This window comes from Pseudomonas sp. 2822-17, assembly GCF_002742485.1.
Classification (GTDB): Bacteria; Pseudomonadota; Gammaproteobacteria; order Pseudomonadales; family Pseudomonadaceae; genus Aquipseudomonas; species Aquipseudomonas cyclaminis.
This window is the reverse complement of record NZ_LJRZ01000500.1, coordinates 736,127-792,762: the sequence shown is the minus strand read 5'-3', so window position 1 is coordinate 792,762 and position 56,636 is coordinate 736,127. Positions and strand designations below refer to the sequence as shown.

The window sequence follows — 56,636 nt, the reverse complement described above, 5'->3', positions numbered from 1 at the left end:
GCCTTTGTGCTGGGCGTGCTGATCATCATCCCGATCGGCGGCGCCGACATGCCGGTGGTGGTGTCGATGCTCAACAGCTACTCCGGCTGGGCAGCGGCGGGTATCGGCTTCTCGCTGAACAACTCGATGCTGATCATCGCCGGCTCGCTGGTGGGCTCCAGCGGCGCGATCCTGTCGTACATCATGTGCAAGGCGATGAACCGTTCCTTCTTTAATGTGTTGCTCGGCGGTTTCGGCAATGCGCCGGATGCCGGTGCTGCGGCAGGTTCCAAAGAAGCACGGCCGGTGAAGTCCGGCTCGGCCGACGACGCCACCTTCCTGCTGACCAACGCCGACACCGTGATCATCGTTCCAGGCTACGGCCTGGCCGTGGCACGCGCGCAACACGCGCTTAAGGAACTGACCGAAAAGCTGACCCATCGCGGCGTCACCGTGAAGTATGCGATCCACCCGGTGGCCGGCCGCATGCCGGGGCATATGAACGTCCTACTGGCCGAGGCAGAAGTGCCTTACGACCAGGTGTTCGAAATGGAAGACATCAACTCGGAATTCGGTCAGGCCGACGTGGTACTCGTGCTCGGCGCGAACGACGTGGTCAACCCGGCCGCGAAGAACGATCCGAACTCGCCGATTGCCGGCATGCCGATCCTAGAAGCGTTCAAGGCCAAGACCATCATCGTCAACAAGCGCTCAATGGCCAGCGGATATGCCGGTTTGGATAACGAGCTGTTCTACCTGGACAAGACCATGATGGTCTTTGGTGATGCCAAGAAGGTCATCGAAGATATGGTCAAGGCCGTCGAGTAACACTGCTTCAGCGCAATACTCGAAACCCCGGCCTGCGATAGGCTGGGGTTTTTTATTACTCATGAAACCCGACCAAAGGCTCTAAATCACTACTCGGCATTCGACCATGGTAGCGGGCCGAAACTTTTTGAAATCACTACACTGCCCACCTTGCTTCCGTAGCCTGAGATAACAATTCATGTACCGTGATCGTATCCGCTTGCCTTCGTTGTTGAACAAGGTCATGAGCGCGGCTGACGCCGCCGCATTGATCGAGGACGGCATGACCGTCGGCATGAGCGGCTTCACCCGAGCCGGTGAAGCCAAGGCCGTCCCACACGCCCTGGCCGAGCGCGCCAAGACGTCGCCGCTGAAAATCACCCTGATGACCGGCGCCAGCCTGGGTAATGACCTGGACAAACAACTGACCGAAGCCGGTGTACTGTCGCGACGCATGCCGTTCCAGGTCGACAGCACCCTGCGCAAGGCAATCAATGCCGGCGAAGTCATGTTTATCGACCAACATCTGTCGGAAACCGTCGAGCAGCTGCGCAACAACCAGCTCAAGCTGCCGGACATTGCTGTGATCGAGGCCGTGGCGATCACCGAGCAAGGGCATATTGTGCCCACTACCTCCGTTGGTAACTCGGCCAGCTTCGCGATTTTCGCCAAGCAGGTGATCATCGAGATCAACCTGGCGCACAACCCGAACCTGGAAGGGTTGCACGACATCTATATCCCGACCTACCGGCCGACTCGCACGCCGATCCCCCTGGTGAAGGTCGATGACCGCATCGGCAGCACCGCGATTCCCATCCCGCCGGAAAAGATTGTCGCCATTGTCATCACCAACCAAGCGGACTCGGCTTCTACGGTTACGCCTCCCGACAGCGACACTCAAGGGATCGCCAATCACTTGATCCACTTCCTCAAGCAGGAAGTGGAGGCCGGACGCATGACCAACAAGCTCGGCCCGCTGCAGGCCGGTATCGGGAACATCGCGAACGCGGTGATGTGCGGCTTGATTGATTCGCCGTTCGAAGACCTGACCATGTATTCCGAAGTGCTGCAGGACTCGACCTTCGACCTGATCGACGCCGGCAAGCTGAGCTTTGCCTCGGGCAGCTCGATCACGCTGTCGGAGCGGCGCAATGCCGACGTGTTCGGCAACCTGGAGCACTACAAGGACAAGCTGGTGCTGCGCCCACAGGAAATCTCCAACCACCCCGAAGTGGTGCGTCGACTGGGCATTATCGGGATCAACACTGCGCTGGAGTTCGACATCTACGGCAACGTCAACTCCACCCATATCTGCGGCACCCGCATGATGAACGGCATCGGCGGCTCAGGCGATTTTGCACGTAACGCGCATCTGGCGATCTTCGTTACCAAATCAATTGCAAAGGGCGGCGCAATTTCCAGCGTGGTGCCGATGGTCAGCCATGTGGACCATACCGAGCATGATGTCGACATCCTTGTGACCGAAATCGGCCTGGCTGACTTGCGTGGCCTGGCGCCACGGGAGCGCGCCCGCGTGATCATCGACAACTGTGTACACCCGGCGTACCGCGATGCGCTGAACAGTTACTTCACCGAAGCCTGTGCCATCGGCGGGCACACGCCCCACATCCTGCGCGAAGCACTGAGTTGGCACATCAACCTGGAAGAAACCGGGCATATGCTCAAGGCTTGATTGATACAGATCCGAGCTGATGCAAACACAGTTTCATCAGCTCGGCGGCATCACCGCCACTTCCTGCAAAAACTGTACTTCTGTACCGGTCATTTTCAACAAATAAATCCCACATCAACCCTCGCAGATGCCTATTTCGCACCACTTCAGTGCAGACAGGTACAGTTGCCCCATTTCCGTACAGTACAGCACCCATAAACAGTTAACTGGCCCCTCACAATACAGGTGAACTGTATCTAGAGAGTCTTGCGCCGGAAGAGGATCATTGGCATCAGTTAAACCACTACCTAATCCCGCCATAAGCGGAAGGATGTCATCATGGAACGTACACTCAGTTCCGAACTGTTCTTCGAAGAGAAAGCTGTAAACACCCAGGCTTCCATGCCTCTGCGCGTTCTTGCCAACCTGATGTTGTGGCAGCGCCGTATCTCCAGCCGCCACCAACTGGCTCGTCTGGATTCGCGTCTGCTGGCTGACGCCGGTATCAGCGAAGCTCAACGCTACGAAGAGCTCAGCAAGCCGTTCTGGCGCTAATTTGCGCTCGCTGGCCCTGACCCACCGGGTCCACTGCCAGCACTGATTTGTTAAGACAAAGCCCGCCCCGGGAGACCGGAGGCGGGCTTTGTTGTTTTCGTCGTATGGATTTACAGCGATGGATTCAGTCGAACCAGTACAGTTTTCAAAGTAACACCTATAATAGGTACAGTCAGTCAGTTCACACAAAACCTACCCGAACTGACAAGCCCCGGCCTAATATCCAGTCTAAAGCCACCTTTACATTCATCTACAGGAGTCACCCCATGCCCCGTCTTCGCCTGCTTAGTGCCGCCGCCCTGTTGGTCCTGGCCGCCAACGCCAATGCCACCAGCTTCATCGTGACCACCGACTCCATCGTCGGCGCACTGAAGGCCACGTCCGACGCCACCTCCGATGCCACTTCGTCCCTGCGCGATAACAAGGTTGTGCGCGCCGCCCGTGACGACGCCGCCAGCTTTGTTGCCAGCGAAGGCGCCATCCGTGGTGTGAAGCTGGAAAGCGCCCTGGCACAGATCCGCCAACAAGCCCCACAACTGAACACAGCGACTGACGCACAGCTGGCCCAGGCCATCCTGGCTATTTAATCGCAACGAAAATCAGGGGAGCGCCAGCCGCTCCCGAATGCCTCGGCGCTGGCTCTCGCCCGGGCATTGCGCTAGCCTTGGCGCTCGCTTTCAGTTGTCGAGTCCCATGGCTTTTTCATACCGCCTGTTAATTGTCCCTGTCGTGTTTTTCGCCGGTTGGTCGCCAGTGGCTTCGGCCTTTGACCTGACCATCCAGAGCACCGTCGCGAGCGCGTATGCCACCAGCAAGGTGACCTCCGCACCGTTCGACCGCAAAGTAGTAGTGGCCGCCCAGGATGACGCTGCCGCGTTCATCGCCACTGACGGCCAATGGCGGGGGGCACGGCTGGAATCGGCATTGGATTACCTGCGCCGGACCCAACCAAAACTTCATGCGAGCGACCTTGAACTGGCGCAGGCAATTCTCGTCCAATAATCATCTTTGTATTTCCATCTTTGTATTCGGAGTTCTTTCATGCGTAGCCCGCTGATCGCCGCCACCCTAGGCTTGCTGTTGTTGGCCGACGTTGCACAGGCACAAACCCTGGTGGCCACCAGTAACATCATTGTTCGCGCCTCCGGCCGCACCATTGATTTCACTTCGGACACCACCACCTCTATCCGTGACTCCAAAGTCGTGCGCGAAGCCCACGATGACGCCGCCAGCTTCGTCGCCACCCACGGCGAAATCCGTGGCGCCCAGTTGGAAGCCGCCTTCGACACCCTGCGCACCCGCCTGCCGGAAGCCCGCGACGCCAGCGACCAGACCCTCGCCGAAGCCATCCTCGCTCTGTGAGGCGCCTCACTGCCTGGCTCCTGGCCGGGACTGTGCTGCTGTGTGCCAGCGCAGCCCAGGCCAGCCTGCAACTGCGGCTCAAGACAGACGGCTTGAGCCCGGCCGAACAGCAGGCCAGCCAGGCATTGCTCGATGAAGCGATGCGCTCACTGCCGCCGCGCTTTATCGAGCAGCTGGACCGGCGCATTGATGTCGGCTGGACCGACAAGATGCCCGAGAATGCCTATGGCCAGGCCTCGCTGGTGTCCGAGCTGGACCTCAACCGCAACCTGCTCGCCAGCCTGACCGATGGCAGCGCCGCCACCCAGAAAACCAATCGTCCTCATGGCACCGTGCGCCGGGAAATGCTTGCCACCGTGCTGCATGAACTGACCCATATCTATGACCGTGCACGCCTGTGGTCCAAGGACGAGCGCGCACTGATCCAGCGTTGCAGCCGCCAGAACAACATCACCGGCCTGATCGGCCTGCCCGATCAATGCCGTGGCCAGAATGAGCGCCGCTTCACCCTCAGCGATGACCCACGCCTGCTGGACCTCGCCGGCTGGCCGCAGTACGTCGGTCGGCGTGGTGAGCGCGAGCAGCACAACCGCCAAATCGTGCGCAGCCCGGACATCTACGAAACCACCAGCCCGCTGGAATTCGTCGCGGTCAACATGGAGTATTTCCTCCTAGACCCAAGCTACGCCTGCCGACGCCCGGCACTGTTCCGCTATTACCAGCAACACTTCGGCTGGGCGCCGCCTGAACAGGACGCCTGCGCCAAGGCCTACCCGTTCCTCAATGCCGGTAACGACTTCGCCAAGACACCGCTGGGCCATGTGGACCCGGAGCGCGTCTACGAGATCGACTACCTGCTCGCCGAAGCCAACCAGAACCTGGTCAGCCGCTGGGGCCACAGCATGTTGCGCCTGGTGATCTGCGCTCCGGGCCGCCCCCGTGGCCCGGATTGCCGGCTGGATCTTGACCAGCATCTGGTCTTGTCCTACCGCGCATTTGTCGGCGACGTACAACTGTCGAGCTGGGATGGGCTGGTGGGCAAGTACCCGTCACGGCTGTTCGTGTTGCCCTTGGCCCAAGTCATCGACGAATACACCAAGACCGAACTGCGCGGGCTGGCCTCCGTGCCATTGAAGCTCTCACGCCAAGAGATCAACGACACCGTCGAACACGCCGCAGAAATGCACTGGAGCTACGACGGCAGTTACTTCTTCCTGTCCAATAACTGCGCGGTCGAAAGCCTGAAGCTTTTACGCAGCGGCAGCGCCAACCCGCAATTGACCGGCCTTGACAACATCACCCCCAACGGCCTGCTGGAAGTGCTGCAAGCCCGGGGCCTGGCCGATACCAGCGTGCTGGACAACAAACGCGAAGCGCTGCGCCTGGGCTATCACTTCGACTCGTTCCGCGAGCGTTACCAGGCGATGTTCGACGTGCTGCGCAAACACCTGCCGATCAAACAAACCCAGGTTGAAGACTGGCTATCGTTGAGTGCCGCCGAACGCCGCCCATGGTTCGACCAAGCCGATCTGCGCACCAGCGCCGCGTTGCTGCTGCTGGAACAAGCCAGCTTTCGCAAGCAATTGATGCTGGCCCAGGATGAGGTCAAACAACGCTACCTTGGGGCCCGCGAGCTGAAAAACGGCGGCATGGAAAAAGCCAACGCCACACTGCAACAGATCCTCGCCAACAGTGGCTTCCTCAGCCGACCAGCCGAATTGCTGGGTAGCGGCGGTTACGGCCTGCCACAACCGTCGGAAGCCAAGCGTCTGGAATCGGAAAGCGCCGAACGCCAGAAACAACTGCAGTCGCTGACCGGCGAGCTGGATAAAGAGGTGAGGGCGCTGCTGGAGCCTTCCCGCGCCGCCGAGATCGCCGCGTGCGAGGCCAACCTCAAGCAGGTAGGTGAGCACCTGCGCAAACTGCACAAGGCAGCCGGCGGCCTTGAGCTGCCTTGAAGCAGCCGAGATAAACACAGTTCAAATGTGGGAGGGGGCTTGCCCCCTCCCACATTTGAACTGTGTATTCCTGTAGACCGTGCGTCTTTTCCACATCACCTGTTTGGCCAACGAAAGCTGGCTGAAAGCTTTCACGTCTAGGATCGCTTTCACTGCCGGCAAAAGACCGGCTGTTTACAACAACAATGGTGATTCCCGATGTCCGCCCGTACCCGCCTGTTCGCCCCAACTCCCCCCGTACGCTTCGTGCCTTTCGTTCTGCGCTGAATCCACCCCGGTTCGCCATTCCCTAGCCGCGCTACGCCTGGAGTATTCCTATGCTGACTTTCCTTGGCTTTGCCATGGTCATCACGTTCATGTTCCTGATCATGACCAAGCGCCTGTCCGCGCTGATCGCCTTGATCATTGTGCCGATCCTGTTCGCCCTGTTTGGTGGCTTTGCACCAGAGATCGGCCCGATGATGCTTGCGGGCATCACCAAGCTTGCGCCGACCGGCGTGATGCTGATGTTCGCCATTCTCTACTTCGCCTTGATGATCGACTCCGGCCTGTTCGACCCGGCCGTGCGCAAAATCCTCAAGATGGTCAAAGGCGACCCGCTGAAGGTTTCGGTCGGCACCGCCGTATTGGCCTTGGTCGTGTCCCTGGACGGTGACGGCGCCACCACCTACATGATCTGCGTGGCCGCCATGCTACCGCTGTACCAGCGCATTGGCATGAGCCCGCGGATCATGGCCGGCTTGATCATTCTCGCCGGTGGCGTGATGAATATGACCCCTTGGGGTGGCCCGACCGCCCGCGCCGCCAGTGCGCTGCACGTGGACCCTTCGGATATTTTCGTACCAATGATCCCAGCCATGGCCGCCGGCGTCGTCGCGATCCTGGTGATCGCCTACATGTACGGCAAGCGCGAGCGTGCGCGCCTGGGTGAACTGCACCTGCAGGGCGACGAGATCGACCACAGCGAAATCAGCGTGTCGCAATTCCCCGACGCGCGCCGTCCGAAGCTGATCTGGTTCAACGGCGCCCTGACCCTGGCCCTGATGTGCACACTGATCGCCGGCCTGCTGCCGCTGCCGGTGCTGTTCATGGTGGCGTTCAGTATCGCGATGATCGTCAACTACCCATGCCTGCAACAGCAGAAAGACCGCGTCGCCGCCCATGCTGGCAGCGTACTCGCGGTGGTGGGGTTGATCTTCGCTGCGGGTATCTTCACCGGCATCCTGTCGGGTACCGGCATGGTCGATGCCATGTCCAAGAGCCTGCTGGCAGTCATCCCTGACGCCCTGGGCCCGTACCTGGCGGTGATCACGGCGCTGGTGAGCATGCCGTTTACCTTCTTCATGTCCAACGATGCGTTCTACTATGGCGTGCTGCCGGTGCTGGCCGAAGCCGCCAGCCACTACGGCATCACCGCCGTGGAGATGGCCCGCGCCTCCATCGTTGGCCAACCGGTGCACTTGCTCAGCCCGTTGGTACCGTCGACCTACTTGCTGGTGGCCCTGGCCGGTATCGAATTTGGCGATCACCAGCGCTTCACCCTGAAGTGGGCAGTGCTGGTGTGCCTGTGCATAATGTTCGCTGCATTGCTGATGGGGATTTTTCCGCTGTTCAGCACTCTATAATCGTACAACCCAACTGCGCCGGCCCTACGCCGGTGCGGTCTAACACACGCTCAAAGGAATACACATGGAATGGCTGACCAATCCGGAAATCTGGATTGCCTTCTTCACCCTGACGGCCCTGGAGATCGTCCTGGGCATCGATAACATCATCATGATTTCGATCCTGGTCAGCCGCATGCCCAAGCATATGCAGGCCCGCACCCGGATCTTCGGCCTGGCGCTGGCCATGGTCACGCGTATCCTGCTGCTGCTGTCGATCACCTGGGTCATGCAACTCACCGCCGACCTGTTCGTGGTGTTTGGCCAAGGCATTTCCGGTCGCGATCTGATTCTGTTCTTCGGTGGTCTGTTCCTGCTGTGGAAAAGCTCCCAAGAGATGTACCACGCCCTGGAAGGTGAAGACGAATCCCACGACGAGCCGAAAGGCGCCGGTGGCAAGTTCATCTACACCATCATCCAGATCGCGATCATCGACATCGTGTTCTCCCTGGACTCGGTGATCACGGCTGTCGGCATGGTCTCCCATGTACCGGTCATGGTTGCCGCCATCGTGGTTGCCGTCCTGGTGATGATGCTGGCTGCTGGCACCATCAGCGAATTCATCGACAAGCACCCGTCGCTGAAAATGCTGGCGCTGTCGTTCCTGCTGGTGGTGGGTACCGTGCTGATCGCCGAGTCCTTCGATGTGCACGTGCCAAAAGGCTACGTCTACTTCGCCATGGCGTTCTCGCTGGCAGTAGAAGCGGTGAACATCAAGATGCGCACCGCCATCGCGAAAAAGAAGAAGCAGCAGGATCCCGTGAAACTGCGCAAGGACATCCCGGGTCAATAACCCGAGCCAGTCGAGAAAACGGGGCGCTTGCGTCCCGTTTTTTTCATCCGCACAAAGCTGACTTCATGACAGTTTTGTTTCAATCCCCACTTTAGCTATGCGATGCTGGCGCAGAGCCCATTCGCCAACTACAGCTTAAGTACAAGACGTAGAGCGGCACGCGGCAATTTTCCTTCGCTCCTGTTGGAGCACACCTACACGGGGGGCCGAGCATGCTGACCTTGCTCAATCTGCTTTCCGCCGTGACCCTGCTTATCTGGGGCACGCACATCGTCCGTACCGGCATCCTGCGGGTCTACGGCTCCAATTTGCGTCAGGTCATCGGGCATAACATGTCCAAGCGCTGGCTTGCGTTTGTCGCCGGTATCCTGGTGACAGCCATGGTCCAGAGCAGCAACGCCACCGCTATGCTGGTGACCTCATTTGTCGGCCAGGGCCTGATGGGGCTGATGCCCGCCCTGGCGACCATGCTCGGCGCCGACGTCGGTACCGCGCTGATGGCGCGGGTCCTGACCTTGGACTTGTCCTGGCTGTCACCGCTGCTGATCTTCCTCGGCGTTATTTTCTTTCTGTCACGCAAACAGACGCGGGCAGGGCAGTTGGGGCGGGTGGGGATTGGCCTCGGGCTGATCATCCTCGCGCTGCAACTGATCGTCGAAGCCGCCGGGCCGATTACCCATGCCCAGGGCGTCAAAGTGATCTTCGCTTCGCTGACTGGCGACATCCTGCTCGACGCCCTGGTCGGCGCCTTGTTCGCGATGATTTCCTACTCCAGCTTGGCTGCCGTCCTACTGACGGCCACCCTGGCCGGTGCCGGTGTGATCGGCCTGCACGTGGCCATCGGCCTGGTGATCGGTGCCAACATCGGCAGCGGCGTGCTGGCCTTCCTCAGCACCAGCATGCAAAACGCCGCCGGGCGCCAGGTGGCCCTCGGCAGCCTGTTGTACAAGCTGATCGGCCTGCTGCTGATCATTCCGGTGCTCGACCCCCTCGTGCGCTGGATGGATGATTTGGACTACAGCACCCAAGGCATGGTCATCACCTTCCACCTGCTCTACAACGTCAGCCGCTGCCTGATCCTGCTACCGACCATCGGCCCAATGGCGCGTCTATGCGCGTGGCTGCTGCCCGAACGAGAAGACTCCAACGGCAAGGCCAAACCCCGTCATCTGGACCTCACGGCCCTCACCACGCCCAGCCTGGCACTGGCCAATGCCGCACGCGAAACCCTGCGCCTGGGCGACCTGATCGACAACATGCTCACCTCTATGCTGGAAGTACTGCGTGGCAAGCAAACCGCCATCACCCAGGAGATGCGCAGTCTCAGCGATGACGTCGAAGCGCTCTACAGCGCGATCAAACTCTACCTGGCACAAATGCCCCGCGAAGACCTCAGCGAACAGGACAGCCGCCGCTGGGCCGAAATCATTGAGCTGTCGATCAACCTGAAGCTCGCCGGCGACCTGATCGAACGCATGCTGCGCAAAGTCCAGCAGCAGAAAACCTCCCAGCGCCGCCAGTTTTCTGAAGTCGGCCTGGAAGAACTCACCGGACTGCACAGCCAATTGATCGCCAACCTGCGACTGGGCCTTTCGGTGTTCCTCAGCGCCGACCCGGAAAGCGCGCGTCAATTGCTGCGTGAGAAACGCCGCTTTCGCGCCCAGGAACGCCGCCTGGCCCACGCCCACGTGAGTCGCCTGCAACGCAAAATCGTACAAAGCCTGGAGACCAGTTCCCTGCACTTGGAGCTGATTGCCGACATGAAACGCCTCAACTCGTTGTTTTGCAGCAGTGCGTATGTAGTGTTGGAAACGTCCGACACTGGCGCGCTCTCGGCCGAAGATATTGCCGACATCACGCATTCGCCCTGAACGTACGATGGCCCGTGAAGTCAGTTAAAGCTGACCTCACTCGCCAGGAAGCCAGTTATGCGTCGCCTGTTATTTGCCTGCCTGCTCATGGGTTCTGCCCACGCCTTTGCCTTTGATCGCCTGCAAGTCGAGGGCTACACCTTGCCCAACGGCCTGCAATTGCTGCTCAAACCGGGTACCGAACGTGGGCACGTGGCGATCCGGCTGGTAGTCGGCGTAGGCCTGGATGACTTCGCCTGTGAGGAAAAGGAACTGCCGCACTTGCTCGAACACTTGCTGTTCAGTGGCATCGACGGCGGCGGCGAAGGCGACCTCGAAGAGCGCATGCAGGCCCTGGGCGGCGAGTGGAACGCCTACACCAGCAATGCCGACACCACCTTCGTGATCGAGGCCCCCGCGCACAACCAGCGCAAGGTGCTCGACCTGTTGCTGGCGATCATCACCCGCACTGAACTGACCGACGCCAATATCGATGCGGCCAAAAAAGTCGTCGAACGCGAAGACGGTGGCCATTACTCGCGCCTGCAACGCCTGCTGGATCGTCAAGACCTCGGCCACACCGCCAGCAATCAACTGGCCGTGGAGCTGGGCCTCAAATGCGCCGAGCGCGCCGAAGTCGAGCACTTGACCCGCGACCAACTGCAGACACTGCGCAAAAACTGGTACGCCCCCAACAACATGACGCTGATCGTCGTCGGCGAACTCGACAAACTGCTGCCGGCCTACCTGGAACGCACCTACGGCGAACTCGATCCGGTGGACCCCACCGAGCACCGGCCCCTGCCGGACATCCAGCACACCGCCCTCGGCCACCGCGACCTGATCCACGGCTGGGTGGGTAACGGCGCCAAACTGCACTGGCTGTTCCCCGAACCGACGCTGGACGACCAGCACGATGAAACCTACGACCTGCTCAAGGACTACCTCGACTGGGCGCTGTATCGCCAACTGCGCCTCAAGCACGGTTTGTCCTACGGCCCCTGGAGCGAACGTGAAGTGCTCGGCGGCGTCGGTTTCCTCAGCCTGAATGCCGACCTTGAGCGGGAAAACCTCCCCGAAGCCGAACAGGTGCTGCACGACCTCACCGCGCAATTGCTCAAGGACGGTCTGGATCCGGCCACCTTCGCCCGCCTGCAACAAGCCGCCATCGCCCGGCAAGCCTGGGCCGTGCAGGGCAACAGCGCCTTGGCCGACTACTATTGGGCAGCCGCGGCGGACTACGACAAGGGCCGCTTCAGCGATCCGGCCAAACGCATCAAGGCCGTCAACCTGGATCAGGCCAACCAGGCCCTGCGCCAAGTGCTCAAGCAGCCAGGCTACTGGCGCGTCGAAAAACCGCTGCTGAGCTACGACATGCTCAACTGGATTGGCGCCGGCGTGCTCGGCCTGATCGCCATTGTGTTGATCGGCGTGCGGGTTTATCGCAAACGGATCACGTAATCGGGCACCGGACACCAGGCTAAGACGTTATTCTGTCTGGGATTTTTTCCTACAAAGACTGCGAACCGCCGAATGCAAAACGTGACCCGTTTAATCACCCGCATCCTCGAACTGATGAAGCGCTACCCAGGGGTGATTGCACTCGGGGGCTTCATTTCGGGTGTGTGCAGCTTCATTTTGGTGGACCGCCAACAGGGCATGGCCAGTTGGATCGCGGTCATCATGCTGGTGAGCTGGCTGTGGCTGATGTTGGAGAACAGCTTCACCCAGCTGTTTACCAAGGTGTTCAAGCGGGAAATTCCCGAACCGCTGCTGCGCTACGCCACCCAGATGATCCATCAGGAAAGTCTGTTCTTCGTGCTGCCGTTCTTTTTCGTCACCACGGCGTGGAACAGCGGCCAATCGGTGTTTACCGGCCTGCTCGGCGCGGCGGCACTGGTGTCGATCATCGACCCGCTGTACTACAAATGGCTGGCGCCCAAACGCTCGCTGTTCCTGGCGCTGCACACCCTGACGCTGTTTGCCGCACTGCTCACCGCGCTGCCGATCATCCTGCACCTGACCACCGCCGAGAGTTACAAACTTGCCCTCGGCGTGGCCATGGCGTTGTCGATTCCAAGCCTGGCGGTGAGCATGCCGCTGCGCAGCCTCAAGGGTTGGGCGATGCTGCTGGGCGTAACGGCCGCGATTGGTTGCGCAGGTTGGTTCCTACGCAGTTGGGTACCACCGGCCACCCTGTGGATGACCGAAGTGGCCATCAGCACCCAGTTACAAGACCGCACGCCAGGCGATGACCTCAAGGAAGTCACCGCCGCCCAACTGCGCAGTAGCGGGCTCTACGCCTACACCGCGATCAACGCGCCACGCGGGCTGAATGAGCGGATCTACCACGTGTGGAAATTCAACGGCAAAGAGGTCGACCGCATCGCCCTGGACATCCACGGCGGGCGCAAGGAAGGCTATCGCGCCTGGACCCACAAGCAGAACTTCCCGCCCGATGCGGTAGGACGCTGGCAGGTTCGGGTACTGACCGAAGATGGGCAGGTGATCGGCGTGCTGCGTTTCAAAGTGACTGACGCAGCACAAACGGACAACCCGAAGTAGGCGGTATCGTGCTATTACGTAGGAATTGTGGATAGCCAATACAAGCTTGGAGCTTATGACCAGTAGTCCCACGGCCGGCGCCGCCCACCTCGACACCTCCACCACCCCTCCGTTACTGCGGATTACGGGGGACTGGACGCTGGCCCACTACGCCAACCTGAAGAAGCTGTCGGACAAACTCGACGGCCAATACGACGCCGGTGCCCGCATCGACCTCAATGGTCTCGGCGCCCTGGATACCGCCGGCGCCTCGCTACTGGTGGAGTTACTGGGCCCAACCCGCATCGAGCAATCCGCCGAGCAGACCGATTGCAGCCTGTCCGCTGCCGACCGTGCCTTGCTCAAGACCGTCTACCGCTCCCTCAATGACTTTTGCGTACCGGAAAAAGCGCCGGAAGAGGCTGCCGGTATCCAAGTGCTGGCCCGCATCGGCCGTGCGGTGGATACCGTCTGGCAGGACAGCAAGCAACTGTTGGGCTTCGTTGGCCTGATCCTCGAAACCTTTGCCCGCGGCATTTTGCGCCCCAAGCGCTGGCGCCTGACGCCGATGGTTGCCCATCTCGAACAGGTCGGCCTCGATGCCGCACCCATTGTGGCGTTGCTGACCTTTCTGGTCGGTGCCGTGGTGGCGTTTCTAGGCGCCACGGTACTCAAAAGCTTCGGCGCGACGATTTTTACCGTGGACTTGGTGGCGTTTTCCTTCCTGCGCGAATTCGGCGTGTTGCTCACCGCGATCCTGATCGCCGGCCGCACCGCCAGTGCCTTCACCGCGCAGATCGGCTCGATGAAGGCCAACGAAGAAATCGACGCGATCCGAACTCTCGGCCTGGACCCGATGGAACTGCTGGTATTGCCCCGCGTACTCGCGCTGCTGGTGGCGCTGCCAATGCTGACCTTTTTGGCGATGCTCTCGGGGATCGTCGGTGGCGGCGTGGTGTGTGCCGTGGCGCTGGATATTTCGCCGGCGATGTTCCTCTCGCTGCTGCAGTCGGACATCGGCGTGCAGCATTTTCTGGTGGGCATGGCGAAAGCGCCGATCTTCGCCTTCCTGATCGCGGCCATTGGCTGCCTTGAAGGGTTCAAGGTCAGCGGCAGTGCCGAATCGGTCGGCGCCCACACCACCTCCAGCGTGGTGCAATCGATCTTTGTGGTGATCGTGCTGGACGCGGTCGCCGCGCTGTTTTTCATGGAGATGGGCTGGTGAGTCGCTTACACCGTGCACCCGCTGAGGCGGTGATCGAGGTGCGTGGGCTGTGCAATCGGTTCGGCAGCCAGAGCGTGCACGAGAATCTCGACCTGGACTTGTACAAGGGCGAAATCCTCGCCGTGGTTGGCGGCTCCGGCAGCGGCAAGTCGGTGCTGTTGCGCAGCATCGTCGGCCTGCGCCGGCCCAGCGAAGGCCAAGTGCGGGTGTTCGGCAAGAACCTGCCGAGCCTGTCGGAGCATGAGCGTTCGCTGGTAGAGCGGCGCTTTGGCGTGCTGTTCCAGAAGGGCGCGCTGTTTTCCTCGCTGACCGTGACCGAGAACGTCGCGCTGCCGCTGATCGAGCACGCTGGTCTCAGCCGCCGCGACGCCGAGCACCTGGCGGCGGTCAAACTGGCCTTGGCCGGGCTGCCGCTGTCGGCGGCCGACAAATACCCTGCGTCGCTGTCTGGCGGCATGATCAAGCGCGCCGCACTGGCCCGCGCCCTGGCGCTGGACCCGGACATCCTGTTCCTCGACGAACCCACCGCCGGCCTCGACCCGATTGGCGCAGCGCAATTCGACCAACTGATCCTGACCTTGCGTGATGCACTGGGCCTGAGCGTGTTCCTGGTCACCCATGACCTGGACACGCTGTACACCATCACCGACCGTGTGGCGGTGCTGGCGCAGAAGAAAGTGCTGGTGGCGGACGCCATCGATATCGTCTCGGAAACGGACGACGCCTGGATTCACGAATACTTCCACGGCCCCCGGGGCCGCGCGGCATTGGATGCCGCTCAACCGCTCAACGAGGTATGACATGGAAACCCGAGCCCATCATGTGATGATCGGACTGTTCAGCGTGATCGTAGTGGTCGGCGCGATGCTGTTTGGCCTGTGGCTGGCCAAATCCAGCGTCGACAGCGCCTTCCAGGATTACGAAGTGATCTTCAACGAAGCGGTCAGCGGCCTGTCCCAGGGCAGCTCGGTGCAATACAGCGGGATCAAGGTGGGCGACGTGATCAGCCTGAGCCTGGACCCCAACGACCCGCGCCGCGTACTCGCACGTATCCGCTTGGCCGGGCAGACGCCGATCAAGGAGGACACCCAGGCCAAACTCGCGCTGACCGGCATCACCGGTACGTCGATCATCCAGCTCAGCGGCGGCACGCCCCAAAGTGCGGTGCTCAAGGGCAAGGACGGCAACCTGCCGCAGATTATCGCCTCGCCATCGCCCATCGCGCGGTTGCTCAATAACAGCAATGACTTGATGACCGGTATCAACGTGCTGCTGCACAACGCCAACAACATGTTCTCCTCGGAGAACGTCGAGCGTTTGAGCAAAACCCTGGACAACCTGCAGCAAACCACCGGCGCCATTGCCGACCAGCGCGGCGACATCAAAGTGGTGATGCAACAACTGATGCAGGTGAGCAAACAGGCCAGCGCGGCGCTGGAGCAGACCACCGTGCTGATGCGCAATGCCAATGGTTTGCTCAATGATCAAGGCAAGCAAGCCTTCGGCAGTGCCGAACAGGCGATGAAATCCCTGGAGCAAAGCACCGCCACCATCAATACCTTGCTGACCAATAACAAGGACTCGGTGAACAGCGGCATGCAGGGCCTCAACGAACTGGCGCCGGCCGTGCGCGAACTGCGCGAAACCCTCGGTTCGCTGCGCGCCATCTCCCGCCGCCTGGAAGCCAATCCCAGCGGTTACCTGCTGGGCAGTGACAAGAACAAGGAGTTCACGCCATGAAGCGTGCTTATCAAATGATCGCGCCTGTGGCGCTGGCACTGGTGAGCGCCTGCTCGATCCTGCCCAAGGCCGACCCGTCGGACGTGTACCGCCTGGCCTCGGCCCAGGCGACGACCCAAAGCACGCCGGTGAGCTGGTCGCTACGGCTGAGCAAACCACAAACCAGCGAGTTCCTCGACAGCCCACGCATCGCCGTGGTGCCCAATGGCGACCTGATCAGCAGCTACGCCAACTCGCGCTGGAGCGACCCCGCGCCGGTGCTGTTGCGTAATCGCCTGCTGGACGGCTTCCAGCGTGATGGCCGGGTGACGCTGTTGAGCACCGACGACACCAATCTGCAGGCCGACTATGAGCTGGGCGGGCAATTGCAGGCGTTTCAGAGCGAGTACCGGGGCAGCGCGGTGGAGGTGATGATCCGCCTCGACGCACGCTTGGTGCGGGGGAGTGATCAGCGGATCATTGCCAGCCGGCGCTTTGAAGTGCGCCAGCCGGTGACTGACATCAAAGTACCGGCGGTGGTGGCAGGGTTTGGGTTGGCGGGGGATCAGCTGAATAAGCAGGTGGTGGACTGGGTGGTGCAGCAGGGCAGCGGTGTTGCGAAACGCTGAGGGCCTCATCGGGGGCAAGCCCCCTCCCACATTTTGAATGTGTTCACAGATCAACATGTGGGAGGGGGCTTGCCCCCGTTAGCACTCTAAACCTTAACCAAAGAACCAGTAGCACACCGCAATCGCCGCCACGACACCGGCAAACTCCGCCAGCAACGCACACCCCACCGCATGCCGCGCCCGCTGAATGCCCACCGAACCGAAGTACACCGCCAACACATAAAAGGTGGTTTCCGTACTGCCCTGGATCGTCGCCGCGACCAGTGCCGGGAAGCTGTCCACGCCCTGGGTTTGCATGGTCTCGATCAGCATTGCCCGCGCGGCGCTGCCGGAGAACGGCTTGACCATCGCGGTCGGCAACGCATCGACGAAGCGCGTGTCCATGCCGGTCCATGCCACCACGTGGCGAATGCCTTCCAGGCCGAACTCAAGGGCTCCCGAAGCACGCAGCACGCCGACGGCACAGAGCATCGCGACCAAGTAAGGCAGCAGGTTCCTGGCCACGTCGAAGCCTTCTTTGGCGCCTTCGACAAACGCTTCGTACACCTTCACCTTGCGCAGCGCACCGATCACCAGGAACAGCATGATCAGGCCAAACAATGTGAGATTGCCGAGGATCGACGACAAACCGGCCAGCGCGGTGGCGGACAGGGTTGCCAGTAACGCCATAAAGCCACCCAGCACCAGCGCACCCGGAATCAGGTAAGCCAGCACCACCGGGTCCCACAGCCGCAGGCGCTGCATCACCGCCACCGAAAGCAGGCCCACCAGGGTGGACGCGCTGGTGGCCAACAGGATCGGCAGGAACACCAGCGTCGGGTCGGCAGCGCCTTGCTGGGCGCGGTACATAAAGATGGTCACCGGCAGCAGCGTCAGCGACGAGGCGTTGAGCACCAGGAAGAGGATCTGCGCGTTACTCGCCGTGCTGGGGATGGGGTTGAGTTCCTGCAACGCCTTCATGGCCTTCAGGCCGATAGGCGTCGCGGCATTGTCCAGGCCCAGGCCGTTGGCGGCGAAGTTGAGGGTGATCAAACCGATGGCCGGGTGGCCGGCGGGCACTTCCGGCATCAGGCGGCGGAACAGCGGGCCAAGGGCCTTGGCCAGCCAATCGACAATCCCGGCCTTCTCGGCAATGCGCAAGAAGCCCAGCCACAGCGTCAGGGTGCCGAACAGCAGCACCATCACTTCCACCGACAGCTTGGCCATGGCGAAAATGCTTTCGACCATCGCTGCAAAAATCCCGGCGTTACCGCCCACCAGCCATTGCGCCAGTGCTGACACCATTGCCACGACAAAAAAGCCAAGCCACAGGCCATTGAGCATCAGTTGAATCCCCCGAAAGATGGGGCGAATGATAGCGGGGCTGGCAGAAACGACAAACCCCGGATTTACCGGGGTTTGTCTTCAAGCTGTCCTACGATCAGCCGCGAGTGGCTTGGGCCGTCGGCAGGGCTTGCTTGGTGCGCCAGTGTGGCAGCGAGTTCCAGTAGCGCTCGCCCTTGGCGTCGTCGTACATGCCTTCCCAACGGGAGATGACCAATACCGCCAGCGCGTTACCGATCACGTTGAGGGCGGTACGCGCCATGTCCATGATGCGGTCCACACCGGCGATGAACGCCAGGCCTTCCAGCGGAATACCGACGCTGCCCAAGGTGGCCAGCAGTACCACAAAGGACACGCCCGGCACGCCGGCGATGCCTTTGGAGGTGACCATCAGGGTCAGCACCAGCATCAGCTGCTGGCCGATCGACAGGTCGATGCCATACAGCTGGGCGATAAAGATTGCCGCGATGCTCTGGTACAGGGTCGAACCGTCGAGGTTGAACGAGTAACCGGTCGGCACCACGAAGCTGCAGATCGCTTTCGGCGCGCCGTAGGCTTCCATCTTCTCGATCACACGCGGCAGCACGGTTTCAGAGCTGGCGGTGGAGTAGGCCAGTACCAGCTCATCCTTGAAGATGCGCATCAGCTTGAGGATCGAGAAGCCGAACAGACGGGCGATCAGGCCCAATACTGCAAAAGCGAAGAACAGGATGGCGACGTAAACCAGGATCACCAGCTTGGCCAGCGGCAGCAAGGAGGCGAAGCCGAAGTTGGCCACCGTCACCGCGATCAGTGCGAATACGCCGATTGGCGCGTACTTCATGATCATGTGGGTGACTTTGAACATGCTCTCGGACACGCCCTGGAACATGGTCACCAGCGGCTCGCGCAGCTCCGGTTTGAGACTCGACAGGCCCAGGCCGAACAGCACCGAGAAGAAGATGATCGGCAGCATTTCGCCACGGGCGACGGCGGCGAAGATGTTCGACGGGATCAGGTTGAGGATGGTTTCGATGAACGCATGCTCATGCTGCACTTCGGCGGCGGTCGCCTGGTACTTGGAGATATCCACCGTACCCAGGGTGCTCATGTCGATGCCCGCGCCCGGGTGAAACAGGTTGGCCAGCAACAGGCCGACCACAATGGCGATGGTGGTGACAACTTCGAAGTAAAGGATGGTTTTGACGCCGATGCGGCCGAGCTTTTTCGCGTCACCGACACCGGCAATGCCGACGATCAGCGAGGAAATCACAATCGGGATCACGATCATCTTGATCAGGCGGATAAAGATATCGCCCGCCGGCTGCAATACGTTGCTGATCCACCAGGCCTTTTCAGCACTGAAATGGTTGAGCACTGCACCGATTGCAATCCCCAGCACCAACCCGATGAGGATCTGCCAGGCGAGGCTTAGCTTTGCCTTCTTCATGTCATTACCCTTACTTCAAGTGAACTTAAGGCAAATGCGCCAGCTGGACCGCTCGAAAGCGAAAAAGTGTGTGCATCTGCCTCCATGAAAGGTCACCGCAGCGTGGCCGAAATGGCTTACTGGCAGGCGAAAAAAGGCGCAACTATTCCGACGCAACGGAGCGACGTCTAATGCCGTAAACGCCTACCCTATGCCGAATCGGCATGACTTTTTTTCATAATAACTGTCCGAACGGTCAGTTCAAATGCGACATTTTGTCAGGTGAATATGCCGTGAACCGGCCAATTCAGGCTCGCGCAGAGATTCTGCACGTGTTTGGTGCATTGGCAGGAATGCCGGGGAATTCGGTGGGATTGCGTAAGAATTGTCCTATAGACCCAACAAAACTTTCTCGATAGATGGTCGTCTCGACATACCAAGTAATGGTTGGAAACGAGCAAAAAGAAAATTAGCGGCTATGGGTGGCATAAAAGGCATGGATGAGCGTCATAAGCCCGCCGCAAGTTCAGCAAGCCTTCAGCTTGTGAACCTGCGTCGCAGCTTTTCGCCTGACCCGGCCCTTGCGCAGGTACTCCCTGTACCCGTAGGTCACGCCGATCTCATTTGATCAGAGCAACCCGGCCCCTTGGTCATGCACCGCCCTTGGGGAGCGGCACAAACAGAAAGAAGCGTGCTTGCTTCTTCCTATGGATGCTGGCCCCGTTGACGACTAACGCCGTCAGACGGCACCTAGTACCAATTCGGATCTTTCTTCAACTGCTCCATCAGCAGCTTCTGCATGCCTTCATCCGGCTTACCGATAAAGCGGTAGTCGGCGTGACGCGTTGGCGATTTGTCTGCCGGCAGACCGGCGGGGACTTCAACCAACATGGCGTAGGCATCTTCCTTGTCGAGGCTGAAGGCGACGATCAAGCGCTTGCTCTTGCAGGTCTCTGCGGTTTCACAAAGCGGCCCGACCAAATACTGGTCACCCCCCTCTTCCACGGCATTCATCTGCTCGGCCGTGCCCGACAGATTCATCACCCATTCCGGCAGGCGTTCTTCTTTTTTCACCACGTCTTGCCAAGTCTCGCGGTACTGCGGGTCCGCGGTCAGCAATTGGTTGGCCCGGGATTGGCCGTCATTGGCGGCCATCGCCAGGCCGCTGCCGCCCAAGATCAGGGCGGCAGCCATGGCTTTAAAGCACAGAGTGGTCATATTCAGCCTCGGCCGCGACGACCAAAGAAGAACGAAGCGATGAACATCACCAGAAAGACTACGAACAGGATCTTGGCGATCCCCGTGGCGGTGCCCGCGATACCACCGAAGCCCAGAACTGCAGCCACAATGGCGATGATCAGAAATGTGATTGCCCAACTCAACATGGTGATTCTCCTTACGCTTCGATAGAGGTAACAGCGGTGATACCGTACGGACGTTCAACACAAACGACCGCATTTGTTGCCTAGAACACCCAGCGCTCTTGGGTTGGCAGCTCGCCCAGGGTCGAATCCTGGTCAGCCACTCTCAATTGGGGTGCGGTTACATCAGCAGCACTACCGACGGTACGGCTGCCAATGGAACTGAAATGGGTCTGGGTCGTTACCGGACGTTCGAACTGCGGGACTTGTTGCTGACTCTGCTGCCAATGCTGCATCTGCTGGCCGGCAATCAGCGTGACCATCACGGCCAAGCTGGCAAACATGCCTTGCTGCAAGCGCAGCGGCGATACACGCATTTGGCTGAGGGTTTGGCGAGTCATGCTGATGTTCTCCCGCATTCTGATTATTCGTTGGGAGAGGTATTGCAGAGCGCATGCCAGCTTTTTATCAAAATAAAAATCAATAAAATCAGCAAGTTACGCAATAAGCGTTTGACTCGGATGCAGCATCCTGCACGATGCCCTCCGAAGGGCCGTGCGAAATGCACGATGACCAGCAGTCGGATCAAAGGATCGAAAGCGACGGTGAGGTTGCCGAAGTGGCAAGACGGCATGAAAACGCCACTAGGCGGGGCTTTGTAGGAAGAGAAGCAGATACCTGCACGGCAATGCCTTTTATCAATCAGAATAAACCATGCAACTTGCCCGATTATTCCGGGACTAAGCACCATCACTCATAGTTAAGGAGCGCGGGACAGATGGAATCAGCCAAGGAACTTCAAGGCCGCATTCTTTTAGTGGATGACGAGTCCGCGATCCTCCGCACCTTCCGTTATTGCCTGGAAGATGAAGGCTACACCGTCGCCACCGCCAACAGCGCCGCCCAGGCCGATGCCCTGATGCAACGCCAGGTGTTCGACCTGTGCTTCCTGGACCTGCGCCTTGGCGAAGACAACGGCTTGGACGTGCTGGCCCAAATGCGCATCCAGGCGCCGTGGATGCGCGTGGTGATTGTCACCGCTCATTCCGCTGTCGACACCGCCGTGGACGCGATCCAGGCCGGCGCCGCTGATTACCTGGTCAAGCCTTGCAGCCCCGATCAACTGCGCCTCGCTACGGCTAAGCAGTTGGAAGTGCGCCAGCTCTCCGCACGCCTAGAGGCATTGGAAGGCGCGGTGCGCCAGCCCAAGGACGGCCTCGACTCCCATAGCCCATCGATGATGGTCGTGCTCGAAACTGCGCGCCAAGTGGCCGGGACCGACGCCAACATCCTTATCCTCGGCGAGTCCGGCACCGGTAAAGGTGAACTGGCCCGCGCCATTCACGGCTGGAGCAAGCGCGCAAAGAAATCCTGCGTGACCATCAACTGCCCGTCGCTGACGGCCGAACTGATGGAAAGCGAGCTGTTCGGTCATAGCCGTGGCGCCTTCACCGGCGCCAGTGAGAGCACCTTGGGCCGGGTCAACCAGGCCGACGGCGGCACGCTGTTTCTTGATGAGATCGGCGACTTTCCCCTCACGTTGCAACCCAAGTTGCTCCGTTTCATTCAGGACAAGGAATACGAGCGCGTGGGCGACCCGGTGACCCGTCGCGCCGACGTGCGCATCCTCGCCGCCACCAACCTGAACCTGGAAGACATGGTGCGCGACGGGCGTTTCCGTGAAGACTTGCTGTACCGCCTCAACGTCATCACCCTGCATCTGCCACCGCTGCGTGAGCGCAGTGAAGACATCCTGACGCTGGCCGACCGCTTCCTGGCGCGCTTCGTCAAGGAATACGCCCGCCCGGCGCGGGGTTTCAGTGATCAAGCGCGTGAAGCGCTGCTCAACTATCGCTGGCCCGGCAACATCCGTGAGCTGCGCAACGTGGTGGAACGCGCGAGCATCATCTGCCCGCAGGAAAAGGTCGAGGTCGTCCACCTCGGCATGGCCGAGCAACCGACCAACAACGCCCCGCGCATTGGTGCGGCGTTGAGCCTGGACGAGCTGGAAAAAGCCCATATCGGCGCAGTCCTGGCCACCAGCGACACCCTGGACCAGGCGGCACGTACCCTCGGCATCGACGCGTCGACCCTGTACCGCAAACGCAAACAGTACAACCTGTGAGCTGCACCCTATGAAGCTAGCGATGAAGCTGCGCACTCGGCTGTTCCTGAGCATCTCGGCGCTGATCACCGTCGCCTTGCTGGGCCTGATCCTGGGCCTCGTCAGCGTGATGCAGATGGCCAAGACCCAGGAATCGCTGATTCGCAGCAACTTCGTCACCCTGGATCTGGGCCTGAAACTGCGCCAGAGCCTGGGCGACCAGTTGATCATGATGCTGGAACAACGCCCCGACCCCGAGGCGCTGCAAACCTCCAAAAAGCGTTACTTCGACTTGCTGGACGAAGGAATCGCCCACGAGCAGCGCGATGGCCGTGGCAACGGTTTCAGCCAGGCGCGCCGCCAGTACCAAGACTTGCTTGAAGCGTTCGACCAATCCCAGCAAGCGTCGCCGCCGCCAGACAGCAAGCAAAAACTCACCGAAACCTTCAATGTGCTGCGCAACGGGCTGATTGCAGAACATAAACAAGCGCTGGAAAACATCAGCGCCAGCGAGCACAAATCCCGCGAGCGCGCCTTGTTGGTCGCGGGTTTGCTGGGGTTGGTGGGGCTTGCGGTGCTGATCATCGGATTTGTCACGGCTCACGGTATCGCCCGGCGGTTTGGCGGACCGATTGAAGCGCTGGCCAAAGCGGCGGACAAGATCGGCCAAGGCGATTTCGAAGTCACGCTGCCGATCTCTTCAGCGGCAGAAATGAACTTGCTGACCCGCCGCTTCGGTCTCATGGCCGAAGCGGTGCGCCAGCATCAGGCGACCAATGTTGACGAACTGCTGGCCGGCCAGCAGCGCCTGCAAGCCGTGCTCGACAGCATCGACGATGGCCTGCTGATGATTGACCGCCAAGGCCGCTTGGAGCACCTCAACCCCGTCGCGCAGCGCCAGTTGGGCTGGGACGAGGAACGCCTCGGCCAAGGCCTTGGCGAAGCGCTGATGCGCCCGGAGCTGGATGAGCAGCTACAACTGGTGCTGCGCGGCGGCAACCTGGAGCGGGCGCCGGACGATCTGGAAGTGGAAGTCGAGGGCGAGCTGCGCCTGCTGACCTACAGCCTCACACCGGTCAGCCATACCGAAGGGCATATCCTCGGCGCCGTGATGGTGCTGCACGACGTCACCGAACAGCGCGCCTTCGAACGGGTACGCAGCGAATTCGTCCTGCGCGCCTCTCATGAACTGCGCACGCCGGTGACCGGTATGCACATGGCATTCGGCCTGTTCCGCGAACGTGCGAAGTTTCCGGCGGAGTCCCGCGAAGCGGACCTGCTGGATACGGTCAATGAAGAAATGCAGCGCCTGATGCAGTTGATCAACGACTTGCTCAACTTTTCGCGTTACCAGAACGGCCTGCAGAAACTTACCCTGGGGCCGTGCGACGTGACCGATCTGCTCGAACATGCTCGTGCACGCTTTGTGGAGCCCGCCAACGCGCAGCGGATCGAGTTACTGGTAGAAGTCCAATCCGGCCTGCCGCGGCTGTATGCCGACCAGGCGCAACTGGAGCGCGTGCTCGACAACCTGCTGGGCAATGCCTTGCGCCACACCGCCGACGGCGGGCAGATTCATCTGCAGGCGCGGCGCCATGGCGAGCGGGTCATCATCAGTGTCGAAGACAACGGCGAAGGCATCGCGTATGGCCAGCAAGGGCGCATTTTCGAACCCTTCGTCCAGGTGGGCCGCAAGAAGGGCGGCGCCGGCCTGGGGCTCGCGCTGTGCAAAGAGATCGTGCAATTGCACGGCGGCCGCATGGGCGTGTATTCGCGGCCGGGGCAGGGCACACAGTTCTACATGGCGTTGCCGCTTTAAAACTTAGCGCCGGTTGAGGACACGCAGGATGGCGGCACTTTCGGCATCCGGCTCACCGACGAACAGGGAAGGCCGGAAACGCATCTGGAACGCCGCGATCACGTGGCGCGTTGCGACATCCAGTTCGCCGGTCTGGGGCGTCGGATAACCCAGCAGCGCCAGCTCTTCCTGAAACCAGGCAATGCTCGGCAGTTGCGCAGCATATTGCACCTGGAAACGCGCAACGGCCTGGGCATCCGGCCATACACCCAGACCCTCATCTGCCAGGCGCTTCCAGGGGAACAACGGCCCCGGATCCAGTTTGCGCAGCGGTGCTATATCGCTGTGACCGATGATGTTCTTGGGATCGATGCCATTGCGCTTGCTGATGTCCTTGAGCAACACCACCAGCGATTTCACCTGGGCCTCGGAGTACGGGTACCACAGGCGGCCTGTGGGCGTGTCCTTGTAGCCAGGGTTTACAATTTCGATCCCGATGGAGCTGGAATTGAGCCACGTACGCCCCATCCACTCGCTTTCTCCCGCGTGCCAGGCGCGCTGGCTTTCGTCCACCAGCTTGTAGATGGTAGCGGAGGCGTCGTCGCCGATCAGGTAATGCGCGCTGACCTCGCCATGGGTCAGCAAGGCCAGGGATCGCTCAAGATTGGTGGAGGTGTAGTGGACGACCACGAACTGCACACGGTTGTCGTGGTTCGCCGAAGGGTGGCTGGTGTCCAGGCGGGGACCGCTGGCGCAGCCGGCGAGCAGGAGAAACACAAAGGCGAAGTACAGGGATTTCATGGCGGTAGGCGGTACGCTGAAGACGATAATGCAACAGTGTAACGTACCGTCCGTGGTCAGACGGTCAAATTACAAAATGGAACATCTTTTACGCCGCCTGCACCTGATTACGCCCCGCCGCCTTGGCCCGATACAGCGCCTCATCCGCACGCTTGAGCGCCAGGTCACTGCGCTCACCCGGCTGGAACTGCGCCACCCCCATGGATACCGTGATGGTCACCGGCTCGCCTTTGAAGTGGAACGGGCATGCCTCAATGGCGGCACGCAGCACTTCACCCACGCCCAAGGCGTCCGACAGGGATGAATCAGGCATCAGCAACACAAACTCTTCACCGCCAAACCGCGCGATAAAGTCGTTGGGCCGCAGGCGCTTGCGCAGCACATTGGCGATGATCTTCAACACCTTGTCGCCGGCCAGGTGGCCGTAGCCATCGTTGATACGCTTGAAGTGGTCAAGATCCAGCATCGCCAGCGACAGGCTATTGCCGTGCTGGTGCCAGGCATTGACCTCCTGATCAAGGCGTTCGCTCCAGGCGGCGCGGTTGGGCAAGCCGGTGAGCGGATCGATCAGGGCTTTCTGGCGCTGCACCTCAAGGTGCTCACGATAGCCCTGGGCTTCCTGCTCCATATTGGCAACCCGCTCGGCCAGCCCTTTCAAGCGCGCCGTGACTTCCTGCTCACGCTGGTCACGCTGCTGCTGGTGCTCGTCCATGGTGCCGAGCAAACCTTCAAGATGGCTTTCCAGCACGTGCTTGAGGCTGTCCAGATCCGCAGCTTCCTGCACGCTGCTTTGCAGGCCGTCGACCTGCTCGCGAATCTGCGTGTCCAGCTCCCTGGCGGCGGAGTGGCTGTCAGCATGGCCGTCACTGGCCACCTGCAGATGGCCCTGGAAGGCTTCGAGACGCTCGTTGAGCTGTTTCAGGTAGGCCTCGAACTCGTGCTGGCCGCTGTCGGTGATCGCCAGCATCAGCACCGCCAGGTCATCAAGGATCGGCAGCAGTTCGTACCAGTTCAACCCGTGGGCCAGGCGCTCGCGCATGGCTTCGGCTTGTGGCTGATGGCGCTCGGGCAGGGACAGCTCTTCCAGCAGGCCGAGCAGGGTGTCTTCAATATGCTTGGCCACGGAGCTGTAGGACGGCTCGGGTGAGTCCGGTAGAGAATAGGGGCCGTCCGACTGCAGCTCGTCGGGGTCCGGCTCTTCGGTCTCCAGCACAGGCGGGAGCGAGAGGCTGCCGATGACGGTCTCCTCCGGCGTCTCTACCGCAACCGGTGGTGTCTCGATAAAGGCGGCGAGAGCACTTTCGGTAGCGGGCTCTTGATCCTGTGGCACTGGCTCATCTGGAGCTGACGCTTGGGCCACAGGCGCAGCCTCTTCGGCCCGCTGCGCAGGCGCCTCATACACGAAGGTTTCACTGGTGGCCTTGGCAGGCTCGGGCTGAGCAGCCAGCGGTTCCTGAGACGGTGGCGCAAAGGCCCGCAAGGCTTGCGTCAGTTCCTCGGATTCTTCGGGCTCCTGAGGCTCAGCGCAGGGCTTGGATACAACGGGCGGCGGCGATGGGCTGGCAACGGGCTCGCCGGCTACCGCTTCGCTCGTGGCCTCCTTGGCCCCAAACAAACGCTGCAACAAACCTGGCCCAGGACGCGTGGTCTCACCGTCCGGCTCCAGGTTATTCAGCGCCTGCCCTTGCAAGCCGCTCAACTCGCTGAGCAACAGAGGAATCTCACGGGCCTGGCTGACGCGGCCGTCCAACTGCTTGGCAAAGGTCTTCAGCGGACGTGCCACCTCACGGGGCAACGGCAGCTTTTGCAATTGCGTGACCAGCGACGTCAGCGCGGTGCTGATCTGATCGACACGGGTTTCGCGGCGTTGCTCCGAGTCCAGCACGGCCTTTTCCAGGCGCGGCAGCAAGGCGGCGAGGGCGGCGTCCATGTCGTCGGTGCGCACCACATCGCGCATTTCCTTCATGCATTGGTCAACGGCGCGGTCGGTACCCTCCGCCGCCAGCGTGCTGCGCACCAGCCCACGGCGCAGCAGGTCGAGACGGGCAGCCCAACGGCGTTCGAGCTTTTCTTGTTGCTCGATGCTTAACAGGTATTTTTCTTTCCAGCGCTGGGCGTCGTCGCTCATGCAAGGGGTCCGCTGGTGCCTGGGCTCAATGCGGGTAACGCATCAGCCGTGAGCGAACCCGGCAGACGAATCTCTACCGCGACCGGCAGGTGATCGGAAATCGGCTGCGCCAGCACCTGCACACGTTCCAGTGTGAGGCTCGGGCTGAGCAGAATATGGTCAAGACAGCGCTGCGGGCGCCAACTGGGAAACGTGGCCTCGACTTGCGGCGCCAGCAGCCCGAGGTCGCGCAACGGGGAATTCTGCAGCAGGTCGTTGGCGTGGGTGTTCATATCCCCCATCAGTACCTGGTGCTTGTATTTGCCAATCAACTCGCGCACGTAAGCCAACTGCAGGTTGCGCGTGCGCCCGCCAAGTGCCAGGTGCATCATCACCACCACCAAGGCTTCAGGTCCTTCGCCAAAACGCACGAGGATCGCGCCACGCCCCTTGGGGCCCGGCAACGGATGGTCTTCGATCGCAGTTGGTTTCAAGCGGCTGAGCACACCATTGCTGTGCTGCGCCAGGCGCCCCAAGTTGCGATTGAGTTGCTGATACCAGTAGGGGAAAGCACCAAGGTGGGCCAGATGCTCCACCTGATTGATGTAGCCCGAGCGTATGCTGCCGCCGTCGGCTTCCTGCAGGGCGACCAGGTCGAAATCATTCAGCAGGTCGCCGATCTTCTGCAGGTTACCGGCCCGCCCGTTGTGGGGCAGCAAGTGCTGCCAGCCACGGGTGAGGTAGTGCCGGTACTTCTCGGTACTGTTACCCACCTGGATATTGAAACTGAGCAGGCGCAGACGATTGTCTGCCGGCAAGCCTGTCGATTCCAGATGATGTTCATTGACCTGCGGGTCATGCAGGCCAACGACACGTTCGGTGGTACCCCAGCGGCGCATGGGAAGCCCCTTACTTGGCTGCGCGCTCTTTGGCGATCAGCTGGTCGGCAACGTTGAGGGTATTTTCAGGACCGCCAGTGGTGCCCAGGTCGAAACGGTACTTGCCGTTGACGATCATGGTCGGCACGCCTTGCACGCCGTACTTCTGCGCCAGCTCCTTGGCCTGTTTGATCTGGCCCTGGATGGCGAACGAATTGAAGGTGGCCAGGAACTTGTCCTTGTCGACACCTTGGGTCGCAACGAAGTCAGCCATTTCGTCTGGCTTGGTCAGGCGCTTGCCTTCTTTCTGGATCGCATTGAATACCGCGTTGTGGACCTTGTGCTCCACACCCATGGCTTCGAGGGTCAGGAACAGTTGGCCGTGGGCATCCCATGGGCCGCCGAACATGGCCGGGATGCGCTTGAAGTTCACGTCTTTCGGCAGTTTTTCAACCCATGGGTTGATGGTTGGCTCAAACGCGTAGCAATGCGGGCAGCCGTACCAGAACAGCTCTACCACTTCGATCTTGCCCGGCACCGAGACAAGCACTGGGTTGGTCAATTCAACGTAGGTTTTACCGGCTTCAAGCGGCACGTCGGCAGCTTGCGCGGTTATGCCGAAGAGGCTGGCAGTGACGAGAGCGGCGCTGAGGATCAGATTACGCATGCTTTACTCCTGGACAAATAAAGTCGCCTCACGCGACCTTTAGGTGTGACAGGTCTACGCGGGCATGAGTTCGTTAGTGTAACGGCACCGGCCACAAAAAAGGGCGGCCTGGGCCACCCTTTTTATGCTTGCATCGCGCGATTAATCGAGCGTTAACGTTGAAGGCGCTTAGTGCAGGCCCTGGATGTAACTGGACAGGGCTGCGATGTCTTCGTCGCTCAGCTTGCGGGCGATGGTGCGCATGATCATTGCGTCGCCATCGTTTGCCCGGCCGCCTTCTTCCTTGCGGAAATCCGTCAGTTGCTTGGCAATGTATTGAGCGTGCTGGCCACTCAAGTGTGGAAAGGCCGCAGCCTCAAGACCAGCGCCATTCGGTGAGTGGCAGCCGGTGCAGGCAGGAAGACCTTTATCCAGATTGCCACCGCGGAACAGCTTCTCGCCGCGGGCAACCAACTTGGGATCGGCAGCTCCCACACTGCCTTTCTGCTTGGCAAAATACGCCGCAATGTCTGCCAGGTCCTGATCGCTGGAGTTCGCCAGCAGGCCGGTCATTTCCAGCACCGTTCGCTTGCCGTCCTTGATGTCGTGCAGTTGTTTGGTCAGGTAGCGTTCACCCTGGCCCGCCAGTTTGGGGAAGTTCGGCGCCGGGCTGTTGCCATCCGGCCCGTGGCAAGCACCACATACGGCGGCTTTCGCCTGACCGGCAGCGGCATCACCTTTAAGGGGGCCCTCTGCAGCGACGGCAGCGCCAGTGATGCCCATGGTCAACAGCAGACTCACGATCAGTTTGTTCATCAGCTAATCCAACTACGGCTAAGGGTTTAAGAGTTATCTACCGGGTTTACTCACCGCCAACTCAATGACGGCCTGGTAATCCTCAGTACTGCAGTCCATGCACAAACCACGCGGCGGCATTGCCTTGAAACCCTGGGTCACGTGTTGCATCAGCGTAGCCACGCAAACTCGGTTGTACAGCGCTTCCGGTTCCTGTGTAGCCTGAGCGCCTTAAAGCGGCATCAGGGCACCAAAAGCGAGCAACCATCAGGTCATACATCGACCTTTTCAGGGTTTGAGAGCGTTTTGCGTTCTAATGCGCAATAAAGGTCTTTCGCTCCCGTGTACCTCATCCTTCGCTGGGACAAAGCACACACAAAATCTGCGGCATTATATACTGGCGCTACTGAAACGGAAACGACACCGCTTGCCGCACCCTTTCTCGGCACCGCCCACATCGGAAATCTCATGCAACTCAAGAATCCCATCCTCGGCCTGTGCCAACAGTCCACCTTCATGCTCAGCGCCGCCAAAGTGGACCAATGCCCCGATGACGAGGGCTTTGAAGTCGCCTTTGCCGGCCGTTCCAACGCCGGTAAGTCCAGCGCGCTGAATACCCTGACCCACGCCAGCCTCGCGCGCACCTCTAAAACTCCGGGTCGCACGCAACTGCTCAATTTCTTCAAGCTAGACGATGATCGGCGTCTGGTCGACCTGCCCGGCTACGGTTATGCAAAAGTACCTATCCCGCTGAAGCTGCACTGGCAGCGTCACCTTGAGGCTTACCTGGGTGGCCGGGAGAGTTTGAAGGGATTGATTCTGATGATGGACATCCGTCATCCAATGACCGATTTCGACCTGCTAATGCTCGACTGGGCCGTCGCCAGCGGCATGCCGATGCATATCCTGCTGACCAAGGCCGACAAGCTGACCTACGGCGCCGCCAAGAACACGCTGCTCAAAGTGCAGTCAGAAATCCGCAAGGGTTGGGGCGATGCGATCACCATCCAGCTGTTCTCGGCGCCTAAGCGCATGGGCCTGGAAGACGCCTACACCGTGCTGGCCGGCTGGATGGAATTGGCCGACAAGGGCGCGGAAATCGCGGAGTAACTTTCGCGATTCACTTTCTTGGGGGCAAAAAAAACCCCGGACTTCGTATGGGGAGGGGAAGTTCGGGGTTCAAGTACTGGACCGCTAGGGCGGGGTCCAGATATCTGCCAACACTTAACACAACATAGGAGCATTGAAGGGCTTCACCACCCATTCAGTAACTCTGAGTAGCAGTTCACGGGTTAAGTTCCGACAGGATCAAAAAACTATTGGAAATAACCCACGGCGACTTCTGAACTAAAGCACTCTGCCACCACCGTCGGCGGTGGCAAATGCCCGATATCAGTGGGCTTCGTCCCAATTATCGCCCACGCCCACGTCGACAACCAACGGCACATCCAACTGTGCTGCCGCGCTCATGTGTTCGCGAATCTTCTCGCTGACTTGCGCGACCAGATCCTCTCGCACCTCCAGCACCAATTCGTCGTGTACCTGCAGGATCACCTTGGCATCCAGGCCCGAGTCGGTCAGCCAGTTGTCCACCAGCACCATGGCTTTCTTGATGATGTCCGCCGCAGTGCCCTGCATCGGCGCGTTGATCGCCGTGCGTTCTGCGGCTGCGCGCTCCTGAGGCTTATTGGAATTGATATCCGGCAGATACAGCCGGCGACCGAAGAAGGTTTCTACATAACCTTGGTCGGCAGCCTGGGCGCGGGTGCGCTCCATGTACTCGCGAACGCCAGGGTAGCGGGCAAAGTACACGTCGATATAGGCCTTGGCCGTCTTGGTATCGACGCCGATGTCCTTGCCGAGTTTTTGCGCGCCCATGCCGTAGATCAGGCCGAAGTTGATCGCCTTGGCGCTGCGACGCTGATTAGACGTGACCTCAGTCAATTCAACCTTAAACACCTCGGCCGCCGTGGCGGTGTGCACGTCCAGATCGTTGCGGAACGCATTCATCAAGCCCTCGTCCTTGGACAAGTGCGCCATGATCCGCAGCTCGATCTGCGAATAGTCCGCCGCCAGCAGTTTGTAGCCCTTTGGCGCCACGAATGCCTGACGAATCCGCCGCCCTTCGGCGGTACGCACAGGGATGTTCTGCAGGTTCGGGTCACTGGAAGACAAGCGCCCGGTCGCCGCCACGGCCTGGTGATAAGAGGTGTGAACCCGCCCGGTGCGCGGGTTGATCTGCTCGGGCAGGCGGTCGGTGTAGGTGCTTTTCAGCTTGCTCATGCTGCGGTACTGCATCAGTACCTTGGGCAGCGGGTAATCATCTTCGGCCAGCTTGGCCAGCACTTCTTCGGCAGTAGACGCCTGCCCCTTGCCCGTCTTCTTCAGTACCGGCAGGCCCAGCTTTTCATAGAGAATCGCCCCGAGCTGCTTGGGCGAGCCCAGGTTGAATTCCTCACCGGCGATCTCGAATGCCTGGCGCTCCAGCTCTACCATCTTGTTGCCCAACTCGATGCTCTGAACGCCAAGCAACTGGGCATCCACCAAGGCGCCCTGGCGTTCGATACGCGCCAGCACCGGCACCAGAGGGATTTCGATGTCCGTCAGCACACTGGCCAGGCTCGGGATAGCAGCCAACTGCGCGTGCAGCGCCTGGTGCAACCGCAAGGTCACATCCGCATCCTCGGCCGCATAGGGGCCGGCCTGCTCAAGCGCGATCTGGTCGAACGTCAGCTGCTTGGCGCCTTTGCCGGCGATGTCCTGGAAGCTGACGGTGTCGTGGTCCAGGTACTTCTTGGCCAGACTGTCCATATCATGGCGCGTCGCGGTGGAGTTCAACACGTAGGATTCAAGCATTGTGTCGAAGGCGATGCCGCGCACAGTGATGCCATTTGCCGGATCGCCGCCGATGGCGCAGTTGGCCAGGATGTTCATGTCGAACTTGGCGTGCTGGCCGACCTTCAGCTTGGCCGGATCTTCCAGTAACGGCTTCAACGCCAGCAGTACGGCGTCACGATCAAGCTGTTCCGGCGCACCGATGTAGGAGTGGGTCAGCGGAATATAGGCCGCCTCATGAGGCTGCACGGCGAAGGAAACACCAACCAACTGCGCCTGCTGGGCGTCGATTCCGGTGGTTTCGGTGTCGAACGCGAACAACTTCGCGTCGTTGAGCTTCTTCAGCCACAGATCGAACGTGGCTTGGTCGAGAATCGTGGTGTAGGACGTTTCTACCGGCGCTGCGAGCTCAACGGCTGCCTCAACAACGGGCGCCGCCTTCAGCTCAACTCGCTTGGCATCGCGCTGGATCTCATCAATCCAGCTCTTGAACTCCAGCAGCGTGTACAGCTCCAGCAGCTTCTCGCGGTCCGGTTCAATCAGGTGCAAATCGCTCAGGCCTACGTCCAATGGCACATCGATCTTGATCGTCGCCAACTGGTACGAAAGGAACGCCATCTCCCGGTGCTCTTCAAGCTTGGCAGGCAGCGTCTTGGCGCCGCGGATCGGCAGGGTCGGCACAATATCCAACTGTTCATAAAGCTCTTTGAGGCCGCCATTCACACCCACCAGCAAGCCGGAAGCGGTCTTGGGACCGATGCCCGGAACGCCTGGAATGTTGTCGGATGAATCACCCATCAATGCCAGATAGTCGATGATCTGCTCCGGAGCGACGCCAAATTTCTCCTTTACGCCGTCCACGTCCATGGCGCTACCGGTCATGGTGTTGACCAAGGTAATGTGCCCGTCGACCAGTTGCGCCATGTCCTTGTCGCCGGTGGAGATCACCACCGGACGGTCAGCGGCCGCGCTGCTGCGGGCCAGGGTGCCGATCACGTCATCGGCCTCGACGCCTTCGACGCACAGCAACGGAAAGCCCAGGGCGATCACACTCTGGTGCAGGGGCTCGATCTGCACGCGCATGTCATCGGGCATGCTTGGGCGGTTGGCCTTGTATTCGGCGTACATGTCATCGCGAAAAGTCCCGCCCTTGGCGTCGAATACCACGGCGAACGGGCTGTCCGGGTACTGTTTGCGCAGGCTTTTGAGCATGTTCAACACGCCCTTGACCGCACCGGTCGGCAGGCCTTTGGAAGTGGTCAGCGGTGGCAGCGCGTGGAAGGCGCGGTACAGGTAAGAAGAACCGTCCACCAGGACGAGGGGCGCTTGGCTCATGAGCAGGATCAACCTTTTCGGCGGGTCAGGCGCTAGAATAGCCGGACCAATGAAAACAAAGGGACAAGGTTATCATGCGTACATTCAATCGCCTGCTGTTGACTGGCTTGATTGCACTCGCTCCGATGGCTGCCTTGGCGGCAGACAATGCGCCTTCGGGCGATCCGGAAGTGACCATTCGCACGGAAGGCGACAAGACCATCCAGGAATACCGCCAAAATGGTTTCCTGTACGCCATCAAGGTCACCCCGAAGGGGGCTCCACCGTATTTCCTGGTGCGTGCGGACGGAACCGACGCGAACTTCATCCGCTCTGACCAGCCGGATATGCTGATCCCGTCATGGAAGATCTTCGAATGGAAATGATTTCTTAATTTCAATTGGCGCCGCACCCTGCGGCGCCCGTACTGGCAGTTTTAACCATGTCTGTGTTCACCCCCCTGGCTCGGCCCGAGCTGGAAACCTTTCTCGCCCCTTACGGGCTCGGCCGCCTGCTTGATTTCCAGGGGATCGCCGCTGGTAGCGAAAACACCAATTTCTTTATCAGCCTGGAACAGGGCGAGTTCGTGCTGACCCTGGTTGAGCGCGGCCCTGTCGCCGAGATGCCGTTCTTCATCGAGCTGCTCGACGTGCTCCACGACGCCGACCTGCCCGTGCCTTACGCCCTGCGCACCACCGACGGTCTGGCATTGCGCGAACTCAAAGGCAAACCGGCGCTGCTGCAACCGCGCCTGGCCGGCAAGCACATCAAGGAAGCCAACGCGCAACATTGCGCCCAGGTGGGGGAGTTGCTTGGCCACCTGCACCTGGCGACCCAAGGCGAAAAGGTGCTGGAGCGCAAGACCGATCGCGGCCTGGACTGGATGCTCAGCGAAGGCGCGCAGTTGATTTCGCACCTGAATGACGCACAGCAGCGCCTGCTGCAAGATGCATTGGATGAGATCGCGGCGCACAAAGCGCACATCCTCGCCCTGCCACGCGCCAACGTCCACGCCGACTTATTCCGTGATAACGCGATGTTCGAAGGCACTCACCTGACGGGCCTGATCGACTTCTACAACGCCTGCTCGGGCCCGATGCTCTACGACGTGGCCATCGCCCTGAATGACTGGTGTTCGGATGCCGATGGCGTCATCGACGGGCAACGCGCTCGTGCATTGTTGGGCGCTTACGCTGGACTGCGGCCGTTTACCGCGAAGGAAGCCGAGTTGTGGCCGACGATGCTGCGCGTGGCATGCGTGCGGTTCTGGCTGTCACGCCTGATTGCCGCAGAGTCGTTTGCCGGACAGGATGTGCTGATTCATGACCCTGCGGAGTTTGAGCATCGGCTGGCGCAACGCCAACAGGTCACTGTCCAACTGCCGTTCGCGCTCTAAAAATGTGGAGGGGCTTGCCCCCTCCCACATTTGATCTGCGCTGTGGGTTACAGCGATTCCAGGCACCCAGCCAAATCATTCCCCAGCTTATCCAGCACCTGCTCATAACCCTGAGCTGTCGCCGGGGTGTACCCGCCCAACGCATCCAATTCCGCCAGCTTCACCGGCAGCCCAGCCACCAGCGTCTCGGCCAAACGCGGGCGCAACGGCGGCTCGCTGAACACACACGTCTTGCCCACTTCCTGCAATCGCGTGCGCATTGCCGCCACATGCTGGGCGCCTGGCTGCACTTCGGCCGCGACGCTGAATACACCCGCGTGCTTCAAGCCGTAAGCTTCTTCGAAGTAATCAAAGGCTTCATGGAACACGAAGTAAGGCTTGCCAGCGATGCCCGCCATACGCTTTTTCAGTCGGGCATCCAACGCGTCCAATCGACCCTCGAAGGCTCGTGCGTTGCTCTGATAACGCTCCGCATTCTGCGGGTCGACTGCGCTCAGGTCCGCGGCCATGCGCGCCGCGATCACCCGCGCATTCACCGTGGACAACCACAAATGCGCATCCAGACTGCCTGGGCGGTGATCGTGGTCATGTTCGTCGGCATCGTCGGCGTGGGAATGGCTATCTTCGCCGAAACGACGCAATTTCATTCCCGGAAGATCTTGCACCGCTACCGTGGTCGCTGTGCGACCTTTCAGCACGCGAGGCAGAAAACTCTCCATATCCGGCCCGATCCAATACAGCAGATCCACCGACTGCACACGCCGTACGTCGGATGGGCGCAACGCGAAGTTATGCGGCGATGCACCGGGCGGCAACAGCACCTCCGGAACAGCCACACCGTCCTGCACAGCCGTGGCAATCAGTTGCAGTGGCTTGATGCTGGTGAGTACCCGGACCTCGGCCTGAACTGGGCCTGTGATAAACAAACTGGTGATAAAAACGACAAAAACGGGAAAAAGTCGGGACACGATGACCACTCAATGGCGTAGGAACGGGTAACATAATAACGTCTCTATCAAATGTCTGTCGCCGCTCATGCCTAAAACACCGCTTGCCAGCCGTCCCCACGACCACTCTCACTGCGTGCACACTGCGCTGTCGGAAGCCGACACTCTCTGTGCGCAGAAGGGCCTGCGCCTTACCGCCTTGCGTCGCCGGGTGCTGGAACTGGTGTGGCAGAGCCATAAGCCGCTGGGCGCCTACGACATCCTGGGCGTGCTCAGCGAGCAGGACGGCCGCCGCGCCGCGCCGCCCACCGTGTACCGCGCGCTGGATTTCCTGCTGGAAAACGGCCTGGTGCACCGCATCGCCTCGCTCAACGCCTTTGTTGGCTGCAACCACCCGGAACACGCGCACCAGGGCCAGTTCCTGATCTGCCGCGAGTGCCACGCCGCCATCGAGCTTGAACAAAAAAGCATCAGTGACGCGATTATCAAAAGCTCCGCCGACGTCGGGTTCAAGGTCGAGGGGCAAACGGTCGAAGTGGTCGGCCTGTGCTCGGGCTGCCAGGGGGCTTGATGAGCAACGCGTTAATCCGCCTGGAGCAGGTTGGGGTCACGTTCGCCGGGCAAAATGTGCTGGATAACATCGCACTGAGCGTGGAGCCGGGGCAGATCGTTACCCTGATCGGCCCGAATGGCGCTGGCAAGACCACCTTGGTGCGTGCCGTGCTTGGCCTGCTCAAGCCCGACACCGGCAGCGTGTGGCGCAAGCCCAAGCTGCGCGTCGGCTACATGCCGCAGAAACTGCACGTCGATCCAACCTTGCCGCTCTCCGTGCTGCGCTTCCTGCGCCTGGTGCCCGGCGTAGATCGCGTCCGCGCACAAGCTGCACTCAAGGAAGTCGGTGCCGAACAGGTGATCGACAGCCCCGTGCAAAGCATCTCCGGCGGCGAAATGCAGCGCGTGCTGCTGGCCCGCGCCCTGTTGCGCGAGCCTGAGCTGCTGGTGCTGGATGAGCCCGTACAGGGCGTTGATGTCGCCGGCCAAGCCGAGCTGTACAGCCTGATCACCCGCCTGCGCGACCGCCATGGCTGCGGCGTGCTGATGGTCTCCCATGATCTGCACTTGGTGATGAGCACCACCGACCAGGTGGTATGCCTCAACCGCCACGTGTGCTGTTCCGGCCACCCGGAACAGGTCAGCGGCGACCCGGCGTTCGTCGAGTTGTTCGGCAAGAACGCCCAGAGCCTGGCGATCTACCACCACCATCACGACCACGCCCATGATCTGCATGGCGCAGTCGTGGACGATAGCGCGACGCCCCACACCCACGTTCATGGAGATGGCTGCAAGCATGGCTGATTTTCTGCTTTACGCCCTGCTGGCAGGATTGGCTCTGGCGCTGGTGGCAGGCCCACTGGGCTCGTTCGTGGTCTGGCGGCGCATGGCGTATTTTGGCGACACCTTGTCCCACGCCGCGTTGCTGGGCGTGGCCATGGGCTTCTTGCTGGATGTGAGCCCGACCATCGCCGTGACTGTAGGCTGCCTGCTGCTGGCGGTACTGCTGGTGACCCTGCAACAGCGCCAGCCACTGGCCTCGGACACCCTGCTGGGCATCCTTGCGCCGAGCACGCTGTCCCTGGGCCTGGTAGTACTGAGCTTCATGCATGAAGTGCGCATCGACCTGATGGCCTATCTGTTCGGCGATCTGTTGGCCATCAGCCCCACCGATCTTGCCTGGATCCTCGGCGGCAGTGCAGCCGTGCTGGTGCTGCTGGTTGCCCTGTGGCGCCCGCTGCTGGCAATCACGGTGCACGAAGAATTGGCCAGGGTCGAAGGCCTGCCCGTGTCGGGGTTGCGCATGGCCCTGATGCTGTTGATCGCCGTGGTGATCGCTGTCGCGATGAAGATTGTCGGCGTATTGTTGATCACGTCGCTGCTGATCATTCCCGCTGCCGCCGCCCAACGCCACGCCCGCTCACCCGAGCAGATGGCAATTGGCGCCAGCCTGCTGGGGATGCTGGCAGTGTGCGGGGGCTTGGCGCTGTCCTGGTTCAAGGACACGCCGGCTGGGCCGTCGATTGTGGTCGCGGCGGCCGCCCTGTTTCTGCTGAGTTTTGTCCTGCCCCGTCGAGGGGTGTAGACTTGCTCGCTTTTTGCGCAAATAGAGAGTCGCAGGAATGAAGCTGTTCACCTCCCGTTATCTGCTCCTTGCCGCATTTTCCCTGCTGCTGGGCGCCTGTCAAAGCACACCGCCCGCCGCCCCCGAGGCCACGGACCCGCGTGCTGCCGCCATCGCGCAGCTGGAGCAAAACCTCGCCAGCAGCGAGCTTGCCACTGCCGAAGACCAGTTGGCCACGCTACAGGCCCAGTCGCCCAACGACCCGACGCTGGAGCCTTACCAGCGCCAATTGGCCGAAGCCTACCTGCAGCGCAGCCAGATCGTGCTGCAAAAAGGTGACGTCAACGCCGCCGCCACCGCCCTGAGCCGCGCCCGCGCGCTGATGCCCAAGGCACCGGCCCTGACCGGCGGCGTCAACAGCGCCATCACCCACGCCCGCAAGGTCGAACTGGATAAAGCCGAAGAGGCCCTCAAAGCCGCCGAAGCCAAACCCGCCGCCAAGGTCATCGACCCGGCAGCGCCCAGCACCACGGTGGCCTTGAACCTCACCAATATCGAAGAGCTGCGCCATCAGTTGGACGCAATCGCCACCGACGTGGTGAATTACCAGTGTGACGTGAGCATCCAGGCGCCGCGCACCGAAGATTACCCGTGGTTGGCCACGCTGCTGACCAAACGGGTGAAGCGCATTGATTCGGCGTATGAACTGAAGATTCACCGGCAGATTCTGAAGAACATTCCGGCGCAGGTGGTTTTGATTCCGCGCAAGGCGGAGTGAAGCCATCGGGGGCAAGTCGAATCGTCGCACCCCCCTCCCACAATTGAACTGTGAATACATTCAAATGTGGGAGGGGGCTTGCCCCCGATAGCAATCTAACAACCAACCAAAAACTTAAGCCGGAATAGCTTTAGCCTTCGGCTCACGATCCCAAACCCGATGCTGGGCAATCGCGGCAAAAAACGCCTTGAACGCTTTTGCATCCGAGCCAACGATCAGCCCCGCATCCGCTTCAAGCTTGAGCTGGTCCAACAACGGCTTCACATCACTGGCGACAGCAATCGCCTTCAAATGCTTGTACGCCTCCAGCAGGTAGTGCAACGCCACGCCATCTCCGCTCAACGCCTTGACCGAGTCTTTACCACCCGGCACGAACACCGCGTCAAAGGCCACCGACGGCAACCCTTCCATGGAAGCATCCACCGGCAGTTGCTTGCCATCCGCCGTGGTCACCGGTGCCGATGTCGGCCCCAGGACCTTGGCCTGCGCGCCTTCAGCTTCCAGCGCCTTTTTCAACGCATCAATCGCCGCACCATCAACCCCGTTGGCAGCCAGGATCGCCACTTTGCGCGTCTTGATATCACCCGACAGCAAGTTGGCCTGACTCAACGCAGGAGAGCGCGCCAACGACGACTCGCGCTGCGGCACAGTGCCTTTTTTCGGCGCCGGCAAACCCAGGTTCTGCGCCACGCGCTTAGCCAGTTCCAAGTCAATATTGGCCAGAATCTCGTTAACCTGCCGCGCACGAATGAACTCACGCTCTACCTTGCCCAGCTCAAAGCTGTAGGCCGCGATGATGTGCTCCTGCTCGTGCTTGCTCATGCTGTGGAAAAACAGACGCGCCTGGGAGAAGTGATCACCGAACGACTCGCTGCGCTCACGCACTTTATGGGCATCGATGCGCTCGTGATACGACTCAAAGCCGCCGTCCTGCGCCGCAGGCGGGGTTTCTTTCGGCCAACCGCCATCAATCGAATTCGGCTCGTAGGCAGCACGGCCCTTATCAACCGTGATGCGGTGCATGGCATCGCGCTGGCCATTGTGAAACGGCGCCACCGGCCGGTTAATGGGCAGTTCGTGAAAGTTCGGGCCACCGAGTCGGCTGATCTGCGTATCGGTGTAGGAAAACAGACGACCTTGCAGCAACGGATCGTTGGAAAAGTCGATCCCCGGCACGATATGGCCTGGACAGAACGCAACCTGCTCGACCTCGGCAAAGAAGTTATCCGGGTTGCGGTTGAGCACCATCTTGCCCAGTGGCGTAATCGGCACCAGCTCTTCGGGAATCAGCTTGGTGGGGTCGAGGATGTCAAAGTCGAAGGCATGCTCCTTGTCTTCCGGAATCACCTGAACACCCAGCTCCCACTCGGGATAGTCGCCGCCTTCAATGGACTCCCACAGGTCGCGACGGTGATAGTCGGTGTCTTTACCCGCCAGCTTTTGCGCCTCATCCCACACCAGGGAGCAGGTGCCGACCGTAGGGCGCCAGTGGAACTTGACGAAATTGGACTCACCCTTCGCATTAATAAAGCGAAAGGTGTGCACGCCGAAGCCCTGCATGCTCCGTAGGCTTTTTGGAATCGCACGGTCGGACATGGCCCAGATCACCATGTGCGCCGACTCCGGCTGCAGCGAGACGAAATCCCAAAAGGTATCGTGGGCCGAGCCGCCGGTAGGAATCTCGTTGTGCGGCTCAGGTTTGACCGCGTGCACGAAGTCCGGAAACTTGATCGCGTCCTGAATGAAGAACACGGGCATGTTGTTGCCCACCAGGTCGAAGTTGCCTTCATCAGTAAAGAACTTCACCGCAAAACCGCGCACGTCACGCACCGTATCGCCGGAACCTCGCGGCCCTTGCACGGTGGAAAAGCGCACGAATACCGGGGTTTTATGCCCTGGGTCGCGTAGGAAACCAGCTTTGGTCAGCGCCGAATGGTTCTCGTAGGATTGGAAATAGCCATGGGCGCCTGTGCCGCGAGCATGCACGATGCGCTCGGGGATACGCTCATGGTCAAAGTGCGTGATTTTTTCACGCATGATGAAGTCTTCCAGCAGCGAAGGCCCGCGCGCGCCGACCTTCAAGCTGTTCTGGTTGTCGGAAATCTTCACGCCCTGGTTGGTGCGCAAGGCTTGGCCGGTGGCGTCTGAGCGAAACTGTTCCAGGCTTTGCAATTTGGCGTTGGTGTTGCCACGGTCCAGGGTGTCGGTGCCCGCAAGTTCACTCTTCGGCGGGGTGGCTGGCTTGTTGGTACTCATCAGTCAAAACTCCTTATTCAAAGTGGCCAGAGCGGTCCCCGGCTCGTTTGAGCAAAACCCCAGGCACTGCACCTGGGAAATCGAGTTGCTTTAGTAGTGACTGACGGGGTTTTGGGCCGTTCCTTTTTTATGACCTTTGATCGCGTTATTGCCAAATCACAGGTTGAATGCGAAATAAATGCTAAGAAACACTGGATGGACAGGCTAAAATGCGCGCCCGGCTAACCGCTGATCCCTTTTCAATGCGCCCCACAAGGTTCGCTACGTGATCGAGTTTCAAAACGTCCATAAAACCTACCGCGTCGCCGGTAAGGATATTCCCGCATTGCATCCCACCAGCCTGCGCGTCGAAAACGGTCAGGTGTTTGGCCTGATCGGCCACTCGGGTGCGGGCAAAAGTACATTGCTGCGCCTGATCAACCGCCTGGAAGAGCCCAGTGGCGGCCAGATCACGGTGGACGGCGAAGAAGTCACCGCGCTGGACGCCAACGGCCTGCGCCGTTTCCGTCAGCAGGTCGGGATGATCTTCCAGCACTTCAACCTCCTGGCGTCCAAGACTGTCGCTGATAACGTGGCACTGCCGCTGACCCTGGCCGGCGAACTGTCGCGCAAGGACATCGACTTGCGCGTGGCTGAACTGCTCGCCCGCGTTGGCCTGTCGGACCATGCCAGGAAGTACCCGGCGCAGTTGTCCGGCGGCCAGAAGCAGCGCGTCGGCATCGCACGTGCCCTGGCGACCAAGCCAAAGATCCTGCTGTGCGACGAAGCCACCAGCGCCCTCGACCCGCAAACCACAGCGTCGGTCCTGCAACTGCTGGCCGAGATCAACCGCGAGTTGAAACTGACCATCGTGCTGATCACCCATGAAATGGACGTGATCCGCCGCGTGTGCGACCAGGTGGCCGTGATGGACGCCGGCGTGATCGTCGAGCAAGGCTCGGTGGCGGACGTATTCCTGCACCCCAAGCACCCGACCACCAAGCGCTTTGTACAAGAAGCCGAGCAGGTCGACGAAGGCGAGCAGCGTGACGACTTCGCCCACGTACCGGGCCGCATCGTGCGTCTGACGTTCCAGGGCGACGCGACCTACGCGCCGCTGCTGGGCACCGTCGCCCGCGAAACGGGGGTGGACTACAGCATCCTCGCCGGCCGTATCGACCGCATCAAAGACATCCCCTATGGGCAACTGACCCTCGCGGTCACCGGCGGTGACATGGAAGCGGCCTTTGCCCGCTTCACCGCCGCAGACGTCCACATGGAGGTGCTGCGCTAATGGAAATGTTCCTGAGTTTCTTCGCCAATATCGATTGGTCCGAAATCTGGCTCGCCACCGGCGACACCATGATCATGCTGTTCGGCTCGCTGTTTTTCACCGTGCTGCTGGGCCTGCCGCTGGGCGTGCTGCTGTTCCTGACCAGCCCGCGCCAGCTGTTCGAGCAAAAGGGCCTGTACGCGCTGCTGTCGCTGATCGTGAATATCCTGCGTTCGCTGCCATTCATCATCCTGCTGATCGTGATGATCCCGTTCACCGTACTGATCACCGGCACCTCCCTGGGTGTGGCCGGGGCGATCCCGCCGTTGGTCGTAGGCGCTACGCCGTTCTTTGCGCGACTGGTGGAAACCGCCTTGCGTGAAGTTGATCGCGGCATTATCGAAGCCACCCAGTCCATGGGCGCCACCACCCGTCAGATCATCACCAACGCCCTGTTGCCCGAAGCACGCCCTGGCATCTTCGCGGCGATTACGGTGACGGCGATTACGCTGGTGTCCTACACGGCAATGGCCGGTGTGGTCGGTGCCGGCGGCCTGGGTGACCTGGCGATCCGTTTCGGTTACCAGCGTTTTCAGACCGATGTAATGGTGGTCACCGTGGTGATGCTGTTGATCCTGGTGCAAATTCTGCAAACCGTCGGCGACCGGCTGGTGGTGCACTTTTCTCGAAAATAACGGCCATTGCCGGTAAAAAGCCGGCACATGCCCAAACAAGGAGCTTGTTGGATGAAAAAACTACTGGTTGCTTTCGCCGCCGTTGCCGCGTTTTCCGCCCACGCCGAAACCATTACGGTCGCCGCATCGCCGGTGCCGCATGCGGAAATCCTCGAATTCGTGAAACCTGCCCTGGCCAAGGAAGGCGTGGACCTGCAGGTCAAGGTCTTCACCGACTACGTGCAGCCCAACGTACAGGTCGCGGAAAAGCGCCTGGACGCGAACTTCTTCCAGCACCAGCCGTACCTGGATGAATTCAACAAAGCCAAGGGCACTCACTTGGTGAGCGTCGGCGCGGTGCACCTGGAACCTCTGGGCGCTTACTCCAGCAAGTACAAAAAATTGGCCGACCTGCCTGACGGCGCCAACGTGGTGATCCCCAACGACGCCACCAACGGCGGCCGTGCGCTGTTGCTGCTGGCCAAGAACGGCCTGATCACCTTGAAGGACTCGACCAACATCCTGTCGACCATCAAGGACATCACCGAAAACCCGAAAAACCTGAAGTTCCGCGAACTGGAAGCCGCCACGCTGCCGCGCGTGCTGACCCAGGTCGACCTGGCGCTGATCAACACCAACTACGCCCTGGAAGCCAAGCTGGACCCGTCCAAGGACGCACTGGTCATCGAAGGCAGCGACTCGCCTTACGTGAACATCCTGGTCACCCGCGAAGACAACAAGGATTCGGATGCGGTGAAGAAACTGGTAGCCGCCCTGCACACGCCTGAAGTGAAGCAATTCATCGAAGAGAAGTACAAAGGCGCGATCAAGCCGGCGTTCTGATCTGGTTCGATCTCCAATACGCTGAAGATCAAAAATGTGGGAGGGGCGGTGCGACGATTCGACTTGCCCCCTCCCACATTTGTTTGGGGTCGCCTGTTAGTTGCGCTGCAACAACCCCGGCAACTGCGCCACCAGCTTCTGGTTGTTCAACGGCGCCCGAATAAACCCACGCTGCGTCCCGTCCGGGCCGATCAACGCCAGGTTGCCGCTGTGATCGACGGTGTAGTTCGGCTTGCTGGTATCGGCCGGAATAAACGGAATGCTCACCGCATTCGACACCTTCTGCACATCCTCCACATTCGCGCCGGTCAGGCCCACAAATTGCGGATCGAAATAGCCCAGGTACTGCTTGAGCTGAGTCGGCGTGTCGCGATGCGGGTCAACGCTGACCAGGATCACTTGCAACTTATCCACAGCCTCCTTCGGCAGTTCGCTCTTGATCTGGCGCAACTGGGCGAGGGTGGTCGGGCAGATATCCGGGCAGAAGGTGTAGCCGAAGAACAACAGGCTCCACTTACCCTTCAACTCGTTGATGACCACCGGCTGGCCGTCCTGATTGGTCATGCTCACAGGCGGCAACTGCCGGCTTTGCGGCAGCAGGATGATGCCCGCGTCGATCAGCGCGGTGGGGTCGCCCTGGCCTTTGCCGCTGAGTACTTTGTTGACGGTCAGGCCCATGATCAACGCGACGATGGCCACCAGGATGAAGACGGTTTTTTGAGTTCGAGTCATAGGTTCAACAATAAGTAGTGGTCTACGAGCAGGGCGATAAACAGCAGCAGCAAGTACCAGATAGAGTACTTGAAGGTGTTGATCGCCGCGTGCGGCCGACCGCCACGGTACAACACCCAGGCCCATTGCAGAAAGCGTGCACCCAACACCAGCGCGCACGCCAGGTACAACGGTCCGCTCATATGGATCACGTAGGGCATCAGGCTCACGGCCAGCAGGGCAAAGGTGTAGAGCAGGATATGCACCTTGGTGTAATGCTCGCCGTGGGTCACCGGCAGCATCGGAATGTCGGCCTTGGCGTATTCCTCCTTGCGATGGATGGCCAGGGCCCAGAAGTGCGGCGGGGTCCAGGCGAAGATGATCAGCACCAGCAGCAGCGGCTCGGCGCTGATGTGCCCCGTGACGGCGACCCACCCCAACAGCGGCGGCGCAGCGCCGGCCAGCCCGCCGATGACGATATTCTGCGGCGTCGCACGCTTGAGGAACCCGGTGTAGATCACGGCGTAACCGAGCAGCGAGGCCAAGGTCAGCCACGCCGCCAGGGCATTGGTGAACGCCAGCAACAGGCCCAAGCCTGCAACAGCCAGAAACAATGCAAAGGCCAGCGCTGCCATCGGCGACACCCGCCCTTGCGCCAGCGGCCGCTTGTGAGTGCGCGCCATTACCGCATCGATCCGCCGATCCACCACATGGTTGACCGCCGCCGCGCCGCCGGCACACAGGGCAATGCCCAGGTTGCCAAAAATCAGCACCGTCCATGGCACGCCGGCACGGGTCGCGAGGAACATGCCTACCAGCGAGGTGATGAGCATCAGCACCACCACTTTCGGCTTGGTCAGCTCCAGGTAATCACGCCAGATCGCCTGATCGTGACGCGCGCCGATCACGGTCGCCATGGCATCTCTCCTTTAAGGGTGATGAGCCCCGATACGTGTTTGCGCGGGATAAATCGCCAGCCGAACGGCGATTGATTGCGCACCCTGACCAGGCTGGTTCGCGCGTGGTAATTGACCAGCACCAGCGTCAGCAGCAAGCCAGCACCGCCCGCGTTATGCCCGACCGCGACCGCCAGCGGCAGGCCGAACGCTACATTGCTCACGCCCAGGCAGATTTGCGCAGCGAGGGCGATCAACAACAAGCCCGCCAGCCGCGTCATGCCCACCGCACGCAGTTGCCAGGCCAGGCCCAGCAGAACCAGGGTTACCAGCACCGCGCCGAGACGATGGGTCAGGTGAATGGCCGTGCGCGCCTCGCTGTCGAGTTGGCCGCCCAGGTAATTCGGACCGATGTGCTGGGTCAGGTGAAAGCCATTGGCAAAGTCGGCCGCCGGCCACCATTCGCCATGGCAGGTGGGCAAGTCGACACAGGCGACGGCCGCGTAGTTGGAGCTGACCCAGCCGCCGAGCGCAATCTGCCCGATCACCAACACCAACCCGGCCGTCGCCCAATATTGCAGGCGCCTGGGCACGATCAACGCGGGCAGCACGCCGGACAGGCGCAAGGTCAGCAAAAACAGCAGGCTCAAGGTGGCAAAGCCGCCCAGCAGATGGCCCGTCACCACTTGCGGCCACAGCTTGAGCGTCACCGTCCACATGCCAAATGCTGCCTGGGCAAATACCACGGCCAGCAGAAACAGCGGCAATTTGACTGGCTGGCCAGGATCACGCCGGTGACTCCACGAGCGCGCCGCCAATAACACAATCAACAGACCCAAAGTGCCAGCAAAGTAGCGATGGGTCATCTCGGCCCAGCCTTTGTCGGCCTCCACCGGCGTGTCGGGAAAATGCAACTCGGCATGGGCCAACTGGGCCTCGCTTTGCGGCACGCTGATAAAGCCGTAGCAACCGGGCCAGTCCGGGCATCCGAGGCCGGCGTGGGTCAGGCGCGTGTAGGCGCCGAGCAGCACGACGATCAGCGCCAGCAAGGTGGCAAACAACGCGAGGCGAAATCCAGGTTTGGCCATGACGATGCCCCTATCCGATATTCGACAGTTTCAGCAGGTGGCGCAGGTCGTTGAGCAGGTCCTTGCCCTTGACCCTGGCGTCGTAGCGCAGCACCAGGTTGCCGTGGGGGTCGACGATCCACAGCTGCGCATCGCCCGGCGCGGCAGCGTTTTTGGTAAAGGTCGAAACATCCAGCGCGTAACGCTGCAATTGAGGGTATTCGGCTTTCAACCTGATTTCGTAGTCGGCGCCCACCGGCTGCGCACTCGCCAAGGCATGGCTGGCGCGCGAGGCATCGCGCCCCAGGCCGATCTGCAATTGCCGGGCGAGGTACACCAGTTGCTGGCAATCGGCTGCACACGCCGTGGGCGCGGTGACCAGCAGTTGCCAGCGCTGTTCATCCGCCTGCACGCCAATGTCGGCGCGGGTCTGGCCATTGCCGATCATCTCGCCGTGATAACTGCGGCTGTCCGGCACCCAGAACTGCAGCTTGTACATAAAGGTGGCCAGCACCATCGGGCCGATCACCATCAGCAGGATCAGCAGCAGTTGCCAGCGGCCTTTGCGCCGATCGGGCAGGTCAGACATGTTGAGTCGATTCGTGGCCGCTCCCATGGGGCTTCTCCTTCTTGTTGTGCGATCCGAGGTAGAGGTAAAGAACCAGCAGCGCCAGCGCCATGGCGAACCACTGCACGGCATAAGCCAGGTGTTTCTCAGGGCCCATGGCGACCACCGGCCAAGTCGTTTGATAGGTACCAGGGCCGGCGTCAGCGCGCAGCTCATAGGCAAAACCGTTGCGGCCCAACTCCGCCCACAGCGCCGCGGGATGCAGGGCGGTGAGCAATCGCGGCCATGGCGCGCCCGCCGGGTCGGCCTGCAACTGGAAGGTTTCGCCGGGAGCGACGTACACCCAGGCATCGAGATTCAGCGGTTGTTCTGGTGTGGTGAAGGCGGGCGGGATACGCCGATCCGGCCAGGGCAGCCAGCCGCGATTGAGCAACAACCACAGGCCGCTGGCCTGGTCGTGGAAGGGTTGCAGCAACTCGACACCGGCCTTGCCATCGCGCATGCGGTTGTCGAGCAATACGCTGTGATCGGCGTCGAATTGACCGCGCAGATGCACACGGCGAAATGCCGGATCTGTGGAGTCGTTGAGTTGGGCGCTGCTCATCTGCGCCGCCACGCGGCGCTCGGCGTAACTGTCGAGCAAGCGTTGCTTTTCATGCCCGCGTGACAGCTGCCAGAACCCCAAGCCCACCATCAACGGCAGCAGCAGCAACACCACCACTGTCGGCGCAATACCGGGACGAAACTGTTTTATGGCGCTGGCTATACTTGTTTTCATTGCCCGCAGCTCTTCTTCAATGTCCAGGAGCCCGACCATGCTCAAAGCAGCCATTGCCCTGATGCTGATCGCAACTGTCGTGAGCCTGTTCAGTGGCTTGTTCTTTCTGGTGAAGGACGAGGGCAACTCCAATCGCCTCGTCACTGCCTTGACCGTGCGTGTCGTACTGGCCGTGATCACCCTGGCGCTGATCACCTGGGGATTTTTCAGCAGCCAGTTGGTTTCCCACGCGCCGTGGTAAGAAGCCTCACAGCACGTAAACGAAGAAAAACAGCCCGATCCACACCACATCCACAAAGTGCCAATACCAACTGGCCGCCTCGAAACCAAACTGATGCTCGGCGTTGAAGTGCCCACGCAGGACGCGCATCAGCATCACAAACAAAATGATCGTGCCGATGGTCACGTGGGCGCCGTGGAAACCGGTGAGCATAAAGAACGTCGCGCCATATACACCGGAGCCCAGCGTCAGGCCCAGCTCTTTATAGGCATGGATGTACTCCTCGGCCTGGAACCCGAGAAATGCCAGGCCCAGCAGCACGGTGAGCGCCAACCAGATCTTCAGCGCGCCGCGATGGCCTTTGCGCAGTGCGTGGTGAGCGATGGTAATGGTCACGCTGGAACTCACCAGCAGGATGGTGTTGACCAGCGGCAACCCCCACGGGCTGATGGTGCCCTCGGGGGCGGGGTAGAGTTTTGGGTCAGGATTGTTCAGCAACGGCCAGGCAAATTCGAAATTTGGCCACAGCATATGCGCGACGCCCTTCGAGCCTTCACCGGCCAGCCAGGGCGCGGACATGTGCCGCACATAAAACAGCGCACCGAAGAACGCGATAAAGAACATCACTTCGGAAAAGATGAACCAACTCATGCCCCAGCGAAACGAGCGGTCCATCTGCGGGCTGTACAAACCGGCGCGGCTTTCCTTGATCACCGCACCAAACCAGCCGAACAACATGTAGGCGAGTAGCAGCCCGCCGACGAAAAAGATCCACGGGCCGTGGGATTCCGGGCGCGCCGCCTTGAGATCGTTGAACCACACACCTAGGCCATACACCGTGATCAGCAGTCCAAACGTGGCAATTATCGGCCATTTGCTCTGCGCCGGTACGTAGTACGTATCATGATTCGACATGTATTCACTCTCCCGATTGAGGGGGCAAACAGTAGCTAGCCGCCGGTGTGGGCAGCCACGGGCGGTTGGCGCGCAGTGATATCAAACAGCGTGTACGCCAGGGTCAAATGCTTCACATCCTTGGGCATGTCGCGATCGACAATAAAGCGCACCGGCATCTCGATACGCTCGCCTGGCTGCAACACCTGCTGGGTGAAGCAAAAACATTCGGTCTTGTGGAAATACATCGCCGCTTCGGCCGGGGAAATGCTCGGTACGGCCTGAGCAGTCATCGGCTTGTCGGTGGGGTTGTGGGCCACGAACAGCATCTCGGTCACGGCGCCGGGGTTGACCACCACCTCGTCGGCCTTGGCGTAGAAGTCCCAGACCATGTCGATAGCGTTGGTGGATAAGAACTGCACGCGCACCTGACGTGTCGGGTCCACCACTTGCGAACCCTCGTACTGCCCGGCGGTCTTGCCGTTGATGCCGAACGCCTTGCACATCACGTCGTAGATCGGCACCAGGGCAAAGCCGAAGGCGAACATCGCCACCACCAGGATCAGCAGCCGGGTGACGAGGCGCTTGAGGGGCACGGAGTCAGCCATGGCGACCACCTAAGCCGAACTCGGTCAAGGTGGGAGGAGGCTTGCCTCCGATTGCGATTTCACAGCCAATGAAGATGTAGGCCGATACACCGCCATCGGGGGCAAGCCCCCTCCCACATTGACGGTGTTCACACCGAAAAAAGGTGTTCATTTGACCTCCGGCGGCGTGGTGAAGGTGTGGTACGGCGCCGGCGAAGGCACGCTCCACTCCAGGCCTTCAGCCCCATCCCACGGCTTGGCTGGCGCCGGTGGGCCGCCACGGATGCACTTGATCACGATGAACAAAAAGAAGATCTGCGTGGCACCAAACATAAACGCGCCAATCGACGAGACCATGTTGAAATCGGCGAACTGCAGGTTGTAGTCCGGCACCCGACGCGGCATGCCCGCCAGCCCCACAAAGTGCATCGGGAAGAACGCCATGTTCATGCCCACGAAAGACAGCCAGAAGTGCAGCTTGCCCAGGGTTTCGTCGTACATGTGGCCGGTCCATTTCGGCAGCCAGTAGTAGGCCGATGCGAAGATGCCAAAGATCGCGCCGGGCACCAGTACGTAATGGAAGTGCGCTACCACGAAGTAGGTGTCGTGGTACTGGAAGTCCGCCGGGGCAATCGCCAGCATCAACCCGGAGAAGCCGCCGATGGTGAACAGGATCACGAAGGCCACCGCAAACAGCATCGGCGTCTCGAACGTCAACGAGCCTTGCCACATGGTGCTGACCCAGTTGAACACCTTCACACCGGTCGGCACAGCGATCAGCAGCGTGGCGTACATGAAGAACAACTCGCCCACCAGCGGGATGCCGACCACGAACATGTGGTGCGCCCACACGATAAACGACAGGAACGCGATGCTCGCCGTGGCATAGACCATCGAGGTGTAGCCGAACAGCGGCTTGCGCGAGAAGGTCGGGATGATCGAGCTGACGGCGCCGAAGGCCGGCAGGATCATGATGTACACCTCGGGGTGGCCGAAGAACCAGAACACATGCTGGAACAACACCGGGTCACCGCCACCGGCGGCACTGAAGAAGCTGGTGCCGAAGTGGATGTCCATCAGCATCATGGTCACGCAGCCCGCCAGCACCGGCATCACGGCGATCAGCAGGAACGCGGTGATCAGCCAGGTCCACACGAACAGCGGCATTTTCATCAGGGTCATGCCGGGCGCACGCAGATTGAGGATGGTGGCGACCACATTGATCGCGCCCATGATCGAACTGATGCCCATCAGGTGGATGGCAAAGATAAAGAACGTCACGCTTTCCGGCGCGTAGGTGGTGGAGAGCGGGGCGTAGAAGGTCCAGCCGAAGTTCGGCCCGCCGCCGGGGGTGAACAGCGTCGAAACCAGCAGCAGGAACGCCGCCGGCAACAGCCAGAAACTGAAGTTGTTCATGCGCGGCAGGGCCATGTCGGGCGCGCCGATCATCAGCGGGATCATCCAGTTGGCCAGGCCGACAAACGCCGGCATCACCGCGCCAAACACCATGATCAGGCCATGCATGGTGGTCATCTGGTTGAAAAATGCCGGTTCGACGATCTGCAGGCCAGGCTGGAACAGCTCGGCCCGGATCACCATGGCGAACGAACCGCCGAGCAGGAACATCGCAAACGCAAACCACAGGTACATCGTGCCGATGTCTTTGTGGTTGGTGGTCAGCACCCAACGCATCAAGCCCTTGGCGGGGCCGTGGGCATGGTCACCGGCGTGGCCATGGTCATCGATCACAGCGCTCATGGCCGTTCTCCTGCAAACGAATGGGCGGGGCGGGGCGGGGCAAACGCAATGAGGGCTGTCATTTGCTTTCCGCCTGTTTGATGGCCAGCACGTCTTTCGGCGTGACCATGTCGCCTTTGTTGTTGCCCCAGGCGTTGCGCTCGTAGGTCACCACGGCCGCGATATCCACTTCCGACAGTTGCTTGCCGAAGGCCGCCATGGCAGTGCCGGGCTTGCCGTGATAGACGATGCTCAGGTGATCGGCAGCAGGCCCGGTGGCGATTTTCGAACCTTTGAGCGCCGGGAACATCGGCGGCAGGCCCTGGCCTTCGGCCTGGTGACAGGCCACGCAGGTGGTGTGATAAACCTTGTCGCCACGGGCCACCAGTTCTTCAAGGGTCCATTCTTTGGAGGTCAGCTCCTTGAGCTTGGCGGCCTCGGCCTTACGCTCACCCAGCCAGGTGTCGTAGTCGGCCTTGGACTTGACCTCGACCACGATGGGCATGAATCCATGGTCCTTGCCGCATAGCTCGGCGCACTGGCCACGGTAGATACCGGGCTTCTCGACACGGGTCCAAGCCTCGTTGACGAAACCCGGAATGGCGTCGCGCTTGACCGCAAACGCCGGCACCCACCAGGAGTGGATCACGTCGGCGGCTGTGACCAGGAAGCGCACTTTGGCGCCCACCGGCAGCACCAGCGGCTGGTCGACTTCCAGCAGGTAGTGTTCGCCCTTGGTGGCCTGGTTGTGGATCTGCTCGGCGGGCGTGGCCAGGTTGCTGAAGAACTCCACATCCTGGCCCAGGTATTTGTAATGCCACTTCCACTGGTAGCCGGTGATCTGGATATCGATATCCGACTCACTGCTGTCGTAGATGTTGATCAGGGTCTTGGTCGCCGGAATGGCCATCGCGATCAGGATCAGCAAGGGCACGACGGTCCAGAGGATTTCCACGGTGGTGCTCTCGTGGAACTTGGCCGCGACCTGACCGGTAGAACGCCGGTGGACCATCATCGACCAGAACATGGCGCCAAACACGATGATGCCGATCACCACACAGATCCAGAAAATGGTCATGTGCAGGTCGAACACAGCGTGACTGACTTCTGTTGCCCCTGGCGCCATATTCGTTGTCCAGGCGGCGTGCGCCTGGCCGAATACCGACCACAACAGGAGGCCCATCCAAACGTGTGGATGTCGCATCATTGCGGGTTCCCCTTATCGTTCTTGTTATCCCGCCGGTTTGCACCTGCGTCGAAGGGAGCGGCTTCCATACTGCTTACAACCGCTTAGCCTTGCCTGCTTATGCAGTCTGGCGTCATCAGCTAATCGCGTACAAATCCGAGTATAGACAGGGACTGCAACCCCGCAATGTGTAAGGACAAATGAAGCAAAAAGGCACGGCCGGAGCCAATAAAACCGGGTGCGGAATCGATTTTCCGACGAACGATGGCAATTCGATATAACGCCTGTGCATAACCATGAAATAATTATGACAAATGCGTCTTAGGCGCTCGTATAAACGAGCTACCTTAACTTCTCCCTTTTCCTACGCCTGATTCATTGGAGCCTTCATGAACACCGCCGCATTGCGCGAGCAGATTTCCCGTGCCCATCAACACGAAGCCACTACGGGCCAGCTTGCCCAGCAGCTGGAAAAACAATTGCCGCACCTGCATGCAGCCATTTCCCTGGCTGAAGGTGATCGCAACGTGGTCATGACCCGCTTTGTCACTGCCTACATCGACCTCGTGCCGGAGTTGCTCGATGCTGCCAATGACGTGGCTCGCGAAGCCGGGATCGAAAGCCAGATCAAGCCGGTACTGAAGATTGCCGAGCATTTTTTCCTGCAACCGCCCGCAATTCTGGCAGGCCACGAAGGCCTGGACGGGCTGCTGGACGAGGCCTACCTGGCCCACCGGCTGGTGGAAGAAGTCAACGATGTGTATATCAAGCACTTCGGTCAGCCGTTGATCCCGGCGGATACCACCGTGGCTAACGTGATTGCCCATCAATTGATCGGTGAAGATTTCGCCAACCAGTTGGATCAAGCCGTGCACCTGGCGGTGGATGAGATGCTTAACGACGAGAGCTTCGCGCTGGAGTCGGTCGAAGCGTATCGCGAGCAACTGAAAAGCCCGGACACCGAGGCCGCCTGGAAGCGCTGGCCGTGCCTGTCGCGGCAGTTGGGGGTGGAGTTGGCGTTGGATCAGCCGGCTTAAACCTTGAATTCGACACAGAACAAATGTGGGAGAGGGCTTGCCCCCCTCCCACATGTTGATCCGGTTCCGTCAGCCGATTGATGGCGCGGAGCCGATCCCTGTCGTCGTGCGAATCCTGCCTTCCAACCGTCGCTTCAACCCACGCGCCTCAATCACCAGCTTCGAACCCTTCGCCGCGTTGGCCCGACCCCATTCCTCCAGCAATTCCAGGCAGGAATGGTCGATATAGCTGAGGTTGTTGAGCGGGACATGCACCGTGGTCCCCGCAGGCACCGTCGACAGCACCTGGGTCAACGCCGGCACTTTGAGAAAGGTCGCCGCACCAATCAAACGCAGCTCCATCTCGCCCTCCTGGGGCAAGTCGATCAGGCTGACTTTCAGCCGCGACGCCTTGAACGCCAACTTGACCAACGTGAGACCAAAGCCCACCAGCACACCCGTCAGCAGGTCGGTAAAGATGATCGCCAGCGCCGTGGCCGCATAGGTGAACATCGGCATCCGCCCGTAGCGCCCCAAAGCCTTGAACGCCTTGACGTCGACCAGCTTGATCCCCGTGTACACCAGCACCCCGGCCAGGCTCGCCACCGGGATACTTTGCAGCACGCTCGACAGCAGCAACACGAAGCCCAGCAACCATACGCCGTGGAACATTGCCGACAGACGGGTGGTTGCACCCGCCTGGACGTTGGCCGAACTGCGCACGATCACGCCGGTCATCGGCAAGGCACCGACCAGCCCGCAGAGCATGTTGCCGACGCCTTGGGCGGACAGCTCTTTGTCGAAGTCGGAACGTTGGCCGTTGTGCATGCGGTCGACAGCCGCCGCCGAGAGCAGGGTTTCGGCGCTGGCGATAAATGCCACGGCAAAGGCTGCAATCAGCAGTTGAGGATCAGCCAGGTTCAGCAGGTCGCTGGGGCGCAGCCAATCAATGGCGTCAGCCAGGTTTTCCGGGACTTCCACGCGTTTGACCTGCAACGCCAGCACCAGGCTGGTGACCGTAGCCAGGCCGACGCCGAGCAACGCACCCGGCACGAACCGCAGCGGTTGCGGGCGGAATTTATCCCACAGGTACATCACCAGCATCGTCGACAGGCCCAGCAAACCCGCTTGCCAGCCGAGCCCGCCACCAAGGGTCGGGATGGCTTCGGACAGTGCAGCCGGGAAGCCCGCCAGGTTGTCCAGCCCAGAAGGCTTGGGCGCGCCGTCAAGCATCACATGAATCTGCGACAGCACAATCAACACGCCAATCCCCGCCAGCATGCCGTACACCACTGCGGGCGCCGTCACGCGGAACCAGCAGCCCAGGCGCAAGCGTCCGGCCACCAATTGCAGGAAGCCCGCCAGCAGCAGGATCGGCCCCAGCATCAACATGCCGTGCTGGCGCACCAGTTCGAACACCAGCACCGCCAGACCCGCCGCCGGGCCACTGACCTGCAGCGGCGAACCCGCCAGCCAACCCACCACCAGGCCACCGATAATCCCGGTGATCAGACCTTTGGCCGGCGGCATGCCGGACGCAATCGCGATGCCCATGCACAGCGGCAGGGCGACCAGAAACACAACCACCGAGGCGAGCAGCTCCCGTGGCAATACAGCTTTCAATTGAGCAGCACGCATGATGACTCTCCCGAGGCATTCGCCGGGCGCGGTAAAGCCTGGCTGCATCCATGGCAGCCACCGCATTACCCGGCAGGGAAGTGTTTTAGAAGCGCGCTTTAGGCGTCGCGCAAGGAATCGGCCCGTCGCCGCTCAACGGTCGGAACGCCGACTGGTCGGCATCGTAGGCGCGGATTTCGCTGGTCTCGATGTTGTAGATCCAACCGTGGATATACAACTGACCATTGGCCATGCGTGAGGCCACGGAAGGGTGGGTACGCAAATGTTGCAACTGGGCGATGACGTTTTCTTCGGTCAGCACCTTCATGCTCTCGCCTTCGTTGGCGCAGTCGCAGTTGTCCTCGACCATCGACTTGGCCACCTCGGCGTGCCGCAGCCAGGCCCGTACCGTCGGCATTTTTTCCAGGCTGTCGGGGTTGAGTACCGCACGCATGGCGCCACAGTCGGAGTGACCGCAGACGATGATGTGCTGCACACCCAGGGCAAGTACCGCGTACTCGATAGCGGTTGAAACACCGCCGTTCATCTGGCCGTAGGGTGGCACCACGTTGCCGACGTTACGGGTCACGAACAGGTCGCCGGGCGAGCTTTGGGTGATCAGCTCGGGCACGATGCGCGAGTCGGCGCAGGTAATGAACATCGCCCGCGGGCTCTGGGCCGTGGCGAGTTTCTTGAAGAGTTCTTCCTGCTGGGGGAAGACGTCGTGATGGAAATGCAAAAAACCGTCAACGATATGCTTTAGCGCTGCATCGGCGGACTCCGCCACTTGAGGGGCTGAAGCCGACGCAGCCAACGGCTGTTTATCCTTATCACTCATGATTCATCCTCTTGATTAGTGCAGGGGAGTGTTCAGGACAGTTCGACGCCCGGCCAGTGGAATAGTTGTAAAACTCCAAAATCCAGGCGCCGACTCATCAGTCACTCGCTGAGCAAGGTAACCGTCGAAACT

At 60.6% G+C, this 56,636-nt stretch carries 54 protein-coding genes and 1 pseudogene (1 of these 55 cut by a window edge); 30 read left to right on the top strand and 25 right to left on the bottom strand.

Going from position 1 to position 56,636, the window contains the following annotated elements:
- From AOA60_RS22135 to AOA60_RS22060, 16 genes are all read left to right on the top strand, one after another.
- A protein-coding gene (locus AOA60_RS22135) for an NAD(P)(+) transhydrogenase (Re/Si-specific) subunit beta (RefSeq protein WP_099586230.1) crosses the window boundary here: on the top strand, window positions 1-807 show its 3' portion. Its footprint begins 630 nt before the window's first position; the window shows 807 of its 1,437 coding nt (coding positions 631-1,437); its start codon lies off the left edge, out of view; it ends in the stop codon at window positions 805-807.
- A 178-nt stretch (window positions 808-985) separates the two neighbouring features.
- Window positions 986-2,479 carry an acetyl-CoA hydrolase/transferase family protein gene (locus tag AOA60_RS22130; protein ID WP_099586229.1) on the top strand — a complete coding sequence of 498 codons (1,494 nt, stop codon included), beginning with the start codon at window positions 986-988 and terminating at the stop codon, window positions 2,477-2,479.
- Between the two features lie 318 nt (window positions 2,480-2,797).
- Window positions 2,798-3,013, top strand: a complete 216-nt coding sequence (locus tag AOA60_RS22125) for a DUF1127 domain-containing protein (protein ID WP_032885015.1) — start codon at window positions 2,798-2,800, stop codon at window positions 3,011-3,013.
- A gap of 266 nt (window positions 3,014-3,279) precedes the next feature.
- On the top strand, window positions 3,280-3,600 hold the full coding sequence (locus tag AOA60_RS22120) for a DUF2388 domain-containing protein (RefSeq protein WP_099586228.1): 321 nt from the start codon (window positions 3,280-3,282) through the stop codon (window positions 3,598-3,600).
- Between the two features lie 106 nt (window positions 3,601-3,706).
- A complete protein-coding gene (locus AOA60_RS22115) occupies window positions 3,707-4,015 on the top strand; it encodes a DUF2388 domain-containing protein (RefSeq protein WP_099586227.1) in 309 nt (102 codons plus the stop codon).
- A gap of 39 nt (window positions 4,016-4,054) precedes the next feature.
- Complete coding sequence (locus tag AOA60_RS22110; RefSeq protein ID WP_099586226.1) at window positions 4,055-4,375, top strand: DUF2388 domain-containing protein; 321 nt, start codon at window positions 4,055-4,057, stop codon at window positions 4,373-4,375.
- Window positions 4,372-6,333, top strand: a complete 1,962-nt coding sequence (locus AOA60_RS22105; protein WP_099586225.1) for a DUF4105 domain-containing protein — start codon at window positions 4,372-4,374, stop codon at window positions 6,331-6,333. Before AOA60_RS22110 ends, AOA60_RS22105 begins: the two co-directional genes overlap by 4 nt.
- A gap of 317 nt (window positions 6,334-6,650) precedes the next feature.
- Window positions 6,651-7,958 carry a CitMHS family transporter gene (locus AOA60_RS22100; protein WP_099586224.1) on the top strand — a complete coding sequence of 436 codons (1,308 nt, stop codon included), beginning with the start codon at window positions 6,651-6,653 and terminating at the stop codon, window positions 7,956-7,958.
- Window positions 7,959-8,022: 64 nt separating this feature from the next.
- Complete coding sequence (locus tag AOA60_RS22095) at window positions 8,023-8,790, top strand: TerC family protein (protein ID WP_099586223.1); 768 nt, start codon at window positions 8,023-8,025, stop codon at window positions 8,788-8,790.
- Window positions 8,791-9,002: 212 nt separating this feature from the next.
- The gene (locus AOA60_RS22090) at window positions 9,003-10,661 is read left to right on the top strand and encodes a Na/Pi cotransporter family protein (RefSeq protein ID WP_099586222.1); all 1,659 of its coding nucleotides are present in this window, start codon (window positions 9,003-9,005) and stop codon (window positions 10,659-10,661) included.
- Between the two features lie 57 nt (window positions 10,662-10,718).
- A complete protein-coding gene (locus tag AOA60_RS22085) occupies window positions 10,719-12,101 on the top strand; it encodes a pitrilysin family protein (RefSeq protein ID WP_099586221.1) in 1,383 nt (460 codons plus the stop codon).
- 72 nt (window positions 12,102-12,173) lie between these two features.
- Entirely contained in the window at window positions 12,174-13,205 is a 1,032-nt protein-coding gene (locus tag AOA60_RS22080; RefSeq protein WP_099586220.1) for a DUF5924 family protein, read from the top strand.
- 55 nt (window positions 13,206-13,260) lie between these two features.
- Entirely contained in the window at window positions 13,261-14,409 is a 1,149-nt protein-coding gene (locus tag AOA60_RS22075) for an ABC transporter permease (protein WP_099586219.1), read from the top strand.
- Window positions 14,406-15,209 (top strand): ABC transporter ATP-binding protein, encoded by an 804-nt coding sequence (locus AOA60_RS22070; protein WP_099586218.1) that lies wholly within the window; start codon window positions 14,406-14,408, stop codon window positions 15,207-15,209. Before AOA60_RS22075 ends, AOA60_RS22070 begins: the two co-directional genes overlap by 4 nt.
- Before the next feature lies 1 nt (window position 15,210).
- Window positions 15,211-16,149: an MlaD family protein gene (locus tag AOA60_RS22065; RefSeq protein WP_099586217.1), complete on the top strand. Its 939-nt coding sequence runs from the start codon at window positions 15,211-15,213 to the stop codon at window positions 16,147-16,149.
- Complete coding sequence (locus AOA60_RS22060) at window positions 16,146-16,757, top strand: ABC-type transport auxiliary lipoprotein family protein (RefSeq protein WP_099586216.1); 612 nt, start codon at window positions 16,146-16,148, stop codon at window positions 16,755-16,757. The genes AOA60_RS22065 and AOA60_RS22060 overlap by 4 nt, the downstream gene beginning before the upstream one ends.
- 93 nt (window positions 16,758-16,850) lie before the next feature.
- On the opposite strand, the gene AOA60_RS22055 is transcribed toward AOA60_RS22060, so the two are convergent.
- From AOA60_RS22055 to AOA60_RS22035, 5 genes are all read right to left on the bottom strand, one after another.
- Complete coding sequence (locus AOA60_RS22055) at window positions 16,851-18,080, bottom strand: nucleoside recognition domain-containing protein (protein WP_099586215.1); 1,230 nt, start codon at window positions 18,078-18,080, stop codon at window positions 16,851-16,853.
- Window positions 18,081-18,177: 97 nt separating this feature from the next.
- Window positions 18,178-19,509, bottom strand: coding sequence for a glutamate/aspartate:proton symporter GltP (gltP, locus tag AOA60_RS22050; RefSeq protein WP_099586214.1), 1,332 nt, complete (start codon window positions 19,507-19,509; stop codon window positions 18,178-18,180).
- Window positions 19,510-20,238: 729 nt separating this feature from the next.
- The gene (locus AOA60_RS22045; RefSeq protein WP_099586213.1) at window positions 20,239-20,706 is read right to left on the bottom strand and encodes an inhibitor of vertebrate lysozyme family protein; all 468 of its coding nucleotides are present in this window, start codon (window positions 20,704-20,706) and stop codon (window positions 20,239-20,241) included.
- A 2-nt stretch (window positions 20,707-20,708) separates the two neighbouring features.
- Complete coding sequence (locus tag AOA60_RS22040) at window positions 20,709-20,873, bottom strand: DUF1328 domain-containing protein (protein ID WP_003170804.1); 165 nt, start codon at window positions 20,871-20,873, stop codon at window positions 20,709-20,711.
- 80 nt (window positions 20,874-20,953) lie between these two features.
- Complete coding sequence (locus tag AOA60_RS22035) at window positions 20,954-21,250, bottom strand: hypothetical protein (protein ID WP_099586251.1); 297 nt, start codon at window positions 21,248-21,250, stop codon at window positions 20,954-20,956.
- Window positions 21,251-21,627: 377 nt separating this feature from the next.
- Between AOA60_RS22035 and algB the strand changes: the two genes are divergently transcribed.
- Window positions 21,628-22,974, top strand: coding sequence for a sigma-54-dependent response regulator transcription factor AlgB (gene algB / locus AOA60_RS22030; protein WP_099586212.1), 1,347 nt, complete (start codon window positions 21,628-21,630; stop codon window positions 22,972-22,974).
- Window positions 22,975-22,984: 10 nt separating this feature from the next.
- Window positions 22,985-24,772, top strand: a complete 1,788-nt coding sequence (locus tag AOA60_RS22025) for an ATP-binding protein (RefSeq protein WP_099586211.1) — start codon at window positions 22,985-22,987, stop codon at window positions 24,770-24,772.
- A gap of 3 nt (window positions 24,773-24,775) precedes the next feature.
- On the opposite strand, the gene AOA60_RS22020 is transcribed toward AOA60_RS22025, so the two are convergent.
- The 6 genes and pseudogenes from AOA60_RS22020 to AOA60_RS34180 all read right to left on the bottom strand — a co-directional run bounded on the left by AOA60_RS22020 (window position 24,776) and on the right by AOA60_RS34180 (window position 30,221).
- Window positions 24,776-25,552 carry an N-acetylmuramoyl-L-alanine amidase gene (locus tag AOA60_RS22020; RefSeq protein ID WP_099586210.1) on the bottom strand — a complete coding sequence of 259 codons (777 nt, stop codon included), beginning with the start codon at window positions 25,550-25,552 and terminating at the stop codon, window positions 24,776-24,778.
- 88 nt (window positions 25,553-25,640) lie between these two features.
- Window positions 25,641-27,680 carry a GGDEF domain-containing protein gene (locus AOA60_RS22015; RefSeq protein WP_099586209.1) on the bottom strand — a complete coding sequence of 680 codons (2,040 nt, stop codon included), beginning with the start codon at window positions 27,678-27,680 and terminating at the stop codon, window positions 25,641-25,643.
- On the bottom strand, window positions 27,677-28,558 hold the full coding sequence (locus AOA60_RS22010) for an endonuclease/exonuclease/phosphatase family protein (protein WP_099586208.1): 882 nt from the start codon (window positions 28,556-28,558) through the stop codon (window positions 27,677-27,679). The genes AOA60_RS22015 and AOA60_RS22010 overlap by 4 nt, the downstream gene beginning before the upstream one ends.
- A gap of 10 nt (window positions 28,559-28,568) precedes the next feature.
- Window positions 28,569-29,204, bottom strand: coding sequence for a thiol:disulfide interchange protein DsbA (dsbA, locus tag AOA60_RS22005; protein WP_099586207.1), 636 nt, complete (start codon window positions 29,202-29,204; stop codon window positions 28,569-28,571).
- A 168-nt stretch (window positions 29,205-29,372) separates the two neighbouring features.
- Window positions 29,373-29,999, bottom strand: coding sequence for a cytochrome c (locus AOA60_RS22000; protein ID WP_099586206.1), 627 nt, complete (start codon window positions 29,997-29,999; stop codon window positions 29,373-29,375).
- 33 nt (window positions 30,000-30,032) lie between these two features.
- Window positions 30,033-30,221: pseudogene (locus AOA60_RS34180) on the bottom strand (c-type cytochrome).
- A 225-nt stretch (window positions 30,222-30,446) separates the two neighbouring features.
- Here AOA60_RS34180 and yihA point away from each other — a divergent pair.
- Complete coding sequence (yihA, locus tag AOA60_RS21990; RefSeq protein WP_042943980.1) at window positions 30,447-31,088, top strand: ribosome biogenesis GTP-binding protein YihA/YsxC; 642 nt, start codon at window positions 30,447-30,449, stop codon at window positions 31,086-31,088.
- A gap of 282 nt (window positions 31,089-31,370) precedes the next feature.
- Here yihA and polA read toward each other — a convergent pair whose 3' ends face one another.
- On the bottom strand, window positions 31,371-34,148 hold the full coding sequence (polA, locus tag AOA60_RS21985) for a DNA polymerase I (RefSeq protein WP_099586205.1): 2,778 nt from the start codon (window positions 34,146-34,148) through the stop codon (window positions 31,371-31,373).
- A 74-nt stretch (window positions 34,149-34,222) separates the two neighbouring features.
- On the opposite strand from polA, the gene AOA60_RS21980 reads away from it, so the two are divergent.
- Together AOA60_RS21980 and AOA60_RS21975 are read left to right on the top strand one after the other, a co-directional pair.
- Window positions 34,223-34,513 (top strand): DUF2782 domain-containing protein, encoded by a 291-nt coding sequence (locus tag AOA60_RS21980; protein ID WP_099586204.1) that lies wholly within the window; start codon window positions 34,223-34,225, stop codon window positions 34,511-34,513.
- A gap of 56 nt (window positions 34,514-34,569) precedes the next feature.
- Window positions 34,570-35,523 carry a homoserine kinase gene (locus AOA60_RS21975; RefSeq protein WP_099586203.1) on the top strand — a complete coding sequence of 318 codons (954 nt, stop codon included), beginning with the start codon at window positions 34,570-34,572 and terminating at the stop codon, window positions 35,521-35,523.
- Window positions 35,524-35,570: 47 nt separating this feature from the next.
- Here the strand turns inward: AOA60_RS21975 and AOA60_RS21970 are convergent, their stop codons facing one another.
- Entirely contained in the window at window positions 35,571-36,500 is a 930-nt protein-coding gene (locus AOA60_RS21970) for a zinc ABC transporter substrate-binding protein (RefSeq protein ID WP_099586202.1), read from the bottom strand.
- 46 nt (window positions 36,501-36,546) lie between these two features.
- Between AOA60_RS21970 and AOA60_RS21965 the strand changes: the two genes are divergently transcribed.
- The 4 genes from AOA60_RS21965 to AOA60_RS21950 are packed head-to-tail and all read left to right on the top strand — an operon-like array spanning window position 36,547 to window position 39,364.
- Window positions 36,547-37,041: a Fur family transcriptional regulator gene (locus AOA60_RS21965; RefSeq protein WP_174244849.1), complete on the top strand. Its 495-nt coding sequence runs from the start codon at window positions 36,547-36,549 to the stop codon at window positions 37,039-37,041.
- The gene (gene znuC / locus AOA60_RS21960; protein ID WP_099586201.1) at window positions 37,041-37,826 is read left to right on the top strand and encodes a zinc ABC transporter ATP-binding protein ZnuC; all 786 of its coding nucleotides are present in this window, start codon (window positions 37,041-37,043) and stop codon (window positions 37,824-37,826) included. Before AOA60_RS21965 ends, znuC begins: the two co-directional genes overlap by 1 nt.
- Window positions 37,819-38,607: a zinc ABC transporter permease subunit ZnuB gene (znuB, locus tag AOA60_RS21955; RefSeq protein WP_099586200.1), complete on the top strand. Its 789-nt coding sequence runs from the start codon at window positions 37,819-37,821 to the stop codon at window positions 38,605-38,607. Before znuC ends, znuB begins: the two co-directional genes overlap by 8 nt.
- A gap of 37 nt (window positions 38,608-38,644) precedes the next feature.
- Entirely contained in the window at window positions 38,645-39,364 is a 720-nt protein-coding gene (locus AOA60_RS21950; protein WP_099586199.1) for a PA5502 family lipoprotein, read from the top strand.
- A gap of 114 nt (window positions 39,365-39,478) precedes the next feature.
- Here AOA60_RS21950 and katE read toward each other — a convergent pair whose 3' ends face one another.
- A complete protein-coding gene (gene katE, locus AOA60_RS21945) occupies window positions 39,479-41,620 on the bottom strand; it encodes a catalase HPII (RefSeq protein WP_099586198.1) in 2,142 nt (713 codons plus the stop codon).
- 265 nt (window positions 41,621-41,885) lie between these two features.
- Here katE and AOA60_RS21940 point away from each other — a divergent pair, with 265 nt between their 5' ends.
- From AOA60_RS21940 to AOA60_RS21930, 3 genes are read left to right on the top strand one after another with little or no spacing between them, the layout of a single operon-like run.
- The gene (locus tag AOA60_RS21940) at window positions 41,886-42,893 is read left to right on the top strand and encodes a methionine ABC transporter ATP-binding protein (RefSeq protein ID WP_099586197.1); all 1,008 of its coding nucleotides are present in this window, start codon (window positions 41,886-41,888) and stop codon (window positions 42,891-42,893) included.
- Entirely contained in the window at window positions 42,893-43,567 is a 675-nt protein-coding gene (locus AOA60_RS21935; RefSeq protein WP_099586196.1) for a methionine ABC transporter permease, read from the top strand. Before AOA60_RS21940 ends, AOA60_RS21935 begins: the two co-directional genes overlap by 1 nt.
- Before the next feature lie 51 nt (window positions 43,568-43,618).
- Complete coding sequence (locus AOA60_RS21930; protein WP_099586195.1) at window positions 43,619-44,389, top strand: MetQ/NlpA family ABC transporter substrate-binding protein; 771 nt, start codon at window positions 43,619-43,621, stop codon at window positions 44,387-44,389.
- A gap of 96 nt (window positions 44,390-44,485) precedes the next feature.
- On the opposite strand, the gene AOA60_RS21925 is transcribed toward AOA60_RS21930, so the two are convergent.
- From AOA60_RS21925 to AOA60_RS21905, 5 genes are read right to left on the bottom strand one after another with little or no spacing between them, the layout of a single operon-like run.
- Entirely contained in the window at window positions 44,486-45,121 is a 636-nt protein-coding gene (locus AOA60_RS21925) for an SCO family protein (RefSeq protein ID WP_099586194.1), read from the bottom strand.
- Window positions 45,118-46,017, bottom strand: coding sequence for a heme o synthase (gene cyoE / locus AOA60_RS21920; protein ID WP_099586193.1), 900 nt, complete (start codon window positions 46,015-46,017; stop codon window positions 45,118-45,120). Before cyoE ends, AOA60_RS21925 begins: the two co-directional genes overlap by 4 nt.
- Window positions 46,005-47,084, bottom strand: a complete 1,080-nt coding sequence (locus tag AOA60_RS21915; RefSeq protein ID WP_099586192.1) for a heme A synthase — start codon at window positions 47,082-47,084, stop codon at window positions 46,005-46,007. The genes cyoE and AOA60_RS21915 overlap by 13 nt, the downstream gene beginning before the upstream one ends.
- Window positions 47,085-47,094: 10 nt before the next feature.
- Entirely contained in the window at window positions 47,095-47,679 is a 585-nt protein-coding gene (locus AOA60_RS21910) for a hypothetical protein (RefSeq protein WP_099586191.1), read from the bottom strand.
- The gene (locus AOA60_RS21905; RefSeq protein ID WP_099586250.1) at window positions 47,645-48,409 is read right to left on the bottom strand and encodes an SURF1 family protein; all 765 of its coding nucleotides are present in this window, start codon (window positions 48,407-48,409) and stop codon (window positions 47,645-47,647) included. The genes AOA60_RS21910 and AOA60_RS21905 overlap by 35 nt, the downstream gene beginning before the upstream one ends.
- 37 nt (window positions 48,410-48,446) lie before the next feature.
- On the opposite strand from AOA60_RS21905, the gene AOA60_RS21900 reads away from it, so the two are divergent.
- Complete coding sequence (locus AOA60_RS21900; RefSeq protein WP_099586190.1) at window positions 48,447-48,650, top strand: twin transmembrane helix small protein; 204 nt, start codon at window positions 48,447-48,449, stop codon at window positions 48,648-48,650.
- 6 nt (window positions 48,651-48,656) lie between these two features.
- On the opposite strand, the gene AOA60_RS21895 is transcribed toward AOA60_RS21900, so the two are convergent.
- From AOA60_RS21895 to coxB, 4 genes are all read right to left on the bottom strand, one after another.
- Window positions 48,657-49,544, bottom strand: coding sequence for a cytochrome c oxidase subunit 3 (locus tag AOA60_RS21895; RefSeq protein ID WP_099586189.1), 888 nt, complete (start codon window positions 49,542-49,544; stop codon window positions 48,657-48,659).
- A 35-nt stretch (window positions 49,545-49,579) separates the two neighbouring features.
- Entirely contained in the window at window positions 49,580-50,131 is a 552-nt protein-coding gene (locus AOA60_RS21890) for a cytochrome c oxidase assembly protein (protein ID WP_099586188.1), read from the bottom strand.
- A gap of 147 nt (window positions 50,132-50,278) precedes the next feature.
- On the bottom strand, window positions 50,279-51,868 hold the full coding sequence (ctaD, locus tag AOA60_RS21885; protein ID WP_099586187.1) for a cytochrome c oxidase subunit I: 1,590 nt from the start codon (window positions 51,866-51,868) through the stop codon (window positions 50,279-50,281).
- Between the two features lie 58 nt (window positions 51,869-51,926).
- Window positions 51,927-53,054: a cytochrome c oxidase subunit II gene (coxB, locus tag AOA60_RS21880; protein WP_099586186.1), complete on the bottom strand. Its 1,128-nt coding sequence runs from the start codon at window positions 53,052-53,054 to the stop codon at window positions 51,927-51,929.
- 368 nt (window positions 53,055-53,422) lie between these two features.
- On the opposite strand from coxB, the gene AOA60_RS21875 reads away from it, so the two are divergent.
- Complete coding sequence (locus AOA60_RS21875; RefSeq protein WP_099586185.1) at window positions 53,423-54,070, top strand: hypothetical protein; 648 nt, start codon at window positions 53,423-53,425, stop codon at window positions 54,068-54,070.
- Between the two features lie 69 nt (window positions 54,071-54,139).
- On the opposite strand, the gene AOA60_RS21870 is transcribed toward AOA60_RS21875, so the two are convergent.
- Both AOA60_RS21870 and AOA60_RS21865 read right to left on the bottom strand, forming a co-directional pair.
- Window positions 54,140-55,687: a SulP family inorganic anion transporter gene (locus AOA60_RS21870; protein WP_099586184.1), complete on the bottom strand. Its 1,548-nt coding sequence runs from the start codon at window positions 55,685-55,687 to the stop codon at window positions 54,140-54,142.
- A gap of 85 nt (window positions 55,688-55,772) precedes the next feature.
- Window positions 55,773-56,504, bottom strand: coding sequence for a carbonic anhydrase (locus AOA60_RS21865; protein WP_099586183.1), 732 nt, complete (start codon window positions 56,502-56,504; stop codon window positions 55,773-55,775).
- Between the last annotated feature and the right edge of the window lie 132 nt (window positions 56,505-56,636).

Bases quoted from the DNA above. Each gene is read 5' to 3' on its own strand.
- AOA60_RS22130 (WP_099586229.1), top strand. From the start codon at position 986: ATGTACCGTGATCGTATCCGCTTGCCTTCGTTGTTGAACAAGGTCATG.
- AOA60_RS22125 (WP_032885015.1), top strand. From the start codon at position 2,798: ATGGAACGTACACTCAGTTCCGAACTGTTCTTCGAAGAGAAAGCTGTA.
- AOA60_RS22120 (WP_099586228.1), top strand. From the start codon at position 3,280: ATGCCCCGTCTTCGCCTGCTTAGTGCCGCCGCCCTGTTGGTCCTGGCC.
- AOA60_RS22115 (WP_099586227.1), top strand. From the start codon at position 3,707: ATGGCTTTTTCATACCGCCTGTTAATTGTCCCTGTCGTGTTTTTCGCC.
- AOA60_RS22110 (WP_099586226.1), top strand. From the start codon at position 4,055: ATGCGTAGCCCGCTGATCGCCGCCACCCTAGGCTTGCTGTTGTTGGCC.
- AOA60_RS22100 (WP_099586224.1), top strand. From the start codon at position 6,651: ATGCTGACTTTCCTTGGCTTTGCCATGGTCATCACGTTCATGTTCCTG.
- AOA60_RS22095 (WP_099586223.1), top strand. From the start codon at position 8,023: ATGGAATGGCTGACCAATCCGGAAATCTGGATTGCCTTCTTCACCCTG.
- AOA60_RS22090 (WP_099586222.1), top strand. From the start codon at position 9,003: ATGCTGACCTTGCTCAATCTGCTTTCCGCCGTGACCCTGCTTATCTGG.
- AOA60_RS22085 (WP_099586221.1), top strand. From the start codon at position 10,719: ATGCGTCGCCTGTTATTTGCCTGCCTGCTCATGGGTTCTGCCCACGCC.
- AOA60_RS22080 (WP_099586220.1), top strand. From the start codon at position 12,174: ATGCAAAACGTGACCCGTTTAATCACCCGCATCCTCGAACTGATGAAG.
- AOA60_RS22075 (WP_099586219.1), top strand. From the start codon at position 13,261: ATGACCAGTAGTCCCACGGCCGGCGCCGCCCACCTCGACACCTCCACC.
- AOA60_RS22065 (WP_099586217.1), top strand. From the start codon at position 15,211: ATGGAAACCCGAGCCCATCATGTGATGATCGGACTGTTCAGCGTGATC.
- AOA60_RS22060 (WP_099586216.1), top strand. From the start codon at position 16,146: ATGAAGCGTGCTTATCAAATGATCGCGCCTGTGGCGCTGGCACTGGTG.
- AOA60_RS22055 (WP_099586215.1), bottom strand. From the start codon at position 18,080: ATGCTCAATGGCCTGTGGCTTGGCTTTTTTGTCGTGGCAATGGTGTCA.
- gltP (WP_099586214.1), bottom strand. From the start codon at position 19,509: ATGAAGAAGGCAAAGCTAAGCCTCGCCTGGCAGATCCTCATCGGGTTG.
- AOA60_RS22045 (WP_099586213.1), bottom strand. From the start codon at position 20,706: ATGACCACTCTGTGCTTTAAAGCCATGGCTGCCGCCCTGATCTTGGGC.
- AOA60_RS22040 (WP_003170804.1), bottom strand. From the start codon at position 20,873: ATGTTGAGTTGGGCAATCACATTTCTGATCATCGCCATTGTGGCTGCA.
- AOA60_RS22035 (WP_099586251.1), bottom strand. From the start codon at position 21,250: ATGACTCGCCAAACCCTCAGCCAAATGCGTGTATCGCCGCTGCGCTTG.
- algB (WP_099586212.1), top strand. From the start codon at position 21,628: ATGGAATCAGCCAAGGAACTTCAAGGCCGCATTCTTTTAGTGGATGAC.
- AOA60_RS22025 (WP_099586211.1), top strand. From the start codon at position 22,985: ATGAAGCTAGCGATGAAGCTGCGCACTCGGCTGTTCCTGAGCATCTCG.
- AOA60_RS22020 (WP_099586210.1), bottom strand. From the start codon at position 25,552: ATGAAATCCCTGTACTTCGCCTTTGTGTTTCTCCTGCTCGCCGGCTGC.
- AOA60_RS22015 (WP_099586209.1), bottom strand. From the start codon at position 27,680: ATGAGCGACGACGCCCAGCGCTGGAAAGAAAAATACCTGTTAAGCATC.
- AOA60_RS22010 (WP_099586208.1), bottom strand. From the start codon at position 28,558: ATGCGCCGCTGGGGTACCACCGAACGTGTCGTTGGCCTGCATGACCCG.
- dsbA (WP_099586207.1), bottom strand. From the start codon at position 29,204: ATGCGTAATCTGATCCTCAGCGCCGCTCTCGTCACTGCCAGCCTCTTC.
- AOA60_RS22000 (WP_099586206.1), bottom strand. From the start codon at position 29,999: ATGAACAAACTGATCGTGAGTCTGCTGTTGACCATGGGCATCACTGGC.
- yihA (WP_042943980.1), top strand. From the start codon at position 30,447: ATGCAACTCAAGAATCCCATCCTCGGCCTGTGCCAACAGTCCACCTTC.
- polA (WP_099586205.1), bottom strand. From the start codon at position 34,148: ATGAGCCAAGCGCCCCTCGTCCTGGTGGACGGTTCTTCTTACCTGTAC.
- AOA60_RS21980 (WP_099586204.1), top strand. From the start codon at position 34,223: ATGCGTACATTCAATCGCCTGCTGTTGACTGGCTTGATTGCACTCGCT.
- AOA60_RS21975 (WP_099586203.1), top strand. From the start codon at position 34,570: ATGTCTGTGTTCACCCCCCTGGCTCGGCCCGAGCTGGAAACCTTTCTC.
- znuC (WP_099586201.1), top strand. From the start codon at position 37,041: ATGAGCAACGCGTTAATCCGCCTGGAGCAGGTTGGGGTCACGTTCGCC.
- znuB (WP_099586200.1), top strand. From the start codon at position 37,819: ATGGCTGATTTTCTGCTTTACGCCCTGCTGGCAGGATTGGCTCTGGCG.
- AOA60_RS21950 (WP_099586199.1), top strand. From the start codon at position 38,645: ATGAAGCTGTTCACCTCCCGTTATCTGCTCCTTGCCGCATTTTCCCTG.
- katE (WP_099586198.1), bottom strand. From the start codon at position 41,620: ATGAGTACCAACAAGCCAGCCACCCCGCCGAAGAGTGAACTTGCGGGC.
- AOA60_RS21935 (WP_099586196.1), top strand. From the start codon at position 42,893: ATGGAAATGTTCCTGAGTTTCTTCGCCAATATCGATTGGTCCGAAATC.
- AOA60_RS21930 (WP_099586195.1), top strand. From the start codon at position 43,619: ATGAAAAAACTACTGGTTGCTTTCGCCGCCGTTGCCGCGTTTTCCGCC.
- AOA60_RS21925 (WP_099586194.1), bottom strand. From the start codon at position 45,121: ATGACTCGAACTCAAAAAACCGTCTTCATCCTGGTGGCCATCGTCGCG.
- cyoE (WP_099586193.1), bottom strand. From the start codon at position 46,017: ATGGCGACCGTGATCGGCGCGCGTCACGATCAGGCGATCTGGCGTGAT.
- AOA60_RS21915 (WP_099586192.1), bottom strand. From the start codon at position 47,084: ATGGCCAAACCTGGATTTCGCCTCGCGTTGTTTGCCACCTTGCTGGCG.
- AOA60_RS21910 (WP_099586191.1), bottom strand. From the start codon at position 47,679: ATGGGAGCGGCCACGAATCGACTCAACATGTCTGACCTGCCCGATCGG.
- AOA60_RS21905 (WP_099586250.1), bottom strand. From the start codon at position 48,409: ATGAAAACAAGTATAGCCAGCGCCATAAAACAGTTTCGTCCCGGTATT.
- AOA60_RS21900 (WP_099586190.1), top strand. From the start codon at position 48,447: ATGCTCAAAGCAGCCATTGCCCTGATGCTGATCGCAACTGTCGTGAGC.
- AOA60_RS21895 (WP_099586189.1), bottom strand. From the start codon at position 49,544: ATGTCGAATCATGATACGTACTACGTACCGGCGCAGAGCAAATGGCCG.
- AOA60_RS21890 (WP_099586188.1), bottom strand. From the start codon at position 50,131: ATGGCTGACTCCGTGCCCCTCAAGCGCCTCGTCACCCGGCTGCTGATC.
- ctaD (WP_099586187.1), bottom strand. From the start codon at position 51,868: ATGAGCGCTGTGATCGATGACCATGGCCACGCCGGTGACCATGCCCAC.
- coxB (WP_099586186.1), bottom strand. From the start codon at position 53,054: ATGATGCGACATCCACACGTTTGGATGGGCCTCCTGTTGTGGTCGGTA.
- AOA60_RS21875 (WP_099586185.1), top strand. From the start codon at position 53,423: ATGAACACCGCCGCATTGCGCGAGCAGATTTCCCGTGCCCATCAACAC.
- AOA60_RS21870 (WP_099586184.1), bottom strand. From the start codon at position 55,687: ATGCGTGCTGCTCAATTGAAAGCTGTATTGCCACGGGAGCTGCTCGCC.
- AOA60_RS21865 (WP_099586183.1), bottom strand. From the start codon at position 56,504: ATGAGTGATAAGGATAAACAGCCGTTGGCTGCGTCGGCTTCAGCCCCT.